At 51.5% G+C, this 57671-nt stretch carries 54 protein-coding genes, 2 pseudogenes and 1 other annotated feature (1 of these 57 running past the window's edge); of the genes and pseudogenes, 14 read left to right on the plus strand and 42 right to left on the minus strand.

Features of this window, described 5'->3' with window-relative positions:
• Window positions 1–327: 327 nt before the first annotated feature.
• On the minus strand, window positions 328–1695 hold the full coding sequence (locus tag TY10_RS09495) for a class I SAM-dependent rRNA methyltransferase (protein WP_420329392.1): 1368 nt from the start codon (window positions 1693–1695) through the stop codon (window positions 328–330).
• Window positions 1696–1844: 149 nt separating this feature from the next.
• Between TY10_RS09495 and TY10_RS09500 the strand changes: the two genes are divergently transcribed.
• Window positions 1845–2819: a Na/Pi cotransporter family protein gene (locus TY10_RS09500; RefSeq protein WP_042162784.1), complete on the plus strand. Its 975-nt coding sequence runs from the start codon at window positions 1845–1847 to the stop codon at window positions 2817–2819.
• Here TY10_RS09500 and TY10_RS09505 read toward each other — a convergent pair.
• From TY10_RS09505 to prmA, 5 genes are all read right to left on the minus strand, one after another.
• Window positions 2816–3247, minus strand: a complete 432-nt coding sequence (locus TY10_RS09505) for an NUDIX hydrolase (RefSeq protein ID WP_042162785.1) — start codon at window positions 3245–3247, stop codon at window positions 2816–2818. The genes TY10_RS09500 and TY10_RS09505 overlap by 4 nt on opposite strands.
• 126 nt (window positions 3248–3373) lie before the next feature.
• Window positions 3374–4738 carry a tRNA (N(6)-L-threonylcarbamoyladenosine(37)-C(2))-methylthiotransferase MtaB gene (gene mtaB / locus TY10_RS09510; protein ID WP_042162786.1) on the minus strand — a complete coding sequence of 455 codons (1365 nt, stop codon included), beginning with the start codon at window positions 4736–4738 and terminating at the stop codon, window positions 3374–3376.
• A 6-nt stretch (window positions 4739–4744) separates the two neighbouring features.
• On the minus strand, window positions 4745–5527 hold the full coding sequence (locus TY10_RS09515; protein ID WP_042162787.1) for an RsmE family RNA methyltransferase: 783 nt from the start codon (window positions 5525–5527) through the stop codon (window positions 4745–4747).
• Window positions 5528–5577: 50 nt separating this feature from the next.
• Window positions 5578–6252 (minus strand): site-2 protease family protein, encoded by a 675-nt coding sequence (locus tag TY10_RS09520; protein ID WP_042162789.1) that lies wholly within the window; start codon window positions 6250–6252, stop codon window positions 5578–5580.
• A 4-nt stretch (window positions 6253–6256) separates the two neighbouring features.
• On the minus strand, window positions 6257–7249 hold the full coding sequence (gene prmA, locus TY10_RS09525) for a 50S ribosomal protein L11 methyltransferase (protein ID WP_042162790.1): 993 nt from the start codon (window positions 7247–7249) through the stop codon (window positions 6257–6259).
• A 178-nt stretch (window positions 7250–7427) separates the two neighbouring features.
• Here prmA and TY10_RS09530 point away from each other — a divergent pair, with 178 nt between their 5' ends.
• The 6 genes from TY10_RS09530 to TY10_RS09550 all read left to right on the plus strand — a co-directional run bounded on the left by TY10_RS09530 (window position 7428) and on the right by TY10_RS09550 (window position 12169).
• A complete protein-coding gene (locus TY10_RS09530) occupies window positions 7428–8021 on the plus strand; it encodes a TetR/AcrR family transcriptional regulator (RefSeq protein ID WP_042162791.1) in 594 nt (197 codons plus the stop codon).
• A 189-nt stretch (window positions 8022–8210) separates the two neighbouring features.
• Window positions 8211–9347: an FMNH2-dependent alkanesulfonate monooxygenase gene (gene ssuD, locus TY10_RS09535; protein WP_042162792.1), complete on the plus strand. Its 1137-nt coding sequence runs from the start codon at window positions 8211–8213 to the stop codon at window positions 9345–9347.
• A gap of 18 nt (window positions 9348–9365) precedes the next feature.
• Complete coding sequence (locus TY10_RS09540; RefSeq protein WP_238327521.1) at window positions 9366–10025, plus strand: ABC transporter permease subunit; 660 nt, start codon at window positions 9366–9368, stop codon at window positions 10023–10025.
• Window positions 9932–10138 (plus strand): hypothetical protein, encoded by a 207-nt coding sequence (locus tag TY10_RS32215; RefSeq protein ID WP_337588341.1) that lies wholly within the window; start codon window positions 9932–9934, stop codon window positions 10136–10138. The genes TY10_RS09540 and TY10_RS32215 overlap by 94 nt, the downstream gene beginning before the upstream one ends.
• Window positions 10139–10174: 36 nt before the next feature.
• Window positions 10175–11284 (plus strand): taurine ABC transporter substrate-binding protein, encoded by a 1110-nt coding sequence (locus TY10_RS09545; RefSeq protein WP_042162793.1) that lies wholly within the window; start codon window positions 10175–10177, stop codon window positions 11282–11284.
• Between the two features lie 33 nt (window positions 11285–11317).
• Window positions 11318–12169, plus strand: coding sequence for an ABC transporter ATP-binding protein (locus TY10_RS09550; protein ID WP_081735181.1), 852 nt, complete (start codon window positions 11318–11320; stop codon window positions 12167–12169).
• A gap of 94 nt (window positions 12170–12263) precedes the next feature.
• Here TY10_RS09550 and TY10_RS09555 read toward each other — a convergent pair whose 3' ends face one another.
• The 13 genes from TY10_RS09555 to gpr form a co-directional block, all read right to left on the minus strand.
• Window positions 12264–12467, minus strand: coding sequence for a hypothetical protein (locus tag TY10_RS09555; RefSeq protein ID WP_042162794.1), 204 nt, complete (start codon window positions 12465–12467; stop codon window positions 12264–12266).
• A 9-nt stretch (window positions 12468–12476) separates the two neighbouring features.
• Window positions 12477–12650: a YfhD family protein gene (locus tag TY10_RS29720; protein WP_081735182.1), complete on the minus strand. Its 174-nt coding sequence runs from the start codon at window positions 12648–12650 to the stop codon at window positions 12477–12479.
• 130 nt (window positions 12651–12780) lie between these two features.
• Window positions 12781–13392: a DnaJ C-terminal domain-containing protein gene (locus TY10_RS31425; RefSeq protein WP_238327525.1), complete on the minus strand. Its 612-nt coding sequence runs from the start codon at window positions 13390–13392 to the stop codon at window positions 12781–12783.
• Entirely contained in the window at window positions 13280–13879 is a 600-nt protein-coding gene (locus tag TY10_RS31430) for a DnaJ domain-containing protein (RefSeq protein ID WP_238327522.1), read from the minus strand. The genes TY10_RS31425 and TY10_RS31430 overlap by 113 nt, the downstream gene beginning before the upstream one ends.
• Window positions 13880–14045: 166 nt before the next feature.
• Window positions 14046–15878: a molecular chaperone DnaK gene (gene dnaK / locus TY10_RS09565; protein ID WP_042162795.1), complete on the minus strand. Its 1833-nt coding sequence runs from the start codon at window positions 15876–15878 to the stop codon at window positions 14046–14048.
• 53 nt (window positions 15879–15931) lie between these two features.
• Window positions 15932–16474 carry a nucleotide exchange factor GrpE gene (grpE, locus tag TY10_RS09570; RefSeq protein ID WP_081735183.1) on the minus strand — a complete coding sequence of 181 codons (543 nt, stop codon included), beginning with the start codon at window positions 16472–16474 and terminating at the stop codon, window positions 15932–15934.
• A 13-nt stretch (window positions 16475–16487) separates the two neighbouring features.
• Entirely contained in the window at window positions 16488–17513 is a 1026-nt protein-coding gene (gene hrcA / locus TY10_RS09575) for a heat-inducible transcriptional repressor HrcA (RefSeq protein ID WP_042162797.1), read from the minus strand.
• Between the two features lie 173 nt (window positions 17514–17686).
• Entirely contained in the window at window positions 17687–18166 is a 480-nt protein-coding gene (locus TY10_RS09580) for an N-acetyltransferase (protein ID WP_042162798.1), read from the minus strand.
• A 94-nt stretch (window positions 18167–18260) separates the two neighbouring features.
• The gene (gene hemW / locus TY10_RS09585) at window positions 18261–19445 is read right to left on the minus strand and encodes a radical SAM family heme chaperone HemW (protein WP_042162800.1); all 1185 of its coding nucleotides are present in this window, start codon (window positions 19443–19445) and stop codon (window positions 18261–18263) included.
• Window positions 19446–19570: 125 nt separating this feature from the next.
• A complete protein-coding gene (lepA, locus tag TY10_RS09590; RefSeq protein WP_042162801.1) occupies window positions 19571–21388 on the minus strand; it encodes a translation elongation factor 4 in 1818 nt (605 codons plus the stop codon).
• 91 nt (window positions 21389–21479) lie between these two features.
• Window positions 21480–21914 carry a hypothetical protein gene (locus TY10_RS09595; RefSeq protein WP_042162802.1) on the minus strand — a complete coding sequence of 145 codons (435 nt, stop codon included), beginning with the start codon at window positions 21912–21914 and terminating at the stop codon, window positions 21480–21482.
• 14 nt (window positions 21915–21928) lie between these two features.
• Window positions 21929–23155 (minus strand): stage II sporulation protein P, encoded by a 1227-nt coding sequence (gene spoIIP, locus TY10_RS09600; protein WP_042162803.1) that lies wholly within the window; start codon window positions 23153–23155, stop codon window positions 21929–21931.
• Window positions 23156–23369: 214 nt separating this feature from the next.
• A complete protein-coding gene (gpr, locus tag TY10_RS09605) occupies window positions 23370–24374 on the minus strand; it encodes a GPR endopeptidase (RefSeq protein ID WP_042162804.1) in 1005 nt (334 codons plus the stop codon).
• A 206-nt stretch (window positions 24375–24580) separates the two neighbouring features.
• Between gpr and rpsT the strand changes: the two genes are divergently transcribed.
• Window positions 24581–24853: a 30S ribosomal protein S20 gene (gene rpsT, locus TY10_RS09610; RefSeq protein ID WP_042162805.1), complete on the plus strand. Its 273-nt coding sequence runs from the start codon at window positions 24581–24583 to the stop codon at window positions 24851–24853.
• An 892-nt stretch (window positions 24854–25745) separates the two neighbouring features.
• On the opposite strand, the gene holA is transcribed toward rpsT, so the two are convergent.
• From holA to TY10_RS28760, 7 genes and pseudogenes are all read right to left on the minus strand, one after another.
• Complete coding sequence (holA, locus tag TY10_RS09615) at window positions 25746–26897, minus strand: DNA polymerase III subunit delta (RefSeq protein WP_337588340.1); 1152 nt, start codon at window positions 26895–26897, stop codon at window positions 25746–25748.
• Window positions 26898–27012: 115 nt separating this feature from the next.
• Window positions 27013–27987, minus strand: a complete 975-nt coding sequence (locus TY10_RS28755) for an anti-sigma factor family protein (RefSeq protein WP_052350453.1) — start codon at window positions 27985–27987, stop codon at window positions 27013–27015.
• Window positions 27984–28532 (minus strand): RNA polymerase sigma factor, encoded by a 549-nt coding sequence (locus tag TY10_RS09625; protein ID WP_042162806.1) that lies wholly within the window; start codon window positions 28530–28532, stop codon window positions 27984–27986. Before TY10_RS09625 ends, TY10_RS28755 begins: the two co-directional genes overlap by 4 nt.
• A gap of 567 nt (window positions 28533–29099) precedes the next feature.
• On the minus strand, window positions 29100–31703 hold the full coding sequence (locus TY10_RS09630) for a DNA internalization-related competence protein ComEC/Rec2 (protein WP_052350454.1): 2604 nt from the start codon (window positions 31701–31703) through the stop codon (window positions 29100–29102).
• Between the two features lie 714 nt (window positions 31704–32417).
• Entirely contained in the window at window positions 32418–32951 is a 534-nt protein-coding gene (locus TY10_RS09635) for a deoxycytidylate deaminase (RefSeq protein WP_042162807.1), read from the minus strand.
• A 122-nt stretch (window positions 32952–33073) separates the two neighbouring features.
• Window positions 33074–34376, minus strand: a pseudogene (locus TY10_RS09640) (homocysteine synthase).
• 137 nt (window positions 34377–34513) lie between these two features.
• The gene (locus TY10_RS28760) at window positions 34514–35224 is read right to left on the minus strand and encodes a ComEA family DNA-binding protein (protein ID WP_052350455.1); all 711 of its coding nucleotides are present in this window, start codon (window positions 35222–35224) and stop codon (window positions 34514–34516) included.
• A 154-nt stretch (window positions 35225–35378) separates the two neighbouring features.
• On the opposite strand from TY10_RS28760, the gene comER reads away from it, so the two are divergent.
• A complete protein-coding gene (gene comER / locus TY10_RS09650) occupies window positions 35379–36218 on the plus strand; it encodes a late competence protein ComER (RefSeq protein WP_042162841.1) in 840 nt (279 codons plus the stop codon).
• A 46-nt stretch (window positions 36219–36264) separates the two neighbouring features.
• Here the strand turns inward: comER and leuS are convergent, their stop codons facing one another.
• From leuS to TY10_RS09665, 3 genes are all read right to left on the minus strand, one after another.
• A complete protein-coding gene (gene leuS, locus TY10_RS09655) occupies window positions 36265–38709 on the minus strand; it encodes a leucine--tRNA ligase (RefSeq protein ID WP_042162809.1) in 2445 nt (814 codons plus the stop codon).
• A 62-nt stretch (window positions 38710–38771) separates the two neighbouring features.
• Window positions 38772–38987, minus strand: a binding site (T-box leader).
• Window positions 38988–39067: 80 nt separating this feature from the next.
• On the minus strand, window positions 39068–40039 hold the full coding sequence (locus TY10_RS28765; protein WP_052350456.1) for a DUF4871 domain-containing protein: 972 nt from the start codon (window positions 40037–40039) through the stop codon (window positions 39068–39070).
• Window positions 40036–40593 (minus strand): RNA polymerase sigma factor, encoded by a 558-nt coding sequence (locus TY10_RS09665; protein WP_238327523.1) that lies wholly within the window; start codon window positions 40591–40593, stop codon window positions 40036–40038. The genes TY10_RS28765 and TY10_RS09665 overlap by 4 nt, the downstream gene beginning before the upstream one ends.
• 163 nt (window positions 40594–40756) lie before the next feature.
• On the opposite strand from TY10_RS09665, the pseudogene TY10_RS09670 reads away from it, so the two are divergent.
• Window positions 40757–41750 (plus strand): annotated as a pseudogene (locus TY10_RS09670) (lipoate--protein ligase).
• Between the two features lie 44 nt (window positions 41751–41794).
• Here TY10_RS09670 and TY10_RS09675 read toward each other — a convergent pair.
• Genes TY10_RS09675 through TY10_RS09685 form a run of 3 tightly spaced genes read right to left on the minus strand, consistent with a single transcriptional unit; the run spans window position 41795 to window position 42806 of the window.
• Window positions 41795–42256 (minus strand): VanZ family protein, encoded by a 462-nt coding sequence (locus TY10_RS09675; RefSeq protein ID WP_042162811.1) that lies wholly within the window; start codon window positions 42254–42256, stop codon window positions 41795–41797.
• Between the two features lie 40 nt (window positions 42257–42296).
• A complete protein-coding gene (locus TY10_RS09680; RefSeq protein ID WP_042162812.1) occupies window positions 42297–42596 on the minus strand; it encodes a hypothetical protein in 300 nt (99 codons plus the stop codon).
• 12 nt (window positions 42597–42608) lie between these two features.
• Window positions 42609–42806: a YwbE family protein gene (locus TY10_RS09685; protein ID WP_042162813.1), complete on the minus strand. Its 198-nt coding sequence runs from the start codon at window positions 42804–42806 to the stop codon at window positions 42609–42611.
• 130 nt (window positions 42807–42936) lie between these two features.
• On the opposite strand from TY10_RS09685, the gene TY10_RS09690 reads away from it, so the two are divergent.
• Window positions 42937–44694: a DEAD/DEAH box helicase gene (locus TY10_RS09690; RefSeq protein WP_042162816.1), complete on the plus strand. Its 1758-nt coding sequence runs from the start codon at window positions 42937–42939 to the stop codon at window positions 44692–44694.
• A gap of 150 nt (window positions 44695–44844) precedes the next feature.
• A complete protein-coding gene (locus TY10_RS31435) occupies window positions 44845–45003 on the plus strand; it encodes a hypothetical protein (protein WP_238327524.1) in 159 nt (52 codons plus the stop codon).
• Window positions 45004–45102: 99 nt separating this feature from the next.
• On the opposite strand, the gene TY10_RS09695 is transcribed toward TY10_RS31435, so the two are convergent.
• The 7 genes from TY10_RS09695 to TY10_RS09725 form a co-directional block, all read right to left on the minus strand.
• A complete protein-coding gene (locus TY10_RS09695) occupies window positions 45103–45843 on the minus strand; it encodes a pseudouridine synthase (RefSeq protein WP_042162817.1) in 741 nt (246 codons plus the stop codon).
• Window positions 45844–45846: 3 nt separating this feature from the next.
• Window positions 45847–47499: an RsmB/NOP family class I SAM-dependent RNA methyltransferase gene (locus tag TY10_RS09700; protein WP_042162820.1), complete on the minus strand. Its 1653-nt coding sequence runs from the start codon at window positions 47497–47499 to the stop codon at window positions 45847–45849.
• Window positions 47500–47628: 129 nt separating this feature from the next.
• Window positions 47629–48432, minus strand: a complete 804-nt coding sequence (gene yjbM / locus TY10_RS09705; protein ID WP_042162821.1) for a GTP diphosphokinase — start codon at window positions 48430–48432, stop codon at window positions 47629–47631.
• Between the two features lie 17 nt (window positions 48433–48449).
• On the minus strand, window positions 48450–49547 hold the full coding sequence (locus TY10_RS09710; RefSeq protein ID WP_202903170.1) for a quinone-dependent dihydroorotate dehydrogenase: 1098 nt from the start codon (window positions 49545–49547) through the stop codon (window positions 48450–48452).
• Window positions 49548–49864: 317 nt separating this feature from the next.
• Window positions 49865–51229 carry a L,D-transpeptidase gene (locus TY10_RS09715; protein ID WP_052350457.1) on the minus strand — a complete coding sequence of 455 codons (1365 nt, stop codon included), beginning with the start codon at window positions 51227–51229 and terminating at the stop codon, window positions 49865–49867.
• 130 nt (window positions 51230–51359) lie between these two features.
• Window positions 51360–51596 (minus strand): ferredoxin, encoded by a 237-nt coding sequence (locus TY10_RS09720; protein WP_042162825.1) that lies wholly within the window; start codon window positions 51594–51596, stop codon window positions 51360–51362.
• A gap of 132 nt (window positions 51597–51728) precedes the next feature.
• On the minus strand, window positions 51729–53006 hold the full coding sequence (locus TY10_RS09725; protein WP_042162826.1) for a DNA polymerase IV: 1278 nt from the start codon (window positions 53004–53006) through the stop codon (window positions 51729–51731).
• 215 nt (window positions 53007–53221) lie between these two features.
• Here TY10_RS09725 and cimA point away from each other — a divergent pair, with 215 nt between their 5' ends.
• Window positions 53222–54835: a citramalate synthase gene (cimA, locus tag TY10_RS09730; protein ID WP_042162827.1), complete on the plus strand. Its 1614-nt coding sequence runs from the start codon at window positions 53222–53224 to the stop codon at window positions 54833–54835.
• 51 nt (window positions 54836–54886) lie between these two features.
• Here the strand turns inward: cimA and TY10_RS09735 are convergent, their stop codons facing one another.
• Complete coding sequence (locus TY10_RS09735) at window positions 54887–55417, minus strand: TlpA family protein disulfide reductase (protein WP_042162829.1); 531 nt, start codon at window positions 55415–55417, stop codon at window positions 54887–54889.
• Window positions 55418–55540: 123 nt separating this feature from the next.
• Here TY10_RS09735 and TY10_RS09740 point away from each other — a divergent pair, with 123 nt between their 5' ends.
• Entirely contained in the window at window positions 55541–55984 is a 444-nt protein-coding gene (locus TY10_RS09740; RefSeq protein WP_042162830.1) for a M67 family metallopeptidase, read from the plus strand.
• Here TY10_RS09740 and TY10_RS09745 read toward each other — a convergent pair.
• Window positions 55958–56692 (minus strand): 3'-5' exonuclease, encoded by a 735-nt coding sequence (locus tag TY10_RS09745; protein ID WP_042162831.1) that lies wholly within the window; start codon window positions 56690–56692, stop codon window positions 55958–55960. The two genes, TY10_RS09740 and TY10_RS09745, sit on opposite strands and share 27 nt — an antisense overlap.
• A 17-nt stretch (window positions 56693–56709) precedes the next feature.
• Window positions 56710–57671: the 3' portion of a DUF294 nucleotidyltransferase-like domain-containing protein gene (locus TY10_RS09750; protein ID WP_042162832.1), read on the minus strand. The gene runs 106 nt beyond the window's last position; the window shows 962 of its 1068 coding nt (coding positions 107–1068); its start codon lies beyond the right edge, outside the window — the gene reads right to left on this strand; the stop codon is at window positions 56710–56712.

The following is a 57671-nucleotide window of genomic DNA, read 5'->3' on the forward strand; positions in this document are numbered from 1 at the left end:
CTAAATAGTGAATCAAAGCTCGCTGCATATCATTTTTGTTGGACGACATTATTTCACTGGCGTTATTCAACTGATTAGTGTGGAAGCCTCGCCTGCCCTTTCTCACTTGATGAGTTCGTCTTGTTTTTGTTTGATTTATTGGTTGGTCTTGCGGCATTTAGAGAAGCGGAGCGTCTTGAGTTCAGGATGACTTTGTGCAGATTCTGTCCATTTACCCTGAGGGTAAATGGAATCAAGCATGGCAGCATGAACCAAGACGCGCAGCGGATCATCCCATATATAAAAAAGCTGCCGAAAAAATCTCGACAGCCGAACTATAACAAAATTTTATTTGCTTCGAACCTCAAAAATCGCAAACTTTAAATAATGGCCTTCACTAACGCCCAGAAGCTGCGGATGGTCTTTGCCCGCCGCGCGCCATTCAACCAGTCTCAGCAGCTTGCCGGCATCGGATGCAGCCTCTTGGATCGTCTCAAGAAACAGATCGGGGCGCATATGGTATGAGCAGCTGGCTGTTACCAAATACCCGCCCTCGTTTACGAGCTTCAAACCGTGAAGGTTGATGTCCTTGTAGCCCCGGCAAGCGCCAGGCACGGCGCTTTTCGTCTTAGCAAACGCCGGCGGATCGAGAATGACAACGTCCCATGTACGGCCGTTCCCGCTGATCGGCTTCGATGTATCCGCTCCAGCCCGGCTCCGCTCCGCTTTTTCCTCCAGCCCTTTCACCTGCGTACGCAAGTACTCGAAAGCGTCAGCTACGACAAATTCGACACGGTCCGTAAATCCGTTGCGCTCCATATTTCTTTGCGCGGTATCGATTGCATGCTGAGATACGTCCAGACAAGTTACGCGCTTCGCTCCGTATTTGCAGGCATGCAGAGTAAAACTGCCGGTATGTGCAAAGCATTCCAGCACCGTAGCACCGTCCCAGTAAGGGAATGTCACTTCTTTGCCATTTGCGTTGACTGGTACAGAGCGGAACTGTCCGTCCTCTTCCTCTTGCCGCTGCAAATGAATGCCGCTTCGCGCACCCCAGCCCGTCATTAACGGCTTAATTGAAGCGCGGTTTTCGCGCTGATCATAGAAGTAGCCTGTTTTTTGCCCTTCAACGATATCAACCTCCAGCTTCAAGCCATTTTCCTCGATCTCGATGATCGGCGGGCACTCGCCATAAAGCACACCCGTACGCTGCTCCAGACCTTCCAGCTGCCTCACACCTACATCGCTGCGCTCGTAGATACCCTTCGGCTGAAACACATCAATAAGCGCTTCAATTAAGGCTTCGCGTCTCATATCCATGCCCAGCGTCAGCAATTGAACGACCAGCACATCGTTGAACCGGTCCACGGTTAATCCCGGCAAAAAGTCAGCTTCGCCGTATACCAGTCTGCAATCGCGATCCGGCACAAACCGGCTGCGATGATCTGCGCACTGCTGCAGCCGCTCGCGGAAGAAGGCCGCATCCATCTCCTCCAAAGGCTTGTACGATACGACACGGACAGTAATCTGCGATTGCGGATTATAATAGCCCGAAGCCAGAAACTTTCCTTTATGAGAGACGACGTCGACGATGCCGCCCGGAGCCGCATCGCCCTCTACTCGTTCAATTTCATTGGCATAAATCCATGGATGACCCAGCTCCAGCCGGTTTTTACGGCCGCGCTGCAGCCAAATCTTTGCTTTGTTTTCGCTCACTTCATTCATTCTTCCTCTCTCAGTTCCGCTGCGCCGTTAGTAGAGAGAGCGCAACGCCGCCTCCAGTAGCTGGCGCTTGTCATGCCTGTCCATATAAAGGCATATGTATAGATACTAAAAAGCAATGCTGTCTAAAGGAGCACAAGCCGATGTTAATTGCAATTGCGCTTCCGATGGCGCTTGGTTTCGCCATTTTTCTTAGCGGCATGAAACTGATGGAGCTTGCGCTTCATCAGCTTGCCGGACCGCATTTGAACCGGGTGCTGCACCGTTCGACCGCAACCCCGCTGCACGGACTCGCCGTCGGCACCGCAACGACCGCCTTCTTGCAGAGCAGCACCGCCGTTACCGTCATTGCCATCGGGCTCGTAAATGCCGGGCTGCTCACTTTTCCGCGAACGCTTGGCATTATACTGGGTACAAACATCGGCACCTGCCTGACAACCGAATTGATCGGCCTCAGCTTGAACAAGCTGGCGTTTCCGCTGCTGGCCGTTTCTCTAATCGTATGGCTGACCACTGTGCCGCTTACCGAATTCCGGGCAGCTTCCTTACGGAGCAAGACCCTGCACAAGCTGGCAATCCTCCGCTCCAGCTCCGTCGCACTCGGCGGCTTCAGTATGCTGCTGGCCGGGATAGCTGTCATGCAGACGGTTGGCCCGGACGTACAGCAAAGCAGCATATTCAACTGGTTTTTGGATAAATCGCAAACCAGCCTATGGTGGGGACTTGCCGCTGGCGCCCTGCTGACTGCTGTCGTCCATAGCAGCGCAGCCGTCATCGGCATTATCATGGGCTTCGCCAGCATCGGTGCAATGCCGCTTGAGCTTGGCGTCGCTGTCGTACTAGGCGCGAATGTCGGCACTTGCGTTACCGCTTTGCTCGCCTCAATCGGCGGCTCCAAAAGCGGCCAACTCGTCGCTTGGTCCCATGTTGCTTTGAATGCAGGCGGCGCCTTGCTGTTCATGCCATTTATCGGCGAGCTTGCCGCTGCGTCGGGATGGCTTGCTCATTCGCCCGCGAGTCAAATCGCCCATTCGCAAACGTTGTTCAACATCGCAAGCTCGCTTATCGCGCTGCCCTTATGCTATTTGCCAGTCTTTCGAAGGCTTCAGGCAGCCTAATCCGTTTTCAAGCCTAGAAGCTGCAGCGCGCCGGACAAAATCCGGTTATTGTTGTCATAACCGGATTGCTTCTGGCGTCGCCAAGCGTCCATCGGCTCGAACCAGTCAACGCCGCGAATTTCTTCTACCTGCGCTTGAAGTGAACCTCCGACCGCTTCCACCAAATAATAATGAACTTCTTTGTCGACCGTCCCTTTTGAGTCGTCATGGTACTGGTATTTGATTTGATCGATCGGTTTCACTATGACGCCAGTCAAACCGGTCTCCTCCGCAATTTCCCGAAGGGCGGTCTGTTCAACCGTCTCGCCTGGTTCCATTTTCCCTTTAGGAAGCGATACTTTCCCGTAACGATCCTGTATGAGCTGAATTTGCAGCTCTCCCGCTTCCGTGCGGCGGTAGACGACGCCGCCTGCAGAAATTTCCTTCACGACCGCTTCCCCCTCGCCTGCTCGACATTTTATGCTCTATGCAACAACGAGGCTCCCTCGTCCAGCCGAATATCGGCTGGGCCGGAAACCTCGCTATCCTTATTTACACCAAACTACCGCACTGAGCTATGCCCGCAACGCTTCCGGATGTCCGAAATTGTTCAAGCCGCTCTCATCCAGCACACGAATCAGCTGGCCGCGGTTTTCATTAACGCCTGCTTCCGTAATTTTGACACGGCAGAGCTTCCCGATTAGCGACTCGTCGCCATCGAAAACAACCTGCAAATAATTATCGGAATAGCCCATAACGAGCCCTGTTCCAGGCGCTCCTTTATAGTCGCGTTCAGGAATAATATCGAGCACCGTGCCGACATACTGCTGCGCATACTGAAGCTGCATTTTCTCAGACAGATCAATCAGCTTATGAACGCGCTCGTTCTTCACTTCTTCGTCGACCTGATCCTCCATTCTTGCAGCAGGCGTACCTGTCCGCTTCGAATAAGGGAAAACGTGCATTTCGGAGAAGCCTACGGCCTCCATAAATTTATAGCCCTCTTCGAACATTTCATCCGTCTCCCCAGGGAAGCCGACGATAACGTCCGTTGTAATGGCAACGCCCGGCATCGCCTCGCGAATCCGCTGCAGCTTCGAAGCGAATTCCTCAGTCGTATATTTACGGCGCATCCGCTTAAGCACCGAGGTTTCCCCCGCTTGCAGCGGAATGTGAAGATGACGGCACATTTTGGACGAACGTTTCAAGACGTCGATCATCGCATCGTCAATCTGGCTCGCTTCGATCGAGCTGATCCGGATTCTTTCGAGACCGTCCACCTTGTCAAGATCCCATAACAAATCAGTCAAACGGTAATTTTCCATGTCATCGCCATAACCGCCTGTATGAATGCCCGTCAGTACGATTTCTTTGTAGCCGGAAGCAACGAGCTGCTTCGCTTGCTCGATGACACTTTGCGGCTCACGGCTGCGTGACAAGCCCCGCGACCAAGGGATAATACAGAAGGTGCAGAAATTGTTGCAGCCTTCTTGAATTTTCAGAAAAGCACGGGTACGCTCTGAGAAATCAGGCACGTCCAGCTCTTCGAATTGGCGCGTTTTCATAATGTTGCGAACAGCATTCACAGGTGTCCTGTCGGCATGAATCTGATCGACAAACGAAATAATTTTCTCGCGATCCTGTGTTCCGATGACAAGATCCACGCCCGGAATCGCCATAATCTCAGCAGGCGACGTTTGTGCATAGCATCCCGTTACCGCAATGACAGCGTTCGGATTGCGCCGTACGGCGCGGCGAATAATCTGACGGCTCTTCTTGTCGCCAGTATTCGTTACTGTACATGTATTGACCAAATAAACGTCGGCGGTCGCTTCAAAATCAACCTGCTCATAGCCTTCGTTTTTAAATAGCTGCCAAATGGCCTCTGTGTCGTAAAAGTTAACTTTGCATCCTAAGGTGTAAAATGCTACCGATGGCATAATCGCTTACGCTCCTCCCATTTCTCCGGCTTCGTACAGCAAGCAGGTCAAGCCCACGATGCCTGCGGTTTCGGTCCGCAATATCCGTTTGCCCAAACCGACGACGACCGCTCCGGCCGCCTCCGCCCCGTTTGCTTCTGCTTCCGTAAAGCCGCCTTCGGGACCAACGACGATGAGCAGCTTGGGCTCGGCGGGCAGTTGCCCTCCAGAAGCCTGCTTCCATTCCAGCAGCGCATCCCTTATGCCTTTGCCCTCTGCTCCGTCGCCTTCCCGTTCATAACAAAACAACGTTAAATCATAATTCGATATCGAATCAATCAGCTCGCGCCAGCTGCGTACAGCTTCAATCGCCGGCACCCGGCAGCGGTGCGACTGCTCCGCTGCCTCCTTGGCGATTTTGCTCCAGCGTTCCAGACGCTTCGCTTCTTTTTTGCCGTCATACTGCACGATCATCCGCTCGGACTGAAACGGCGCAAACGAATAAGCGCCGATCTCGGTTCCTTTTTGAATGACGAGCTCCATTTTATCGCCCTTGGGCAAGCTTTGCGCGATCGTTACCGACCATACAGGCTCGCTGTCCATCGGCAGCTCCTCCACGATCCGGGCCGTAACCTCGGTCGCACTAGCCTCCACGACAGCCGCAAGCGCAACGCGTGACTGCCCGTCACTGACGATAAACTTCTGGTCTTCCTTCATCCGCATGACACGAACCACATGAAAGGCGTCTTCGCCCAACAAGCGTACGGTAGAGCCGTCGAACTGCTCCGCGGCTACAAAATATCGCTGCATACAATCATCCTTCATCATAGCATGTTTTAACGGTTAAAATCCATGAATCATTAATAGAAGATCGGCCGGATAATACTTGCAAAAAAATCGATCAATGGACTAATCATGCCTAGAACCGGGTCAAGCGTCACTTTTCTTAAAGGCGGAATAAATACGATAAGCAAGAAAAAGAATACGCCCCACTGGACATTTTGATCCATTTTATAACGAACCTTTAGCGGAACAAGATCTTGAATGATCCGGTAGCCGTCCAGTGGCGGCAGCGGAATCAAGTTGAACACAAACAGCAAGAAATTGAGGCTAATCAAATAGCCTAAAAAAGTAGTAAGGGCAAGACTTACACCTCTGGAACTGTTGGCCAGAACACCTGATGAATCAAGTGCATATAAAATCACCAATCCGATAATGCCGATTACAAGGTTGCTGAGCGGCCCGACAGCCGACACCACTACGCCCATCAAGCGCGGATGCTTGAACCGGTTCTGGTTGACCGGCACAGGCTTCGCCCAGCCGAATCCGGCAATCAGAATTAGAATCGCTCCCAGCCAATCGATATGTACCCGCGGATTCAACGTAACGCGGCCGGCATCATAAGCCGTATTGTCACCAAATTTGTAGGCGCTGTAGGCATGAGCGAATTCATGCACAGTGAACGCGATAATCAGAACAAGTGCAACAAACGGCAGGTCTTGTATTGGATAAGCGAGAATGCTATCCCAGTTCATTTACTCACCTCGGCTTTCGTACGACGAATGCAATCCAGTCCTCGTCACGGTGTTTATGCTCAATCTCAAATCCGGAGCCAATGAGACCTTGTTCTACATCTGTCTCTTTATTTTTAAAGATACCAGATGCGATATAAATACCGCCTGGCTTAAGCGCTGCGTATACATCGTCGGTGAAGAGCAAAATAATATCCGCCAAAATATTAGCGACGATGAGGTCGACCGGCAGCGATACGGACGTTTGCCGAGCTTCGCTTTCATTGGCCTCAAACACCACTTTCCCGCCCAAAACGCCCATCAGATCGCTTTCAATCACTTCGATCGTATCCGACAATCCGTTCAAACGGACATTTTCTGCCGCACTGGTGACCGCCACCGGGTCCAAATCAAGCGCAAGTACACGCTTCGCTCCCAGTTTGATCGCTCCAATAGCCAAGATACCGGAACCCGTACCAACGTCGATAATCTCTTCGCCGCCTTGAATGACCGATTCAAGCGTCTTCAAGCAGAGGGACGTTGTTGGATGTGTACCCGTGCCAAACGCCATGCCAGGGTCCAGCTCGATAATCTTTTCGTCAGGGCCCGCTTCGTATTGCTCCCATGTTGGCTTAATCGTCAGCGTATCGGATACGCGGATCGGTTTGAAATATTGCTTCCACGCATTCGCCCAGTCTTCTTCGTCAACAAGCTTGGAGCTGATCTCATAATCGCCGGGATCGATGCCAAACTCCCGCAGCTGATCAATCCGAGGTCTCAGCGCCTTCTCCAGCTCATCCCCGTTGACGCCTTCAACGAAGTAGCCTTTGATGACAGCATGGCCTTCCGGTATATCGTTAAGCGGAGTTTCATACCATTGTCCGAGCGAGGTGTCGCGCTGTTTGTTCAGCGTTCCCGATTCTTCAATGGATACGCCGCCAGCGTCCATTTCATGCAGGAAGTTCGAGATCATCTCGATCACCTGCTCTGTTGTCGAAATTGTAATTTCATGCCATTTCATTTCATTACCCTCCAGTGTGAAAAACTAACATCTATTGTACACTAATCGGCATGCTTGCACAAAAAGGGATTGCAGCGCCTATGCAATGGTTGTGCTACAATATTGTCTAATTGCTGGAAAAAGTGCGGGCCTCTTCTCATCCCGCCCCATTACGCAGCATTCAGGAGGGCTAACCGATATGTCACCCCGCAACGTCATTAAGGATCAAATACTTCGCGACGAGCGCAAGCGGCAGCTGCTGAACGCAGCTATGCATGTGATCGCCAGGCGGGGACTTCCCGCAACTAAAATCGCCGATATCGCAGCAACCGCCGGCATCAGTGTGGGCAACGTCTATAAATCCTTTAGCTCCAAGGATGAAATTTTCCGCGCTCTTGTAGAAAGCGGTCAGCAGGAATACCGCGAGTTTGTTGAAGAAGCGCTAGCTCTTCCCTCCTCTCCGTATGACAAACTGTATTGGTATACGAGCAGGTGGCTGACGTATAGCAATGGCTGGGCCATCACCGTTATATTGCAGTACGCCCGGACGTCCGAGGCGGTACCCGAAGAATTGACCAAAGCGGTAAGCGAAAGGTTCATCGACAATTTGCGCCCCATGGCCGCTATTATAACGGAGGGCCAGCACTTGGGCATTTTCAAAGCTGGAGACAGTATGGAGCTTGCCCTGATGTATGTATCGATGATGGAAGGACTTATTCTGCACGACATCCCTGGCATTCGGGAAATCGCCAGTCTGACACCTGAAAAGATGATGGCCATGCTGTTAAAATAATGATTGACTATTAATGGCAATTACTGCTATCATGCTTACATAGTGAATAATTATTCATCGTTAGCCTACCGGAAGGCCGGAGGCGCATAACGACTACTTTGATAAAAAGAGTTGTTATGCTTTTTTTATGCCTTTTAAACCAACTTAACCGATCAGAATAATAAAAAACTGACGAACAGGATGTGCATAATGAAGCTGTTTTGGTTCATTCCGACATACGGAGACGGACGCTACCTCGGCACCGGCATCGGGTCGAGAACGACATCCCCCGCTTATTATCGGCAAATCGCCGTTGCAGCGGATGATCTTGGTTATGATGGCGTTCTGCTGCCGACAGGCCGCTCATGTGACGACCCATGGGTTACCGCTTCGGCGCTGATACCCGTTACTAAAAGACTGAAATTCCTCATTGCCGTTCGGCCAGGCCTCATGTCCCCGACACTGGCTGCCCGAATGGCAGCCAGCTTCGACCGCAGCTCTGGGGGAAGGCTCCTCATAAACGTGGTAGCGGGAGGTGATCCTGTCGAACTGGAGGCGGATGGGCTTTTCCTTAATCATGACGAGCGATATGAGCTTACAGATGAATTCATGACAATTTGGCGCCGGCTGCTGCAGCAAGAGAAGGTTACGCTGAACGGCAAGCATCTCCGGGTCGCTGAGGCCGTAAATTTATTGCCAGCACTGCAGCAGCCTCACCCTCCCGTATATTTCGGAGGCTCCTCGCCGGCTGCTATCGGCGTTGCCGCGAAGCATGCTGACTGTTACTTAACCTGGGGTGAACCGCCGGAGCAAATCAAGCAAAAAATGGCTCTCGTTAAAGAAGAAGCGGCAGCAGCTGGACGTACGGTGACATTCGGCATCCGGCTGCATATCATCGTTCGGGAGACAGCGGAGGAAGCTTGGACAGCGGCCGACAGGCTGATCCGGCACTTGGATGATGAAACGATCGCCAAAGCACAGCAAGTCTATGCCCGGATGGATTCCCACGGCCAGCAGCGCATGACGGCCACCCACAACGGAAGCCGCAGCAGCCTGGAGATTGCACCCAACCTTTGGGCTGGTATCGGCCTTGTGCGCGGCGGTGCAGGCACAGCACTTGTCGGAGATCCCGATACGGTGGCTGAACGGCTGCACGAATACCGTGAGCTCGGCATCGACACTTTCATTTTATCCGGGTATCCGCATTTAGAAGAATCGTACAGAGTCGCTGAGCTGTTATTTCCTAAGCTTCGCTCCACGGCAGGAGAAGGTTCACCAGACGCTGTCGCAGAAGGTCAAAGCGGTGAAATGATCGCATACAGCTATAAGCCTGGGAACCATCGTTAGGCGGAGGAGGAGCTCCACATGAAAAAAATTTATAGCCCCGCGCTTTCTGCACTATCGGTATTGCTCGTTCTGCTTCTCTGGTGGCTGATTACAAGCAGGCATTGGGTCAATCCGCTATTCGTCCCTTCTCCGGGTAAAGTGTGGGCGGCCTTCATCCAGATCTTCCATGACGGGTATAAAGGCACTTCCCTACTCCATCACCTGCTATCCAGCCTCTACCGTCTCGGGTGTGCCTTCGCGTTGGCGCTAGCAACGGCAATTCCGCTTGGCCTTATAAGCGGATCATCGTCTGTCATCCGGGCGCTTCTCGACCCTTTCATCGAATTTTACAGGCCGCTGCCGCCGCTAGCCTACTACACCATCCTTGTGCTATGGCTGGGCATCGGTGACTCTTCCAAAATCTTTTTGCTTTACCTGGCGGCATTCGCACCTCTGTATATCGCCGTCGTCGCAGGCGTACGCCGCGTGCCGCTGGACCGCATTCATGCAGCGAGATCGCTTGGCGCTAACCGGCGCAAGCTATTCGTCTATATTTTTCTCCCATCCGCGCTTCCGGAAAATTTTTCACCGGCATTCGAACTGCGATCGGTGTCAGCTATACGACGCTTGTCGCCGCTGAGATGGTGGCGGCCATTTCCGGAATCGGTTGGATGGTGCTCGATGCGAGCAAGTTTTTAAGAAGCGATATTATATTTGCCGGGATCATTCTTATGGGCCTCATCGCCATTGCCATCGACTCTGTGATCCGCTGGATGGAACGGCGATGGGTTCCATGGGGCGGCAAAGAATAGACAGGCGACAATAATAAATAGGAGTGGAACTAAACTATGAGATCGAAACACCGGAATTTTACCGTTTTATCCATCATTCTAATTACATTTGCAAGCATGCTTGCCGGGTGCGGGGCTGATAAAAGCAACAATACGCCGGCAAAAGAAACAGCCCCTGCCGCTGCTTCGCCTTCTCCGGCTGCGGAGACTGTAAAACCGGCAGAAGCTGCTCCTGTACAGCCTAAAGAAGTGAAAATCGGCTTTCAAATCATTCCCAACGCTGAGCTTCTTGTGAAAGCGCAAGGGCTGGTCGAGAAGAAGTTTCCCGACGTGAAAGTAACCTGGCTGCAATTCGATTCCGGCCGGGACGTTAACACAGCCATCGCATCCGGCGGCATCGATCTCGGACTGGCAGGCTCTGTTCCCGTTGCTATTGGACTCGCAAGCCAACTGCCGTATCAAGTGTATTTTCTGCATGATGTCATCGGCGACAACGAAGCTCTGGCTGTCCGAAACAGCTCGAACATAGCAGGTGTCAAGGATTTGGCAGGCAAAAAAATCGCCGTTCCATTCGGCTCGACGACCCACTTCAGCTTGCTAGCCGCCTTAAAACAAGAAAGCGTAGATCCAAAATCGGTTACCATTCTCGATCTGCAGCCTCCTGATATTGTAGCGGCATGGCAGCGCAATGACATCGACGGCGCCTTCGTCTGGCAGCCTTCGCTGGCGAAGCTCGTCGCCGATGACGGCAAGATTATCATCTCTGCCAAAGCGCTCGCTGAGAAGGGCAGCATTACGGCAGATGTCGGCGTCGTACGCAGCGAATTTGCCAAGCAATACCCGCAATTTCTGAAAGACTATGTTGGTTTGCTAGACGAGGCAGTGCAGCTGTACCGTTCGAACCCGAACGAAGCGGCCAAATCACTTGCTCCGCTGCTTAGCCAGCCGGAAGCCGATACGCTCTCGCAAATGAATGAGCTCGTATGGCTCTTGTCTTCCGAGCAATCGGCAGAAAGCTATTTGGGCTCGGGAACGCGTGTCAGCGGGTTTGCGCAGGTGCTTCAAGCGACAGGCGAGTTTCTCGTCGAGCAGCAGACGATACCTTCCGCACCTGATGCGGCTGTCTATCAGCAGGGTATCTACAACGAAGCGCTGACAGGCAAGTAACCATAACGCCAATAACGAAAGGAGCTCTTGCGAATGATAGAAGCGGCAATTGATGATGAGATTTGGAAGTCCGGGGAGCCATGTGAAGAATCCTCCAGGGATGCCGTTGCCTTAAATAGCGTCTCCCTTCGTTACGGCAACGGTAAAGCGGCTGGCAGCCCCACGGATGTATTGGGCTCTGTGCAGCTTCATATTAGAGAGGGCGAGTTTGTTTGCATTCTTGGACCGTCGGGCTGCGGCAAAACTTCGTTGTTAAAGCTTGTCGCTGGCTATGAGAAGCCTACAGAAGGCGAAGTGAAGCTGTATGACCAGCCGCATCCCGGTCCGAACCCGAAGGTGGGCGTCGTCTTCCAGCATGCCAATCTATTTCCTTGGCTGTCCGTAAACCGGAATGTACAATTCGGGCTAAAAATGCTCGGTTTAAAACGGGCCGAACGGAGCCACATAGCCGCTGAAACCTTGAATCAGGTCGGCTTGAGCGCTGCCGCGTCCCTGCTGCCGCATCAGTTGTCGGGAGGGATGAAGCAGCGCGCCGCGATTGCCCGTGCGCTAGCGGCCAATCCGGCACTGCTGCTCATGGATGAGCCGTTTGCCGCACTAGACGCCATTACACGGGAATCGCTGCAATACTTGCTTCGCAAGCTATGGTTAGAGACCGGTAAAACGATTGTATTCATCACGCATGATGTCGAGGAAGCGCTGCTGTTAGGCTCCCGGTTAATCGTAATGAAAGGCGGTCCTGGCCGCATCGAAATCGATATGCCGAATCGTCTTAACCGGGCGTCCGAGCCGTTTGCATTTGCCCGCCAGCATTTGCGCTATGGAGAGACACGAGAGCAGCTGCTCAAGGCTCTTCGCCCTGCTGGTCAGAGCTGGCAGGATTGAGCGGCATGCATAGCAGTCAACCAAACAAAACAGGGCAGTTCGAAGGTCGTCATCGACCTTCGAACTGCCCTGTTCTGGTTTGTGCAGCCGGATATTAACCGATCATTTCCGTTGATCCGCCGATCTGCTCAATTAAATGAACGGCACGGTCAACGACATTTGCATCCACCGTAGCCGTCAGCCATCCGCTTTCATGCAGACCGTTAATTTCAAACGCGCGCAGCGCCTGCAGTTTATGCAGCGCCTCTTGCGCCGCTTCCGGCCCAGAGAAGTTCGCCCGGATTTCGATCTGGTTCATGCCAAAATCCTACTCTTGCTGCTGTTCGTGCGCACGCTGATCCGCTTGAGCGGCACGTTGCGCGGCTTTGCGGTCAGCTTCGTCAGCCAATTCTTCAGAAAACTCTACATCCTCGTTTTCACCGATCGGCAAGTTTGCGAAGTTTTGCTTCTCCAGCTCGTTTTGCTCGTTGTTCTGTGGCATGATTGGAAGCTCCTTTGGTTTATAGATTCATTGGATAGAAACCAACCCGTCTAGCTTTTACATCATTCATCCTAATTATTCGTTCTCATCCCGTCATACTCCGATTTAAAAAGAAAAAAAGCGTTCCGGGCTACTCGCCCCGGAACGCTTTCTTCATTTTATCGAAAATCGATTCATGATGCTCGGTATTGCTTTCGGAAACCGAACTTGTGCTTGCTGTACCGCCGCTGAATTGACGCAGCAAATCCTTCTGCTCGTCGGTCAGCTTCGTTGGCGTAACGACCGTCACCTTCACGTGCTGATCGCCTTGACCGTAGCCGCGAAGCTTCGGCACGCCTTTGCCCTTCAAGCGGAAATAAGTGCCCGTCTGAGTTCCCGCAGGAATTTTCAGCTTCACTTTTTCCGTCAGCGTCGGGATTTCAATCTCATCGCCTAGCGCCGCTTGCACGAACGTAAGCGGAACCTCGCAATAGATATCATCGTTCTCTCGTTCGAAGAACTCATGCGACTTGACGCGGATAACGATATAGAGATCACCGGCAGGACCGCCGCGAAGACCGCCTTCGCCCTCACCGGACAGACGGATTTGAGCGCCGTCGTCAACGCCCGCAGGGATGCGGACATTAATTTTACGCTGTTTTTTGCACTTTGCCTGCGCCATGGCAGGTTCCGCATTTTTCCTTAATAACACGACCCGTACCGGAGCAGTTCGTACAAGCACGGCGATTGACCATACGGCCAAACGGTGTATTTTGCACAACCTCTTGCTGACCGCTGCCTTTGCAGGTAGAGCAGGTTTCCGGTTTCGTACCCGGCTTAGCTCCCGATCCCGTACAAGTGTCACAGGTTTCCGTACGCGGAATCGTAATTTCCGTTTCTTTGCCGAATACGGCTTCCTTGAACTCTATGGTCATCGTGTATTGCAGATCATTGCCCCGCTGCGGAGCATTCGGATCACGACGACCGCCGCCTCCGCCGCCAAAGAACATATCGAAGATATCGCCGAAGCCGCCTCCGCCAAAGTCTCCTGAGAAGCCGCCGGCGCCTCCCATGCCCTGGTTAGGGTCAACATGGCCATAACGGTCATACGTCGACCGCTGTCCCTCGTCACTGAGCACGTCGTAAGCCTCTTTGACTTCCTTGAACTTCGACTCTGCGTCCGCTTCTTTATTCACGTCCGGATGATACTTGCGCGCAAGCGACCGGTACGCTTTTTTGAATTTCATCATCGGAAGCGCTTTTGCCTAAGCCAAGCACCTCATAATAATCGCGTTTGTCTGCCAACTGGTTCTCACCTCCACCCATGTTCCATTACAAAAGCTATAAATGCGCGAAGAAGGTCAAAGACAGGAAGCCCCTGACTTTGACCTCACCTCGGTAGCAAGCTTAAGCTAATTATTTGTTGTCGTCAACCACTTCGTAGTCTGCGTCTACAACATTGTCTTTCTTAGGAGCTGCTCCGCCTTCTTGCGGCTCTGCACCTTCTGCGCCTTGCTGTGCTTGCTCATACAGCTTCACAGACAATGCCTGAACGATTTGCGTCAGCTCTTCGGAAGCCGCATTGATTTCTTCAATGTTTTCCGTTGCAACTGCTGCTGCCAGCTTCTCTTTCGCTGCATTCGCTTTGTCGATTTCGGACGCGTCCACTTTGTCGCCAAGATCCTTGATCGTTTTGTCAACCGAGTAGATGAGCTGGTCAGCTGCGTTTTTCGCTTCAACCAATTCACGGCGTTTACGGTCATCTTCAGCGTTCAGCTCAGCGTCTTTCATCATTTTTTCGATTTCGTCTTCGCTCAGACCGCCGGATGAAGTAATCGTAATTTTTTGGCTTTTGCCTGTGCCTTTATCCAAAGCCGATACGTTAACGATACCGTTCGCATCGATATCGAAGGTTACTTCGATTTGCGGAACGCCGCGTGGTGCGAGCGGAATGTCGCTAAGTGTAAAGCGGCCAAGCGTTTTGTTGCCGGCAGCCATTTGACGCTCGCCTTGCAGAACGTGAATTTCTACGCCCGGCTGATTGTCTGCATACGTCGAGTAAACTTGCGATTTGCTCGTTGGAATCGTCGTATTGCGATCGATCATTTTTGTGAATACGCCGCCAGCCGTCTCGATACCGAGCGACAAAGGCGTAACGTCGAGCAATACAACGTCTTTAACGTCGCCTGTAAGCACGCCCGCTTGAACAGCCGCGCCCAGCGCTACAACCTCATCCGGGTTAACGCCTTTATGCGGATCTTTGCCGATCAGCTTTTTAACCGCTTCTTGAACGGCTGGAATACGCGTCGAACCGCCTACGAGTACCACTTTATTAATTTCGCTTGTGGACAAGCCCGAATCGCTAAGCGCCTGACGAACAGGACCCATCGTACGCTCTACAAGGCCAGCAGACAACTCTTCGAATTTCGCACGGGTCAGGTTCATCTCCAAATGCTGAGGAACGCCGTCAACCATCGTAATAAATGGAAGCGAGATCGTAGATGTCAACACGCCGGAAAGCTCTTTCTTCGCTTTCTCTGCTGCATCCTTCAAGCGCTGAACAGCCGCTTTGTCCTTCGACAGGTCGATGCCTTGCTCCTTCTTAAACTCAGCAACCAGGTAATCGATAACGACTTGGTCAAAGTCGTCGCCGCCAAGCTTGTTGTCGCCGCTCGTTGCTTTAACTTCGAAGAAGCCGTCGCCCAGTTCGAGAATCGATACGTCAAACGTGCCGCCGCCAAGGTCATAGACGAGGATGGTTTGGTCTTCTGTTTTCTCCATGCCGTAAGCAAGAGCTGCCGCTGTTGGCTCGTTGACGATACGCAGCACTTCCAGGCCTGCGATTTTACCCGCATCCTTCGTGGCTTGACGCTGGCTGTCATTGAAGTAAGCAGGAACCGTAATAACGGCTTGCGTTACCGATTGGCCCAGGTAAGCTTCCGCATCGGATTTCAGCTTTTGCAAAATAATTGCAGAAATTTCTTGCGGCGTGAAGTCTTTGCCGTCAATCGTTTCTTTATGGTTTGTACCCATATGACGTTTTACCGAGCTAACTGTCCGGTCAGGGTTGGTGATGGCTTGGCGTTTTGCCGTTTCGCCGACAATACGCTCTCCGTCTTTCTTAAAGCCGACAACGGATGGCGTCGTACGGTTACCTTCCGGATTCGGGATTACGACGGCTTCGCCGCCTTCCATTACTGCAACGCAAGAGTTTGTTGTACCAAGGTCAATACCGATTACTTTACTCATCGTCAGTTTCCTCCTAATTTATATGGCTTTTCAGCCCCATTATTGAATAACACTTAGCCGCTAACTTTAACCATCGCAGGACGAAGCACTTTGTCTTTCAGCACGTAGCCCTTCTGCACTTCTTCAACCACGATGCCTTCTTCATGCTCTTCGGATTCCACTGTCATAATGGCTTGATGGAATTCAGGATTGAACGGCTCGCCGACGACATTCATCGCCTGCAGACCTTCCTGCTGCAGCGTTTGCTCCAGCTGACGGAAAATCATGTCCACACCTTTCGCAAGCGATTCATAATCGCCATTGATCGATGCTGCTGCAACCGCCCGTTCAAAGTTATCGACAACCGGAAGCAATTGCCCGATCAGCTTCATCGATGCGTATTGTCCCAGCTCTTCTTTTTCCTTCATGGTGCGGCGGCGGAAATTATCAAAATCCGCTTGCACGCGTAAGTATCGCTGCTGGTTCTCCTCTGCCTGCTGTGCAAGCTCAGAGAGGCGCGGATCCTCTTGAAGCTCGGCTTGCGCCTCCGCTTCCTGTCCTGCTTGCTCCTGCTCCGTTACGGTTTCCTCAACCGCTTCGTTATGTTCGTTACTCACCCAATTCACCTCCTTATTTATACCAACGGCCTAGCATAAGCGCCATATCCTTCGAAATAATATTAAGCAGACTAATGACTTTACCGTACTCCATCCTTGTCGGTCCAAGAATGCCAATGGTGCCCAGCGACTGTCCGTCCACTGAATAGGTGGCGGTTATTAAGCTGCAGTTCGCGATAGCTTCTTGGTCATTTTCTGTTCCGATGCGGACTTGTATACCCGAAGGAAGCGCAGAAAACATTTTCATGATAGCAGGCGTTTCGTCCAGCAAATCCAAAATCGTCTTCACTTTATCGACATCCTTGAACTCCGGCTGCGTCAGCATATTCGTCGTCCCGCTAAGGAAAATGCGATGCTCATCGTCGCTTTGCAGCGCTTTGTCGAGAACGCCCAGCACTTCTTCGCAATGATCGATGTAACGATCCAGCTCCTGGCCCATTTCGGCGTGCAGCTTGGACTTCAGCCGAATAAGCGGTACACCAACCAGCTTCGTGTTCAAAATCCGTACAACCTTCTCCATTTCTTCCATGCTTACGCCCGGAGGAATTTGGATCGTACGGTTTTCCACATGCCCTGTGTTCGTGACGATAATCGCTACAGCTGAATTTGCATCAAGCGGCACCAGACTGAAATGCTTAAGTGAGGTGCTGAACATTTCCGGTCCAAGCAAAATCGACGTATAATTCGTCAGATTAGACAGGATCATGGCCGCATGCTGGATAACCTGCTCCATTTCATTCACTTTTTCAGAGAAAAAAGAACGTACTTTCGTCAGGTCTTGTTCATTGACTTCATTAAAATTGACGAGATGATCGACGTAATAGCGATATCCTTTGGTAGAGGGAATACGGCCTGCCGACGTGTGCGGCTGCTCCAGAAAGCCAAGCTCCTCCAAATCCGCCATTTCGTTGCGAATCGTAGCGGGACTGAAGCCAACATCGCCTCGTTTAGATATGCTTCGTGATCCGACAGGCTCCGCCGAGCGGATGTAATCGTCGATTATCGCATTCAGTATCATTCGTTGCCGATCAGTCAACATTCCAAATCCCTCCCCAATTATATGCCTATTTCAATACGGCCGTTCTCGCCTCATCGTTAGCACTCATTAAAGTCGAGTGCTAATCATTAATACAAAAATACCAAACCAGCTTAACGATTGTCAAGTCGGTTCGGTATTTTGGCCTGCCATCCCGTTTTCACACGGCTATTCATCTATTCGATCAGCACCCGCAGCACCGCAATTTCATCGCAGGCATGCTGCTTCGGACAATTCACACAATCCGTCCATACTTTCTCCGGAAAAATCTCTTTGTCAACGATACTGAAGCCATTCCGCAAAAAGAACGGAACCGCATAGGTCAACGCCATAATTTTCGGAATGCCTTGCTCTATGGCTTGCGCAATAAGAAAGTCGACCAGCTTGCTGCCAATGCCAAGTCCTTTATAGCCTTCTGTCATGCCAAGCGAGCGAATTTCCACAAGCTCAGAACCGAGCCGGGTGAGCGCGCCGCAGCCGACAACCTCTTGTCCGACCTCCGCTACAACGAAGGTTGAGATCTGACGCAGGAGCGCCTCCTTCGACCTGGGCAACATGATTCCCTGTTCCGCGTAGCCTTTAATTAATTCAAATAACGTATCCACATCGTCCGCTGTCGCGACTCTGCATACTGCCTGCAAACTTTCCGTTGCCATCACTCCGCCTTCGCCTCCACCCGGTGCATATTTAATCTATTGAATAAATATACAGCGGTACGCATGTTTTTTCAAGAGGCAATTTCACAAAAATTTAGCGGGAAGCTTCCTCTTCCAAGCCGATAAAAGAGCCAAACACGTCATTGCCGAATAAAACGCCTTTTTCCGTCAGTCTGTAGCCATAATCATCAGCCTCTTCAATGCGTTCCAGCAAGCCGTCTTTCAACAGCTTATCGATAATCGGCCCGAAAATCTGCTCCAGCGTCTTGCCCGGAAACTGCTTGGCAAAGCTCGAGGCGCGTACGCCTTCAAGCAGCCGCAAGCCAACCATCATAAAGTCCTCGATCGCCTCCAGCTCGGATACCGCATTCGTCTCCAGCCGCGGAAGCTTCGTCTGCGTATAATCAATATAAGGCTGAACGCCTTTTACATTAATATGACGCTCTCTGCCCGCATAGCCATGAGCTCCGGCTCCCAGTCCATAATACGGTTGATTACGCCAGTACGTGGAGTTGTGACGGCCCTCATAGCCAGGACGGGCGAAGTTGCTGATCTCGTAATGCTGATATCCTGCGCCCTTCAGACGATCCATTAAATGGGTATACATCGAGAACTCTTCATCCTCCGACGGCAGCGGCAGCTCGTCCCGCTGATAGAGCTTATGGAACAGCGTGTTTTCTTCTACCTTCAAGCTGTATAGCGAATAATGCGGAAGATCGAGCGCCAACGCTTTCTCGACACTGTCCTCCAGCGTCTCCACCGTTTGACCCGGCAAGCCGAACATCAAGTCGATCGATAAATTCGTAAAGCCCGCTGCACGAGCGTTCTCCAGACTTCGATATACATCGTCTACATTATGAATCCGTCCGATCTTCTCCAGCAAAGCGTTGTTGAACGACTGTACGCCAAAGCTGATCCGGTTCACCCCGCCTGCGAACATCGCAGCAAGCTTATCGGGATCTGTCGTGCCTGGATTGGCTTCCATCGTAAACTCCACTTGCTCGGACAGCGGGAAATGCCGCTTGACCGAAGCCAGGAAGCGTTCCATTTGCGGAGGGGTCAGCACCGTAGGGGTACCGCCTCCAACAAAGACCGTATCAATCATTTGCGGCGGCATCGCAGCGGTCGTCATGACCATCTCTCTTTCGAGCGCATCCAAGTAATCGTCGACCGGCTGGCCTTTAAGCACATAAGAAGTGAAATCACAATAGTGGCACTTATTCGTACAAAACGGGATATGAATGTAAAGCGCCCTCGGCGCTGTATGAATCGCAGTCATTGCAAGTCCTCCTCTCTTATCCAACAGCCGCGATGCGGCTTTATCCTCTATAACAATAAAACGACAGGCTTACGGGGAGGCCGCAATCTGCTCTCCTGTAAGCCTGTCGATTGTATGCCTTAGGTTTAATCCTCGTCGATCTTCAGAACCGCCATGAACGCTTCCTGCGGCACCTCAACGCTGCCGACCTGCTTCATGCGCTTCTTGCCTTCCTTCTGCTTGTCGAGCAGCTTCCGCTTCCGGCTGATGTCGCCGCCATAACATTTGGCCAATACGTTTTTACGCATCGCTTTAACTGTCTCTCTGGCAATGACCTTCGTACCGATTGAAGCCTGAACAGGCACTTCGAACATTTGACGCGGAATCAACTCTTTCATCTTCTGGCAAATAATCCGTCCGCGGTGATAAGCACGGTCGCGGTGAACGATAACGGACAAGGCGTCAACCTGTTCGCTGTTGAGCATAATGTCCATTTTGACCAGATTGGAACGACGGTAACCCGATAATTCATAATCGAAGGACGCATAGCCTTTCGTGCTGGATTTCAATTGATCGAAGAAATCGTACACGATTTCCGACAATGGAATCTCATACGTGAGCGTAACGCGGTTCGTATCCAAGTATTCCATATTAACGAATTCGCCGCGTTTGCCTTGGCAAAGCTCCATAATGGCGCCAACAAAATCATTAGGCACAATAATAGCTGCTTTAACATAGGGCTCTTCGACATATTCCAGCTTGCCCGCTTCCGGATAGTTGGACGGATTGTCGATATCAATAACCGTTCCGTTCGTCAGTGTCACGCGGTAAATAACGCTTGGTGCTGTCGTAATGAGCGGAATGTTGAATTCACGCTCAATACGTTCCTGAATAATCTCCATGTGGAGCAGTCCGAGGAAGCCGCAGCGGAAGCCGAAGCCAAGCGCCGTAGACGTCTCCGGCTCATAGCGGAGAGAGGCGTCATTAAGCTCCAGCTTTTCCAGCGCTTCGCGAAGGTCGTTGTAGTCCTGAGTCTCAATGGGATACAGACCGCAGAATACCATCGGATTGATCTTCCGGTAGCCCGGCAGCGCCTCAGGTGCAGGACGCTTCGCCTCCGTAATCGTATCACCGACGCGCGTATCCTTCACATTCTTGATGCCTGCGACAACAAATCCAACATCGCCAACCGCCAGCTCGTCTACAATCGACATGCGCGGCTTGAATGCACCTACTTCAATAACTTCGAATTCAGCACCCGTCGCCATGAAGCGGATTTTTTTGCCCGCCTTGATGCTGCCGTCAATAACCCGTACATAAACGATTACCCCTTTGTAAGGATCGTAGTGCGAGTCAAAAATGAGCGCCTTGAGCGGGTTGTCCGGATCACCTGTCGGTGCTGGAACCTTCTGAACAACCTGCTCCAAAATTTCCTTAATGCCAATGCCTGCTTTAGCCGAAGCAAGAACAGCATCGCTTGCATCCAGACCAATTACATCCTCAATCTCTTGCTTGACACGCTCCGGTTCAGCGCTTGGCAGGTCGATCTTATTGATTACAGGCAGTATTTCAAGGTTGCTCTCCAGAGCCAAATATACGTTAGCCAGCGTCTGCGCTTCAATCCCTTGCGCCGCATCAACGACAAGCAGTGCGCCTTCGCAGGCCGCCATGCTTCGCGATACTTCATAAGTGAAGTCGACATGTCCCGGCGTATCAATCAAATTGAGCAAATATTCTTCGCCGTCATCCGCCTTGTATGTAAGACGAACGGCTTGCAGCTTTATCGTAATGCCGCGTTCCCGCTCCAAATCCATTTGGTCCAGTACCTGCTCCTGCATCTCACGCGAGGTCAAAGCCCCGGTAAACTCGAGAATACGGTCCGCAAGCGTAGACTTGCCATGGTCAATATGAGCAATAATTGAAAAATTTCTTATTTTCTTTTGCCGGTCACGAACGTCAGTCATGCCTAACCCCCACACAGTCCAATATTCCATCTATTATATCAGTTTGGAGGATTGCCAGCAATGAGCATTACATAATACACTTCAGCAGCGGCTAGTTGGTCACAGAATCGAACAGAGAAACGACAAATTTAATGCCGCCTGTCGTAACGGATTGCAGAAAGCCGGAGGTACCGTCTGCCAGCTTGTTGACGGCAGGCTCATGCGCTCTGCCGTCAATGCCGGGAAGCCTTTCCCTGCGGCTGCCGCGCTCTGCGATTTCTCTAACTTCGGCCAGCTCCTTCTCCAGTTTGGCGATCTTCTTCTCGGCAGCAGCCGACATACCGGAAGAGGAAGGCGCGCTGCCGTCAATAACGCCTTCATCGCTTGAGCCAGCGGAATGTGCTGACGGCAATGTAACGGACGTTTGGCCGCCCTCGATTGGCCCATAAATCCGCTCGATGCCGGATTGCGACATTTCCATCGCATACAGAACGATAAACACAAGAGCTCCCCCCAGTATGGCCCACTTTATCGCGCTCCGTTTCATATCCAAGCCCCCTCTTAGCTTTTTGGTGCGGTTACCTTCTCCGCGTCCCAATAAATGTCGGCAATAATTTTGGCCAGCACATCTGCCGTCCGATAGCTTTCTTGCAGCGTGTTGTCAACGCCGCCGATCTCAATCAGAACGCTGTCCTCGGCAAGTGATTGATTGTACTCGCCGTTGCCGGTAGCGGCCGTCTTGCCATAGATTCCTCTTGAAATCCCTGGATATTGTTTCTCGAGCTCATCGTGAATTTGGGTAGCGAACGTTTCGTTTTGCTGCCAGTCCGGATTTTTATGACCGATGATGAAGTAGACCTGCGCATAGCTTTTGCCGCCGATGTCAACCGTCGTATATTTTCTCTTTTGCGAATCGCGGTGGATATCAAAGAAAAACTTCAGATCTTTGCTGCTTGCCATCGCTTCCTTAACCGTCTTCATCGAATACTTATAGGAAAGCTCCCAGCGGTAATCCTTAATAGCTGTCGGGTAGTCCGTGTCGGAATGCATCGCCCCAACACCCTGCTCTTCTAGCTTGGAAGCGAGTCGTTTGCCAACCAGCGTAATATTTTTCGTATCGGAGTTAGGATCCTTAGCCGTACCCTTCAGCTCCGGATACCAGGATTCGCGATTATGGGAATGATAGATGAAGGCGATTTTACGTCCGTTCGTCGAATGTCCGCCAATATTCGGTTCAGGATCAGGCGTTTCGGTCGGCTCAGGTGTCTGGACGGGAGGCGTCGTCGGATCATCAGGATTGGCAGGATCAGGCCCCGCAACTTCGCTTCCATCCCCTTCACCGGGGATCGGGACATTGTCTTCAGGGCCGATTGCCGTATCCGTACCAACACCTTTGCGGATTAGAAACGATTTACTCGCGCCCATGCCAGGAATCTCTCCCGCAAGCAGACTCTTGGGATCGCTTGGATTAATATCAGTCATCAGCCGAATAAGAAAGCTGCTAATTTGTTTATTATTCAACGGCTCCGATTTCGTCTCGCTTTGAAAAGCAGGCATCTCCATCTCCAGCATGTCCCCAAAAAGACCGCTTGAAACAGCTGCCGCAAATCCTTTCATCGAAGATATCGGCGCTGCGTCCGACCGTTGATGCGCCATACCGGCCATTCCGATCGCAACAAAAAACAGCATCGAGCTGAACGACAAGATGGCAAACGTTTTTCCCGTCACAAGCAATTGGCGCAGCCTTCTGCTCTCCCGCGCAACATCGAGCAACATAATTCGTCTCATAATGACCTCCCGCCGTTGTCCATAGGTTAGATGCTATTAATCTATGAACTTCAGGGAGCTGATAGAACCGAATATATGAATATACTGCAGATGAAATTTTAATAGATTCATATACAGATTGATCCAAGCAGATGCCGGCACAGCAAAAAACCGACGTTGGCCGTATGCTGTCGCAACGGGCGTCGGCGGGATTGTTCGTGGGATTGCTGACCGGCTAGTGTGTATAGGCGGCTACGTTATCTGTATCTACCGCGTCATGCAAGGCGGCATTCAAGCCGCTGGCGATAATATTGGCGATATCCTCGATGAATTGATCGATTTCTTTAGGCGTCACTAGCAGATCGTGGCCGATCGGATGAAGCACTTCTTTTACAAGCTGCAGACGCTCCCGCTCATCCATCTGGTTCATGAGACCAAACACTTGATTATTATCCGCTTTGTTAGCCGCCATATGGCCGCGCATCAGATCGATGGCACTGTTGACGATCGTCGACGCATATACGACGGTTGGAACGCCTATCGCAATGACCGGGACGCCCAAAATATCCTTCGTCAGCCCTTTCCGCTTATTGCCGATCCCAGAGCCAGGGTGAATTCCGATGTCGGCAATTTGAATCGTTGTATTGACGCGCTCCAACGACCGGGATGCCAATGCATCAATTGCAATCACGACATCCGGATTCGTCTTCTCGACGATACCATGTACAATTTCACTGGATTCAATACCTGTAATGCCAAGCACACCAGGAGCAACGGCGCTGACTGCGCGATATCCGGGCGCCACTTGATCGGGCATAAGCTCGAAGAACTGACGGGTAACCATCACATTCTCCACGACGAGCGGCCCAAGCGCATCCGGCGTAACGTTCCAGTTGCCTAAACCGACGATTAGTACTTTCGCTGTCTTACCTACACCTACACGCTGCAAAAATGCTTCGAAATGTTTGGCGAAATGCGTAGCCACCCGGTCCTGAAGCTCCGTATCCTGATTGCGAAGCTCAGGCACCTCCAGCGTTACATAATTGCCCAGTACTTTGCCTATAGCCTGCGAGCCCTGCTCATTTTGCACCTCAAGCTCAGTAATCGTAATGCCATTATCCTCAAAAGTTTTGGATACGATACCCGGTATCGAGCCGCCGCCTGACTGTTCCGCGATCTCCTTTGCCTCCAGCGCCAGATCGGTGCGTACATTATATTGCTGCAAGTCCAGATTACTCACGATAATGTCTGTCTCCCTTCAAAGAAGTGCGAAGTTTCTTCCGTTATTGTTTGCAAGAGGCGGCATTTCATACTTTCACCTTCGACATCCTTCCAGCTCTTGCTTTTAAGACGTACGCATGGTAATATATTTTAAGTTGTTTACTTAGAATAGAACCAACTTACGCACTATGCTTTTTCGGCAAACTATGTAGGAGGTGAAACTCGATGCCAAACATTAAATCCGCAATCAAACGCGTTAAAACGAGCGAAAAACGTCGCGCTTTGAACGCTTCCCAAAAATCCGCGCTTCGTACGGCTGTTAAATCTGCTGACCAAGCAATCGCTGGCACTGATGTAGACGCAGCTAAAGCTGCTCTCGTCGCTGCAACGAAAAAATTGGACAAAGCGGTTACTAAAGGCCTGATTCATAAAAATGCGGCTTCCCGCAAAAAATCTCGTCTTGCTAAAAAGCTGAACGCCCTTTCGGCACAAGCTTAATAAGCGACACCGCTTCACGAAAAGGCTTCACATCCCGGGTTACCGGAGTGTGAAGCCTTTTTTTATTTTGATTGAATCGAGCACAAGTTGTAAGGGATTAGCAGTAAATGCGGTTGTTTCTGCGCAGAAGAAAAGAGCATAGCTGGCTGCTAGGCTCTGATTGGCGTGAGACGGGATTGGCGTTGTTTATTGCTTAGATAGAATCTGCTGTGAAAACTTTATCTTAGGGGATAATCGCTCTCCCTTAGCTATATGTATGCATGATGTACCGCCATCTATTTTGGCATCCAACATGTAATCGACCACCGTCATGTAACGCCACATCATGCGCTGGGAGCCATTTTCGCTCATTTTGTTACGAAGCTGGACTATTGAGGTGGCAAGGTAACAAAACCACGGTTTGACCGCCGACGTGCGGCCGAACCCACGTGCCGCGACGGCACCGCTCCTCGGGAGGCACGTGATGCAAGGTACGGAAAAATCAAAATGTAAATCTGCATGTTGTTGGCGCTTATTTCGACGATTTACTCCATCAAAATGCAAATGTGCAGTTTGATTGGCTCAAAAACCCCTTATACCCTGAAATCAGGGCATTGCAAATGTACTTTTGCATTTTGAAGGCTGTTTTGTCCTTCTTAGGCTTATCAGCTTGCACTTTTGCATTTTGATAGCGGGAGGGCGAGTGTGTAGGTGATTTTCGCATCTGAGTTCGCACTGAGAGCTGGTCGAAGTCGATCAGCACAACTTGACCGTTCCCTTGCTTGATGCAACATTTAGAGCTGGTACTTATTCTGCTTATTTGCTGGACGCTCGAGAAGATACAAAGATCGTTGAGAACTTCCTAACATGCCGGTTTTTCGACACTCTAAACAAGCATAGCTGCAGCTGATTGCTACGCCCCTTGCCCTTGCTTCGTTCCAAGCGCCAGTAAGTAGAGTTCAAGACCTAACACTTTATCTACAGCACCGGTTTTCATCCGGTAATCCAGATCGGCAATGGATGCGAGCAGTACGCCAAGACGCGGTACGGCAAACTTACGGCTTTTCTCAGCCGCCAGCTTAACCGCATAAGGATGGAGACCCAGTTGTCCCGCCATCTGCTGCGGCGTATAGCGATGCTGCTCCAGCTCTTTAATTTGCAGCATGATTCGAAGCTGTCTTGCGATAAGGGCTGCGATTTTAATCGGCTCCTCACGCCGTAATAACAGAGAACGATAAAGACGCAGCGCTTTATCAACCTGCAGCTCCGCAATTGAATCTACAAGCGCAAAAACATCCTCATCAACCGTCGAGGCGGTTAACAATTCAACCTGCTCAACACCGATAACGCCGCCTTCTCCGGCATGAAGGCAAAGCTTGTCCATTTCAATCGCCAGCTGCTGCATATGTGCGCCTACCCGGGCAAGCAATAAATCAGCCGCGTCTGGAGTCATTTTACGATGCTGCTCTTCCGCCCGCTTCACGACCCAGCGTTTCAGCTCAGAGGCGTCAAGCTCCTGAAATGGCAGTAATGCATTGCGGTCCTTCAGCATCTTAACGAGCTTCCGACGCTCGTCCAGCTTTTCCGCATTGACGATAAATAGCATAACTGTCGTTTCAGAAGGGATATCGAGATATTGCTGCAGCCGTTCCGTCTTATGCTCCAGCTTCCCGCCCTCTTTGCCTCCAGCAGCAAATACGGACGCGTCCTTGACGATAACAAGCTTCCGCTCAACGAAAAATGGCAGCGTCTCCGCCTCCAGAGCCGCTTCTTCAATTATCGTCTCCGACGTATCGAATTTGACGATGCCAAACTCCCGCTCATCCGGTGTAAACATCGCTTCAGCCAGCGTATCGGCGAACTGCTGTATCCGGTACCGGTCGCTGCCATAGAGCACATAGGCCGGACGAAACTTGCCGTTTTTTATTTCCTTTAACGCTTCTTTTGCATCCATTTCGCCGCTTGCTCCCTTCGTTTGCAATTGAACGGCAACAAAGGGATGTGCCTGTTCGGCCTCATCCCTTTGTCCCTGAACATCTATATAAACACCGGCAGGCAGGTCCATGGTACCGTCCCTGCGGATGGTCATACGACGATCAAGGTTCGCCGCAGACTTCTTTGTTCTACACTATACGCGCATGAACCGAAAAGTGTGCGAATAACCTGCCGTTTTCTTCAAATCAATGATCGGCTTTCGTTTCCTTCAACTGTGCTACGTCCACGACATAGCGTTCCATGCCGCCTTGATCCAGCTGAATTTCGTAAGTCAATTGATTATTGTCTTCTGACCAGGTCATCTTCGATATTTGCCCGTTTTTGCGCGGCGTTTCAAATACAACTTCGTCCGCCTTCGAAATACGAACGACAAAGCCTGATGACTGTGCGACATAGACACCGTCTGCCGAAGCTGCTGTAAGCAGTGCAGGGCTGTCGGGTGCAAGTCCCTCTGGCTTTTGTCCCTGCTCGCTACCGGCTGCGTCTCCGGTTCCTCCGCCATCAGACGAGGAATTGCCTTCACTTCTGTCGATCACGCCACCTGTAAAAATCTTCTGAGTATCATCTTTCTGTGGATACACAGGAATCGGATTCTCTTTGCTAGCCGGCGCATTAGCAGCTTCATGATTGAAGGATTCCACATTCACTTCGCCAGCGTGCTCATCAAACGCATACTTTTTCACTTCTCGCGAAAGTGATTTGTTTGAATCAGCAGTAGCTGAATCCGCTACAGTATTGCTGAGGCCCATCTTATCGCTCGAACTGTTCTCAAATAGCCCGGCATTATAAGAAACGATGAACATACCTGCCACTACGCTTGCTGCGATTGCGCCGCTCCACATCCGCCATCCCGGTTTTCTTCGTCTTGGCGCCGCACTTCGGCTGCCCGGATTTACTTCGGACGTTTCCATGGAAGCCGCTTCCGAAATGCGATGGGATTCAAGCTGTTCCAGCTGCGGCATAATCGCATCGACCAAACTATAGCTAGGCATTACTCTAGGTAAATTTTCAAGCTCGGACGACAGCTTCTTAAGCCGTTCAAACATCGCAGCGCAGTCCGGACATTGCCTGGTATGCTTGAGTAAAAGCTGATGCTCTTGTTCGTCGAGATCACCGTCAAGCTGCCTATGCATTAATTCAATCACCTCTTGGCAATTCATCCCCGGACACCACCTTTCTGATAATCTTGAAGTAACGTTTGAAGCTGTTGCCTAGCTCTGAATAAGTAGGATTTGACCGTATTCAACGGCAGATCAAGAGAATCTGCGATCTCGTTATAAGAGAAGTCCTGCAAATAACGAAGGACTACGACAGCACGATGATGTTCAGGCAGCTTGTCAATGGCAGTTCGAATATCTTGAATCGCATATGCGGACATAACCTCGTTCTCCACATTTTGCTTTTCTCGAAAAACCATATCATGCTCCTCGATGGATACGGTTGGCTTGCTTCTTCTAAACTTGTCGATACAAATATTCGTTACTATTCGTTGTATCCATGTTTTGAACTGAGCCTTCTCTTCGTATGAGCCGATTTTCGTATAAATTCGAATCAGCGCTTCCTGCGCTGCATCCATCGCATCCTGCTCATTATTTAATATATAGTAGGCTGTCCGATAAACATGGGTTTCAATCTCTCGCAAAAGAGTAATTAAAGCGTCGCGATCACCCGACTGAGCGGCTCTAATGAGATCCGGCTCCACCACGAGGGCTCCTCCTCTCTTGCAACCTCTTTGACGAGCAGGCTGCAATGAATGTTGCACTAATGAATGAATTATTACTTTATTTTATTTAGTCCTATGTTATGGATTGCATATTCAAACGAGAAGTCTAGTTCAATAGGCTCGTTTTGTGCAGTACAAAATAGAAAACTCCACAGTAAAGGATATCAAAAAAAAACAACTCCGTATAGAGGGAGTTGCTAGTGGAAAAGGCGTGATTACGTTAGAAATTGACTTCTGGTGCTTATTATGGAGGGTGATGGGTACGCACGAACACTCATAGGGGAGGGTATGGAGCGAACATAATTCGCTATTTAAGGAAATAAAATTCGTTAGTGTCCGAATTGATACTGACGGATTTAAAGAGAACGAATTAAATTTCGCTGTTCGCGAATTCAAGTTCATGAGTAGCGAAATTTAATTCGTTGTAGCAGAATTGAGGATTGCATAGACTCTCGATAACGAGTTTACATTCGTTGTATAACGAACCAGCTTCGTTAAAACTCACGATATATGCTCTATGAATACTAAATGGCAAGAATCCGAGCTCTGCTAGTCACTATGTTTAACTGTGCGGACGAACAGCCCCTTTTTATTGGCTTTATAGCTAACTTCCCCATACACATCAGTTCTTAGAAAATCGCTCCCGGCGGATTCTAGCCTGCTAATAACATCTGGATGGGGATGACCGTAAGTATTTGTTGCTCCAACTGAGGCTACAGCCTGATGGGGATGCCAAAATCGAAGCCATTCATCTGAGGTTGAATATCGGCTTCCATGATGGGCTACCTTCAGCACATCAACGCTGCTGCAGCAATTACCCGATATTGGCGGCGCATCGCGCCATAGACGATTGATTGCACTTTCAGTCGGCGAATCAATATCGCCAGTCAATAGAAAACTGCTGCTGTACATGCTTAAATACAGGACAACGCTTCGCGGATTTTGATCTTTTTCGATAGGAATGCTGGCTTGCTCGTTTGGAGAGACGGCTTCCGGCCATAGTACCGTTAATGCCGTATCATCTCCAAGCTTCCATTGCTGTCCGGCCTCCGCACGGTATAGCGGAATTTTTTGTTTTACCGCAAGCTTCAGCAGGCTTTGTGCATCCTCAACCTCCTTCATGCTTCCGTTCCACAATATTCCCTTTACCGGAATCGTCTCGAGCACCGCCGTCAAACCTCGAATATGATCACTGTCTAAATGTGAAATGACGAGCAAATCGAGCTTGTGTACACCGCGTTTCATCAGTAAAGGAACGAGCACCTTTTTCCCAACCTCAAACGGGTCACTTCGGTCCCTCCACTCCTCACCCGGCTTGCGGAAGCTGAGCGTGCCTCCCCCGTCAATAAGCAGTCTTTTCCCTTCTGGCGTCCGGACATAGATTGCATCGCCTTGACCGACATCCAATATATGTACAGTGCCATTCCGGTTCAGCATGTCAGGGTAATAAGCATAAATAAGAAGGACTGCCGCTCCTAATCCGACCATCCATAAAGCCCGGCTTCTCCATTTCATATCTGGATTCGCGGTAAAAGTCTCTTGCTCCCCAGCCGGGAGAGAAAGATCAGCGGTTTCTTCTAATTGCTCAACTTCAGCCTGTGATTTCAACTTTCTTGACGGGAGAAGTCTGGCAGCTGCTATAAAAAGTACATACCAGGCAGCAATCCACCAAATCGGCGGAGTCGCCCAGATCGTACGTAAAAAGTCGACTTGCGCCATTTGATCCACAATCCAAAAGGTAAGATTATTGCCATAGATACTTGCTATCGCCAGCAGCTTGCCGCCCAGATACCAGAACGAACCGATAAACAAAGCGATCGCACCAATCGGCATCACGATAGAACTAATAAACGGAACAAGCAGTAAATTTGCAGGGAGCGAGAGTAAATGAAACTGGTTAAAATAATAAATAGAGACCGGAAACGAAGCGGCTTGGGCCACAACGGTTACGGCTGTCAAATCAAGCAGCCATCTTCCTCTTTTCCATTCGGGCATCGTTTTTCGCAGCCGCGGCACACCGATAATCAGTCCGGCTGTTACTATAAAGCTGAGCTGGAAACTTACATCTCCAATATAATAGGGCTCCCAAGCGAGCATTAGAACTGCTGCTGCCGCAAGCAGATGCAGACCGTCCTTCAGCTTGTCCATTCGTGCAGCAAGCAAGCCCAGTACAGCCATTAAGCCAGCGCGCATGACGGAAGGCGATGCTCCGGAGAGCATCACGTAGACCGGTACGGCGAACATAAGCGTCACAAGCATACGCTCCCGAGTCATTCGCATAAAGCGTAGAGCAGCTCCAAGCACGTACATAAAGACAGCAACATGGAGACCCGAGATAGCCAATATATGCGTTAAGCCGAGGCGTGAAAATTGCTGGAACTGCTCGGGATCGAGGTCCTCGCGAATACCGAGGACCAGACCTTGCATGTATCCGGACTGATCGGACGGATACATGCTTCCTAGCCGCGCGCCAAGCCATCCGCGCGCTTGGTCTACGCGGCCGAGCAGCACGGCCGCGGTCCACCCGGGGCCCGGCGACACTTCGACGGCGCCGATGCCCTTTGCTTTGAGCAGCCAGTGTATCTTCTGGCTGCTTAGATAGCGGCGGTAATCGAAGCCGCCGCTATTGGATGCGCTTGCCGGCAGCGTTAGCTCGCCGGCAATGCGCACGCGTTCGCCGCGTTGCCACTCGGCGGCGAACGCTTGGTGCGGCTGCTGCTCCAGCCGCACATGCACAAGCAAGCGCTCGCGCAGCAGCCGCGGCGCTGCTTCGCCTCCAACGCTGACGGTCTCCGCCGTCACGCGAAACATTGCACGGTCGCCGTCGATCTCGACCGGCGACCCAATAACGCCAAGCACTTCCACTTGGTAGGAAGTGCCTGGCGTTACCGCCTCTGCGGCGGAGAGCAGCTCTGGCAGCGCCGTCACGTTGCGGGCATCCGCCCACAACCGCTCCCCTGCGGCGACCGTGCAGCCGAGCAGGCATACGACAGCTAGACGCGGCGTCGCCTGCCTGCATAGCACAAGCGCCAGTGCTGTTACAACTAGCGCTGCAACTGCAAGCCCCAGCGCGGCAGTTGACAACGCCGCTGCTGCCGTGCTGCCAAACACCCAACATACCGCGAACCACACAATCGGTCTTCGGTTCAACATCCCATTCACTCCTCCCGCGCCGCATCAGTTTTCTCAGCTAGTAATCCAATCCTTACTCCCTGCCATCCTCTAACTCTCGTACGCTATCAATCCTATTAAATAGATGCTCCCTCACCACTACCCTAATTCAACCATCGTCACGGTCACTCTTTCTTATTTCTGACTCTGCTAGCTCGCATCTCGTGAAACAAAATGCAAAAGTACATTTTGAAAAGCATAAAATAGCCGTTTTACCGATTCAAAATGCAAAAATACAGTTTGTTGAGCAGAAAAACGGCTGAAAGCGGCTTTTCCTGGAATCAAAATGTACTTTTACATTTTGACGGTGTTTTCTGCAGTTTTCGGCTAATCAAAATGTACTTTTGCATTTTGATACTTCTCTGTACGCTTCACGCAGCCCAAAATTTAACAACTTATCATGAATTCCAGCTTTCTCTGCTTACACACAGCAAGCAACTGGAGATTCCAACGGACAAACAGACCAATTTTCGTATTTCGTAAGACCCAAAAATTCACAGAGGAAAACGAACCTGCTTCCGACAACTTCAAGCCTGCTGCCTGGCTGCCTGGCTGCCCCTCCCACCTCCAAACATCGCATTTCTTTTCCCACTCCCCAGCACGAAAAAAAGAACCCCCGAACGGCCTAAGCTTTCGCTTAGACGGTTCAGAGGTTCTTCCCCTGTTACTAAATAATAGGTTCCGGAATCGATCCGGCTACGATGTGACGCTCATTGCCGCTTGAGGCGGCGGCTCGTAATCCGAGACGGAGCGGAAAATGATGCCCTTCTGCTCCATTAGAAGCGATACTTTATCGCTGTCCTTCGGATACGACCGATGGTACACAATTTCTTGGACACCGCTGTTGGCCAGCATGTTCGCGCAGGTCCAGCAAGGCTGGTCCGTCACATACACTGATGAGCCTTCCCGATTTACCGGATCCGTGAACAACAGCAGATTCTGCTCCGCATGAATCGTACGAATGCAGCGCTGCTTCTTGATCATCTTCTCCTGACCATCCTCGATGGTCATTTCCAGCTCCTCTGCAATCATGCAGCCCGCTTCCGAGCAGTCAGGCACGCCCATTGGTGCACCATTATATGCGGTGCCCAGAAGCTTTTTGCCTTGTACCAGCAAAGCGCCGACATGACGGCGAGAGCAGCGAGAGCGGGTCGAGACCATATAAGCGATATCCATAAAATAGGTGTCCCAATCTTTGCGTTCCGCTTCCTGCGAACGGCCCGTTGCCATTTGAATCGACTTCCTTTCCATGTTGCGCTAGATCACCGGTTCGGGCAGCTTTGCAGCCCCTATACGGAAATCTATTCTAGATGACGTGACTTGCGCTTAGTTATTACTATTATAATAGCTAATTAGCCTTCTTGGCTAATGCGAAGCGCTTGCTCCAGATCGGCCAAAATATCGCCGATACCTTCCGTGCCGATCGACAGGCGGATCAGACCTGGCGTTACGCCAGCCGAAATCTGCTCGTCAGCGGAAAGCTGCTGGTGCGTCGTGCTCGCTGGGTGGATGATCAGCGACTTGGAGTCGCCCACATTCGCGAGATGCGAGAACAGCTTCACGGAATTGATTACTTTTTTGCCGGCTTCAACCCCGCCTTTAATGCCAAAGGTCAAAATCGCGCCTTGGCCGTTCGGCAAGTATTTGAGCGCCAGCTGGTGAGACGGGTGGCTTTCCAGACCCGGATAGCTAACCCACTCTACCGCTTCATTCGTTTCCAGATATTTCGCAACTGCCAGTGCATTGGAGCTGTGACGCTCCATACGCAAATGCAGCGTCTCCAAGCCTTGCAGCAGCAGGAAGGAGTTGAATGGCGACAGCGCAGCGCCCATGTCGCGAAGCAGCTGTACTCTCGCTTTGATGATGTAAGCGATAGGACCTACTGCATCCGTGTATACAACGCCGTGATAGCTTGGGTCCGGTTCAGTCAAGCCAGGGAACTTGCCGCTAGCTTTCCAGTCGAATTTGCCGCCGTCAACGATAACGCCGCCGATGGACGTACCGTGTCCGCCGATGAATTTCGTCGCCGAATGAACGACGATGTCCGCGCCTTGCTCGATTGGACGCTGCAAATACGGGCTGGAGAACGTGCTGTCAACAATCAGCGGAATGCCGTTCTCATGCGCGATAGCAGCAACTGCCTCCACATCAAGAATGTCGCCGCGCGGGTTGCCGATCGTTTCGGCATAAAGCGCTTTCGTCTTGTCCGTAATCGCTGCACGGAAGTTCTCAGGATCAGACGGATCTACAAAAGTGACTTTAATGCCCAGCTTGGCAAGCGTATTGGAAAACAGGTTGTATGTGCCGCCATAAAGGCTGGCTGCCGATACGATTTCGTCGCCTGCACCGGCGATATTTAAAATCGAGTACGTGATCGCTGCTTGGCCGGAACCTACCGCCAACGCGGCCGGAGCTCCTTCCAGCAATGCGACGCGTTTCTCGAATACATCCGTTGTCGGGTTCATAATACGGGTATAGATGTTGCCGAATTCCTGCAGCGAGAACAAATTTGCCGCATGATCGGTATCCCGAAAACCGTAAGAAGTCGTTTGGTAAATTGGCACCGCACGAGAAAAATGTAGTCGGGTCGATTTCCTGGCCTCCGTGAACGGAAAGCGTTTCGAGTGAGAGCTTGCGTGGTTCTTGTTCTGACATCACTGACAACTCCTCAAACATAATTTTTGCTGATCCTGACAGACATTTCGACTGTCTACGCCTGACGCTGTGCGCCTTGCCCGGAACGCGATTGGACTGGGATACATTTCCTCCAGCCTTCTCCTATTCTCTCACATTTATGGACGAGCTACAATGCTATCTTTCATTCCCGCAAGCAGCTTTGGACCTATTCCTTTTACCCGCAACAAATCATCTGCCGAGGAGAAAAATCCATGCTGCTCCCGTTCATTCACAATCGCCTGCGCCTTGGCAGGACCAATGCCTTTCAACCCTTTCAACTGCTCAGCTGTCGCACGATTGACATCCAGCTTCCCGCGATCCTCGTCTGCACTTCCTGGAGTATCAGAACCCGCGGTCTCTTGCCCTTTCACCGGCTTTTCCACGGCGTCCTCATTACCCCCGGCAGCTAGTACGTCTCCCGAACCCTTTATACCAGGCTGCCCGGAGGACACACCGCCAGTTCCGCCCTCATGAGGCGCTATCTCCGTTCCCGACGGTGCTTTCTCCGCATAGGGAACATCCTCACTGGCACCAGCCTGAGCTTTTCCACCATTCGAGATATCCTCTCCCGCTCCAGTACGTCCTTTCACCGCACTATGCTCCCCTCCAGCCTGTGCTCCTCCCTTCTGATCCTTCAATGAACCCGGCTCCAGCTCCAGCAGTGCTTGCTCAACCGACCGGTTCAGCGGTAACCAGCCTCTGGCCTCCTCCTCTTTGGGCAGTGCAAAAGCAACCGTAAACATAACCGCTGCCAACACGAACAATGCGGCCAAAATGTACAGCTTAGTCCGCTCTGTCCTCCTGGCCATTTTCATCTTCATTTTCATTTACGTCATCCACCTTCCATAAAAAAGTAAAAAAATGGTCGAAATCATGACATATCGGGCAAGTCTTGATGAATAGAGTAAAAGAGCGAACACGATGCTGACGAATGACACGCATCCGCTTCAGCTAAATCATTCAACTACGGGAGGGCTGGACATGAAGATCGGATTCATCGGAACGGGCACGATGGGAAGCCTGCTTATCGAAGCATTCGTCACGTCTGGAGCGCTCGAGCCGAGCCAAATCGCCGTCAGCAATCGCACCTACACGAAAGCGCTGGCTTTGGCCAGCCGTTTTATCGGAATAAGTGCCGTACCTACGAATGCGGCTTGCGCTGCGAACAGCGATATTATTTTTCTGTGCGTCAAACCGCTCGAATTCAAAAAAGTCGTCGACGAGCTGCTGCCGGTTATTCGTCCTGAGCAATTGGTCGTCTCCATTACGAGTCCTGTATTAATCGCTCATCTGGAAGAAATGCTGCCTTGCAAAGTGGCAAAAGTAATTCCTAGCGTAACGAATTCCGTACTGAGCGGAGCTACGCTTTGCGTATATGGCAGCAGGTTATCTGCCGAAGACGAAGCCAGGCTGGAGCTATTGCTTAATCGCATTAGCAAACCGCTTCAAATTGAAGAGCCTTATACCCGGATCGTCTCCGATCTGTCCAGCTGCGGGCCTGCCTTTGTAAGCTGCCTGATGGAGCAATTTGTAGATGCCGCTGTAGAAGAGACCGGCATATCGCGAGAGGAAGCAGGCAAGGTTGTCGCCTCTATGCTGCTCGGCACCGGACTGCTTCTGACGGAAGGCGGCCTGTCGCTGGCTGACGTCCAAGCCAAGGTAGCCGTGCCTGGCGGCATTACCGCTCAAGCGCTGCAGTTGCTTCGCAGGGAGACCGACGGCGTATTCAACCGGCTTGTCCGCACGACGCATGCGAAATATGACGAGGATGTCTCCAAAGTTTCTATCGCTTTCTACGGCGAAGAGGTGAACGGTCAGTAGCTTCTAAAAGCTGCTCGACCGTCCACCTCTTCAATTTTTTGCCGTATTAATTGGCGACGATGTTGACGAGCTTGCCTTTGACCGCAATGACTTTGCGGATCGTTTTGCCCTCTATCAGTTCGCGCACCTTGTCGTTTTCTTTGGCCAGACGCTCCATATCCGCTTCATTCGTGTCAGCGGCGATCGCCAGGCGTTCAACGATTTTTCCGTTCACTTGCACGACGATTTCGACCTCTTGATCAACCGTCCATGCTTCTTCGTATTGCGGCCATGCTTCATACGATACCGATCCGGTACCGCCCAGCTTTTCCCACAGCTCTTCAGCGATATGCGGTGCAAGCGGCGACAGCATTTGTATAAAGTCGATCATCGCTTTTTTCGGCAGCGCTTCGGACTTGTAGGCTTCGTTGACAAAAATCATCAATTGGCTAATTGCCGTATTGAATCTCAAGTTTTCGAAGTCGTCGGTTACTTTCTTAATTGTGCGGTGCCATGTCCGTTTGAATGCTTCGCTTGGCTCTCCGGCATCAATCTTCGCATTCAAGCTGCCGTCTTCTTCATTAATGAAGAGACGCCATACGCGGCTCAGGAAGCGGTAGCTGCCTTCCACCCCGTTCGTGCTCCAAGGCTTCGTCGCCTCAAGCGGCCCCATGAACATTTCATACATCCGCAGCGTATCTGCACCAAATTCATTAACGATATCGTCGGGATTAATGACGTTGCCGCGGGATTTGGACATCTTCTCATTGTTCGTGCCCAGGATCATCCCTTGGTTGACGAGCTTATGGAACGGCTCTTTCGTGTTGACTACGCCGATATCATAAAGCACTTTGTGCCAGAAACGCGCATAGAGCAAATGAAGCACCGCATGCTCTGCTCCGCCAATGTACAAGTCGACTGGCAGCCATTCCTTCTGTTTCTCAGGCGAGCAGATTTCCTTGTCGTTTTTCGGATCGATAAAGCGCAGGTAGTACCAGCAGCTTCCCGCCCATTGCGGCATCGTATTCGTTTCACGGCGCGCTTTCATGCCCGTCTCCGGATCGATCGTATTAACCCACTCCGTTACGTTGGCAAGCGGCGATTCTCCTGTACCGGACGGCTTAATTGCATCGACATCCGGCAGCACCAGCGGCAGCTGGTCTTCAGGCACCGTCTTCATCGTTCCGTCTTCGAGATGAAGAATCGGTATCGGCTCTCCCCAGTAGCGCTGGCGGCTGAACAGCCAATCACGCAGACGGTACGTCACTTTGCCTTGACCTTTGCCGGAAGCTTGCAGATGCTCGATCATCGCAGCAATCGCCGCCTCGTTGTCCAATCCGTTAAGGAAATCGGAATTAACGTGAGGACCGTCTCCCGCATAAGCCTCTTGCGTCACATCGCCGCCCTGTACAACCTCGATGATCGGCAGATCAAACTGCTTTGCGAATTCCCAGTCGCGAATGTCATGACCCGGAACTGCCATAATAGCGCCTGTGCCGTAACCAGCCAGTACATAATCGGCGATCCAGATTGGCGTTTTTACGCCGTTAGCCGGATTGATTGCATATGCACCGGTAAATACGCCGGTTTTATGCTTTGCCAGGTCGGTGCGCTCCAGATCGCTTTTGTGCGATGCCGTCTTTTGATAATCAACAACGGTTTGACGCTGCGCTTCCGTCGTAATTTGTGCCACAAGCTCATGCTCAGGAGCCAATACGCAGTAGGTTGCACCGAACAGCGTGTCCGGACGGGTTGTAAATACGACGAGTGAAGCTTCATGACCGTCAATCGCGAAGGTCACTTCTGCGCCAGTCGATTTACCGATCCAGTTGCGCTGCATATCCTTGATGCTCTCCGACCAGTCGAGCTCTTCCAGATCCTCAAGCAACCGGTCCGCATATTCTGTAATTTTGAGCATCCATTGGCGCATCGGCTTGCGGACAACCGGGTGGCCGCCGCGTTCGCTGAGGCCGTCGATAACTTCCTCGTTCGCCAGAACCGTGCCCAGCGCTTCGCACCAGTTAACCGGAACTTCGGCTACATAAGCAAGACCTTTCTTATATAACTGGATGAAAATCCACTGCGTCCATTTGTAGTAATCGGGATCAGTCGTGCTGAACTCACGGTCCCAGTCATAAGAGAAACCTAAGGTTTTAATCTGACGGCGGAAATTGTTGATGTTTTCTACCGTAAACTCGCGCGGGTGATTTCCCGTCTGCATCGCGTACTGCTCCGCAGGCAATCCAAATGCGTCCCAGCCCATCGGATGCAGCACGTTGTAGCCTTGCATCCTCTTATAGCGGGACACGATGTCGGTAGCTGTATAGCCTTCCGGATGGCCTACATGCAAGCCTGCTCCTGATGGATAAGGGAACATATCCAGCGCATAAAACTTCGGTTTGCCCGGGTCCTCCGTCGTTGCGAACGTTTTGTTCGCATCCCAGAACTGTTGCCACTTCGGCTCAACCGAAAGCGGATTATAGCTGTGAAACTGCTGTTTTTCCTGGCTCATTGTCACACATTCCTCTCATATCTTCTGTCAAATAAAAAAACTCCCGCCCCTAGCGTATTATCGCTAGGGACGAGAGATTGCTCCCGTGGTACCACCCTAGTTAACGGCCGGCATGCTTTGCCTTCCGCTCACTCAATGCCTTTAACGCAGGCCGAGACGGCGCGTTGTTCACGCGCGGCTCCAAGGCGAGTTCATATCGCTGCAGGTCCGGCTTGCACCATCCGCCGGCTCTCTTAGCCTTGCAACACGACATTACTGTTCCTCTTCAACGCCAATTATGGCTGAAAAAATAGCTTAACTTCCTTATATATTAAAGAAGCGGCGCTCTCATGTCAAGATATCGGACAAGCAATCGGCGTTATTCCTCCGGCTCCTTAGCCGTCACCATAATACTGCCCAGCAGTTTGCCGTCGACATACGCCATGATGCGCCATCTGCCCGCCTCTGGGAGCATGAGCGATGACGGGAAATACCGGTCCGCGTAATCGGATGCGACTCCCGTATTAGAGAGAGAGAACAGCTCAATCAACCCGGTGCCGCCTTCTTTTGCCGCTACCGCCTTGAATTCGCCTTGAAGCTCGCTTTCTTCACCCCATAGCCACCACATATATTTATTCGCTTGTCCGGCCACAAAAGGCTGATCCATCACCCCCAGCCGTCCCGGTATGCCGCGTACCGTATAAGTGCCCGAGACGAACGCCTGACTTTCCTCCCATACAGGCTCTGTCGCTTTAAGCACGGTATCACCGTAAAATACGCCGTCCAGCTCCACCGTAAACCGCCAATAGCCCGATAAAGGAACTCCCGCTCCGGAAATCGCGTACCGGGAAAGCGTGTCGTAGCCGCTGCTTGGCTCCGTTATTTTATCCCCTGCAACGATTGTCACCTCTATGCCAGATTCGGCATGTACAGCTTTTATCGAAATCGTCTTTCCTTCATACACCTTAAAAGGCTCTTTGAACGATAGGATAAGTCCTTGTGGAGAACCCGCTTCGAAATCGCCGCCAGGCAGCATCTCCAGCAGCTCCCTGCCCTCGCGGGAATACACCGTGCGTTCTTCAAGCTGTACCGGCTCCGACGTCGCAATTAGCAAATGTCCGATATGATTAGGCAATGCCAGCCACCCCCCGCCAACTAACAGCACTATTGCCGCTGCAATTCCGCCAACACGCCAGCGTAACCGGTTTGTCTTCTTTCTGTGGGCGGTTCTCTTCGTTGCTTCGCTCCGGATTTTTTCTTTCAAATTTTCGGTAAAAGGCTCCTGCTGGAACGGCGAGTCCTTCATTCGCCTGCTCCATTCAGGTATGCCGGGCTGATTGTCATCCCTCATATTCGATCAACTCCTTTAGCCGCTTTCAATAAGCGGGCAAGCTTCCCTTTGGCGCGATGACTTCTCGATTTGACCGTCCCCTCTGATAAGCGAAGCAGCAACGCCATATCCTTAATGGACATGCCGTAGTGGTAATCCAAAATGAGCACCTCGCGAAACTTTAGCGGAAGCTCCTTAACGGAATCCCACAGCTGGCGGACGTCCTCCCGGAACAGCAGCTCGTTCTCCGCAGACGGCGATGTGGAGCCGAAGTCCATGATGTCCATTAGCGTCACTTTTCGGACAAATGCTGTTTTCAAATAGGAATAGCTTTTATTTCTCGTCATCGCAAGCAGCCAGCCCCGCACAGAGCTTTCGCCGCGAAAAGCATACATCTGCTCATAAACCGCAAGAAACACTTCCTGCACAACATCATCCGCTGCATCTGCCCGCTTCGTCAGAAAGTAAGCAAAACGCCACAAATCGCCGCCGTACTGCTGCATGAGCTCCTCCAATACGGCGCCGCGGTCATAACCGGCCGCCAAATGCTGCAAATAATGCGTCTCCAGCCTCAACACCTCCCATTAATAAGTCTGGTTAAGAGCAATAAAAGTTCCCGTTCCACCGAAATTATTTTCACCGTGCCTTGTCTCCGGCTAATAAATGCAATAAGACCAAAGGAAGGTTATACTATTGAATTGAAGGCTACATGATTTAGACAAAAAAGGAGAGACCGATATGCGATTCATTAGCAACAAAGGCATTACCGATCCGACGCTTAACCTGGCACTGGAGGAATATGTGCTGCGGTCGCTGCCGGACGACGACGATTATTTGCTTTTCTACATAAACGAACCGTCTATCATTATCGGCAAGAATCAAAATACAGTTGAGGAAATCAATGCGGATTATGTGAAGGATAACGGCATTCATGTCGTTCGCCGGCTTTCCGGCGGCGGCGCCGTCTATCATGATCTGGGCAACTTGAACTTCAGCTTTATTATGAAGGATGATGGCCAGTCCTTTCATAATTTCAAAAAATTTTACTGAGCCTGTCGTCCGGGCGCTCCGCAAGCTGGGTGTTGAAGCCGAATTAACGGGCCGGAATGATCTGCAAGTCGGAGAGCGAAAAATTTCCGGCAATGCGCAGTTTTCCACAAAGGGTAAAATGTTCAGCCACGGCACGCTGCTGTTCGATTCTGAAATCGAAAATGTCGTCTCGGCGCTGAAAGTGAACGCAGAGAAATATGTATCCAAATCGACCAAATCCATTCGAAGCCGTGTAGCGAATATTTCTGAATTTTTAAGCGAGCCGATTACGATCGAGCAATTCCGTCAAAGCATTCTCGCTTCGATTTTCGAGGATGAGCAAGAGATTCCCTTCTATGAGCTATCAGAGCAAGATGAAGCTAACGTGCGGAAGCTGGCGGAAGAACGCTATCGCAGCTGGGAATGGAATTATGGCCGTTCTCCAGCCTTCAATATGCGGCAGACCAAACGGATCGAAGGGGCGGGCACGTTCGACGTTCGGCTTCAGGTCGAGGAAGGCGTCATTGCCGGCGCTTCCGTATATGGTGACTTTTTCGGCCGCGGCGACAGCAGCGAGTTTGCGGACAAGCTGGTCGGCGTACGTTACGACGCAGACGCTTTGAAAGCCGTATTATCCGAAGCAGACCTGCCCTACTATTTCGGACCGGTAACCCCAGAGCAATGGCTGGAGCTTCTTATTTAATTTAATGACTTTCTGTAAAAAAAACCGGACGCAAGCCGCAAGCGTTAAGCTTTACGGCTGTGTCCGGTTTTTTGCGGAAAGTACCGCTTTCCCCCGATCAGCTTATACATCCCATAACCAACTGCAACGCCCAAGCTGTTCAACAGCACGTCGTCGACGTCCAGACTGCCTCGTCTCGTGACCATTTGCAGCACCTCCAGCGTAGAGATAAACACGATGAAATTAATCATCGTCTTGCCAAAGCCCCAGCGGAATGCAATCGGCAGACATAACCCGAACGGGATAAATACGAGCAGGTTACCGCCTATATTGATCAGCCATGTATTGAAGTTATAGTGATCAAAGTAGATAAAGTAGTTTTTAATCGTGGACAGCGGCATGAGGTTATACATCATTTCCCCGCCTCTTCTCGCTTGCCTGCCGAATCCTACAAACATCCAATATACTAACAGAAACGTATACAAGAAAATTCCGATCGCAGCTGCAGCACGTGCTACCATTCTCATTCGTCCACCCACTTCCGCTTGCTGGCCCAAGCTGCATTTCCTAAAGATGAAAACGTTCCAGCTGATCATATAGTTTCTCGCGCTTCAAAATTTCGATCTGCTTCGGTCCAAGCAGATCAAAATGCGGGTATTCAGCTCTCGCGTGAATGTAACGGGGATTCAACCCGTTGTCTCTGCACCACGCCGCCAGCTTAGTGAGATCGGAGCAGCCGACTTTCGTGACTGTCTTCATAGTTGGAAACCTCGGGTCCAGCCAGTAATGGGTCAAGTAGGCAATCTCGCCCTGAGCTACTTTTCGCTTCCATTCATTCATCTCGGCTCTCTTAATTCCGAATGCCACGCCGCTCTCTCCTTATGACCCGTGAATGTGCTTAACCCGGCCAACTTGCCCGTCGGCCAGCCTCACTTTTATTCCATGCGGATGAGTGGGCGATTTCGTCAGCAAATCTTTAACGATTCCCCGTGTCAGCTTCCCTGTCCGCTGATCCTGCTTCAATACAATATCAACTTCAAGCCCAGGCTTCACATGGGCGCGTTCTGTTCCGTTCATGACAATCCTTCCTTTACTGCTAGCATTTTATGAAAAACAGCATAGCATATGCCGTCAAAAGATGCACATCTAGAAGACAACTGTTATACTAAACACCATACGAAACAGATGAAATGAGGAAATTAAACTAATGTCAACCGAATTCACTACCATGGGCATCATTCCCGAGCTTACGGACAAGCTTCATCACGAAGGAATTACAACGCCGACTCCCGTGCAGCAGAAGGCGATACCCGTGCTGCTTGCGGGACAAGACGTCATCGCCCAAGCCCAGACTGGAACAGGTAAAACGATCGCGTTTGCCTTACCGATATTGCAACGAATCGACGTGACGAAGGAGCAGGTACAGGCTCTAATCTTAACGCCGACACGCGAGCTTGCGATTCAAATTACGAGCGAGCTTACGAAGCTTGCTCCCGTAGTTGGAGCCAAGGTGCTTGCTGCATACGGCGGCCAAGACGTTGTTGCGCAAATCCGCAAGCTGAACAATGCGCCCCATATCGTCGTAGCGACGCCGGGCCGTCTGATTGATCATATGAAACGCGAGACGATCAATCTTGGCAAGCTGCGTATGCTGGTACTAGACGAAGCTGATCAAATGCTTCATATGGGCTTCTTGTCGGAAGTCGAAGGCATCATTAATCAAACGCCTCGCGCCCGCCAGACGATGCTGTTCTCCGCAACGATGCCGGACGCCATTAAACGTCTTGCGGAAAACTATATGAAGACGCCTGTCGACATTCGGATCAAAAGCGCAAACGTAACGCTGGACAGCATTAAACAGCTTGTCATCGAAACTTCAGACCGCGGACGCCAGGATGCGCTCATTCACCTGATTGAACAGCATCGCCCTTATTTGGCGGTCGTCTTCTGCCGGACGAAGGTACGTGCGAAAAAACTTAACGAAGCGCTTCAGGATCACGGATTCGCGTCCGACGAGCTGCATGGCGATCTGACGCAAGCGAAACGTGAGCAGGTCATGAAACGGTTCCGCGACGCCAAGCTCCAAATTCTTGTTGCAACCGATGTTGCGGCCCGCGGCCTTGACGTTGAAGGCGTAACCCACGTCTTTAACTACGATGTGCCTCAGGATTCGGAAATTTACATCCATCGGATCGGCCGTACTGGCCGTGCCGGACAACGGGGCGTTGCCGTAACGCTCGTATCGCAGTATGACCGGGGCGCGATCCAACACATTGAGCGTAACATAAATGCCGTTCTGGAACGGCGTGCAATCGACTCGGAAGGTAATATCATCGCAAGCAGCACGCCGAGAGCAGAAGCAAAAGCTTCCGCTAAGGGCGGCAAAGGTGCAGAACGCGGCGGACGCCGCGGGGGCGGAGAGCGTAATGCCAATAATGATCGCGGCCGCGGCCGCAGCAGTGCAGGCCGAAGCGGCGGAAGAACCGTCCGTGACAACCGGACTGGAACCGGCAGCAGCCGGAGCAAACGAGGCGACGCCGAAGTAGCCGGCGTTAGCGAGAATCCTTGGCAGCAAGATCGCGAAACCGCCAGAGGTTCGCGCAGCGCAGGCAATGCTGGCCGCGGTGGCCGTAACGCTGCTCCTGCACGCGAAGGACGAGGCTCGCGTGGCGAGAGCGGCGCTCCTGCTCGCGAAAGAGGTGTTTCACGCGGTGAAGCTCCTGCACGCGAAGGACGGGGCGCACGCAATACAGGCGGCGCTCCCGCACGTGATGGCAGAGGCGCACGCAGCGCCGGATCGCCAGAGGGACCAGCATCCTGGGGCGCTGCACGCAGCACCAGCAAGGAGCGCGGCGAACGCCCATCTGGCGGCAGCCGTAGCGGCGGCAAATCCGGCGGCCCTCGTTCCAGCAGCCGAGGTACTCGTCCGTCCGGGCCATCCGGCAACCGTCGCGGACGCAGCTAATAACATCAAATACCGGGCTCGGCACAATTGCCGAGCCCGTTCATTTGTCCTTAAGTCCCCTGTCCCAAAATGCTGTTCCTCCTTCTCGTGCAGATGCCCAATTGTAATGCAACCGTGATATCCGTCCATTCGAAACCGGGCCTTTTACATATGATAGAGTATACCGAGCGGCAAGGCGTCAACAGCATAACCGCCGGAATTTATGTACGGGGAGGAATTTGCATGTCTGGTGTACATGGAGGCTCGGCGGCAGGGTTCATCCTGGTCCTGTTCATTCTTCTGGTCATCATCTCCAAGGGGATCTGGTAATCATCCCCTCTAAACTCGACACATGAGAAAAACCGCTGAGAGCATGGCTCCCAGCGGTTTTTTCGCGTTCACTTGCATCATTATTCTGTTTAGGCTGCTTTAGCCGCGTCTTCTAAGAAGCTCCAGCTCCTCCTCAGTTAATTCACGGTAAGCCCCTTCCTCTAACTGATCATCCAATGCAAGCGGCCCCATCGACACCCGCTTCAAGTGGATCACTTTTTTGCCGACGGATTCGAACATCCGCTTTACCTGATGGAACTTTCCCTCCATGATGGTTAAGGAAATAGAAGACACGATGCCATTATCCGTCTGTTCCTTGCCGTTAATGACGAGCTCGGCTGGCATTGTCACATAACCGTCATCGAGCGTCACTCCAGCTGTGAATGCTTCTTGATCGGAGGTACCAACATCTCCTTCAACGCGTGCCTCATAAGTCTTAGGAACATGCTTCCGCGGCGAAAGCAGCTCATGTGCCAATTGACCATCATTCGTCAGCAGCAGCAGTCCGACGGTATCTTTATCTAATCGGCCAACAGGAAACGGCTCCATGATTTGATCGTTAATTTCAAGCAGATCGACAACGGTTCTCTCCCGCCGGTCCTCCGTTGCGGAAATAACACCTGGCGGTTTGTTAAGCATCAAATAAATAAACTCACGATAGACGACAACCTCTCCGTCAACCGTTACTTCCTGTAATTCCGGATCAATTGTCAAGCCGCTGTCCTTGGCCGTTTTTCCATCCACCTGTATAACGCCCTGCTTGACCAGCTTTTTAATTTCACTTCTCGAACCGTAGCCGGTATGAGCGAGAAGCTTGTCCAGCCTCATTTTTTTAGCCATTGCCTAGATCAACCTCCATCCAGCCGGAAGCTCGTTCTTGAGCATTCCGCCATCGGCATATTTCCCCCACCCTAGCGGGAATCCATTCACGCATACGAGCACATAACCTTTTAAAGGGGGTGTTTCAGCACCCTTCCCATTCTCCTCGTCTGCGAGTACATTCAACTCGGGTGGCTCTACAAATAGCGTCTCACCTTTCAAATAACGTACCGCATTGGGATCGTCCGCGCTCCAATTGAGTATACGCAGCGCTTCTTCACGGCGCAAGCCCATTGCCAGCGGCTGCGACGGCTCGAACACGCCACGACCGTTCAATTCGCCGATGAACCAGCCCGCGCGGATTACGCGAAGACCATCCAGCGGCGGCAGCCCCTGCGGCTGTAAATAGATGCGAGAGCCGTAAGCTTGCAGACGGGTTGCCCCCTCTTCAAATACGCTGGAGAGCTGCGCTCCTGCAAAAACCCGCCAAGCGGCCAACGGGTCCAAGGCCGTATCTGATTGGCGGGACGCACCGCCCCCTTTGCCGCCAGCCGTCTTGCGAAGCTTGCCGTCTTTGCCGGGGCCGCCGCGTTTTTCTGCGGCACGCAGTGCGGCACCGTTATCTCTGCCGCTGCGATGATCCGGCCTCTTCCCATGCACCGGCCGCGTCTCAAACGCTGCATCCCCGGCTTCCTCAAACTCACGACCGCTGCCGCCTTCGCCATCGTCTTTGCGCTGAAGCAACGCGGCGTAATGGCCTTCGCCTTCAATGTTTTGCGGCCACAGCCTAATAGTGCCGGCAATAGACGAAAGCCGTTCATCGGAGATGCCAGCCGTCTCGCTATCCGCAAGCCAGTCCGGCCGTCCGCTTGTCCAGCCGAATTGCGGCATAATCGTCACCACTTCAAATTCTGGGTGTTCCGACAAAAACAATGCAATCTGCGCCTCGTTCTCTTCCGGCGAGAACGTGCAGGTCGAATAGACAAGCTTCCCGCCGGGAGCGAGCATTTTCGCTGCATCCTTCAAAATCGAGCGCTGCATGACCGAGCAGCGCTCGACAGAATGCTTTTCCCATTCCGCAATCATAGACTCGTCCTTACGGAACATGCCTTCGCCAGAACATGGAGCATCAACGAGTATCCGATCAAACCAGCCGCCGAACACACGGGCTAGCGCAGCAGGCTCTTCATTAAGCACAACTGCGTTTCGAACACCGGCCAGCTCGATATTTTTTGCCAGCGCCTTCGTTCTCTCCCTCGCGTTGTCATTGCTGACAATGACGCCGCTCCCTTGCAGCTTGCCGGCAATTTGCGTCGATTTGCCGCCTGGTGCCGCACATAGATCGAGAACCCGATGTCCGGGCTGCACATCCAGCAGCTCAACCGGCGCCATCGCACTTGGCTCTTGGATATAATACAGGCCGGCATGATAATGCGGGTGTTTCCCCGGCCTTTCGCCTTCGCCGTAATAAAAGCCTTCCTCCGCCCACGGAATCGGCCGTACGGCTTCGCCGAGCGGGGACAGGCCTTTCCAATGAGGCGCATCCAGCTTCAGCCGATTGATACGGAGCCCATAAACGCGCGGAGCCTGATATGAATCGATGAATCTTTCGTATTCCTTGCCGCCGAGCAGCTTCTCCATCTTATTTGTAAATGCAAGCGGCAAAAAGCCAGCCATATAAGTTCCTCCTGATGATTGTCGTTCTATGCGGTCCAGGCTGCCGACGTCAAGCCATCCATAAAGAACCCCCTCGCCGTGCCGGCATGGCATGACAAGGGGGTAAATATAAGATTAGCCTTGAGCCGATCAGCTCTGGTTATTCTTCTTGGCGCGTATGATGGCCGCCTCAATATCCATTGCTAGCTGCTTCAAGCCGAACATATCATTCTGCTCCCACAGCTCGTTGAATTTCATTTGGAATTGCGCCGCTTCCCGGATCCGGTGGTAGAAATAGAGATCCTGAATGCTGCTCAGCACTTTGGAAACAACATTGGCCCCTTCCTCAAAGCCGCGCTGCGCATCCAATATTTCATGCCGGATGCTCGACATTTCGGTATCCAGCTGAAAAGCTGCCTCCGCCGCTTTTTTCAGCCTTTCCTTCACATCCTCCGGAAGACTTTCCTTATACTTGTAATTGAGCGAGTGCTCAATCGTCGCCCAGAAATTCATCGCCAGCGTCCGGATTTGAATTTCCGCGAGCACGATTTTTTGGCCAAGCGCCGTTTGCACCGGATATTCGACAATCATATGGTAGCTGCGGTAGCCGCTGTCCTTATAATTTGTAATGTAATCCTTCTCGTATACGAGGGACAAGTCTTTGCGCGAGCGGATAAGCTCCGCCACACGGCGGATGTCGTCCACGAACTGGCACATAATCCGGATGCCGGCAATATCTTCAATTCCCGTCTCCAATTGATCCGCGGGAACATTTAGATGCTTGGCCTTCTCCAGTACGCTCGATATTTTCTTCACCCGGCCGGTGACGAATTCGATTGGGGCATACGCCTCCCTCATTTTGAGCTCTACCCGCATCGTCTTAAACTTTACTTTCAGCTCTTCAACCGCTTGTTCATATGGCTGCAAAAAAAGATTCCAGTCTCTTCCGTCCATCCGGCCGCCTCCTGTTCCTATCGATGATCTGCGCCTACTGCTTCCGTTATGCTGCGGTAGCCGTCCTTTCGCAATTTTTCCTTCAGGCCATTCGTCAATTCACGCAATACATCCGGTCCTTTATATATAAAAGAAGTATAAATTTCGACGAGCGAAGCCCCTGCGCGAATTTTATCGTATGCGTCCTCCGCTGTAAAAATGCCGCCGGAACCGATGATCGGAAGCTTGCCTTCCGTCAGCTTGTATACGGTTCGTATCACTTCCGTCGAACGCTCCTTCATCGGCAATCCGCTCATACCGCCCATTTCACCGGCATTCGCATGAGTCAGGCCTTCGCGGGATAACGTTGTATTGGTTGCAATAATACCTGCCACGCCGCTTTCCTTAATTGTGGCTACCGTCAGTTCAAGCTGCTCGTCCGTCATATCCGGCGCGATTTTCACAAGCACTGGCTTCTGCTGCGATCCCGTCTTGGCTGCCTGAAGCTTCATTTCCTCCAGCACCGCAGACAGCAGCGTACGCAGCTCGTCGCCATGCTGCAGCGCCCGAAGATCAGGCGTATTTGGGGAGCTGATATTGACGACGAAAAAATCGCCATGCGGATATAACACTTTTATGCACGCGCGGTAATCTTCGTGCGCAAGTTCATTGGCCGTTGTTTTGTTTTTCCCGATATTGACCGCAACAGGTATGCGATGAATGCTGCGGCGCGCCATTTGACGAGCCATCGCCTCCGCTCCGTCATTGTTGAAGCCCATCCGATTAATTAGCGCCTCATCGGTCGGAAGACGGAATAGTCTCGGCAGTTCATTGCCAGGCTGGCCCTTTGGCGTTACGGTGCCAACTTCAGCGAAACCAAAGCCAATGCTGGAAAACGTATCGATCGCCTTCGCGTTTTTATCCAGTCCCGCTGCAAGGCCGACCGGATGCGGGAAACGCAAGCCAAAGAGGTCAACCTCCAGCTCAGGAGCCTCGCTCACGCCATACATCGCATGCATGAGACCGTTAACACCGGGAATTTTCCCAGCGGTATGACAGCCGTCAATGATCAAGTGATGGGCTTTCTCCGGGTCCATCCGGAAAAGTACAGGTTTAAGTATTGAAGAATAAAGCAATTGCATTCACATCCGTTCCAAATTGTATGTCCTAACGAACAGTTTATCTTTTTTGGATGAAAAAGAAAAGAGCTTGTCAGCTATGTTGACAAGCTTCCATCATTGCGGATATCCGCGAAAACGATTACAATGTAGGTGTAATGTTTCTACTTTAATAATAGAAAGGTTGAATGTCGATGAGCTCTGCAAAAAGAATGCCTCCGTCTATGAAAACCAAACCTAAGGAAGAGGTTAACAAGAAGGCGTTAGTCTGGATCGGTTCCATCATTGGCGTCGTCGTGATCGCCGTAGCCGTTCTTCTCATTGTCAGCAATTAATCAATTCAACCATCGATACACTTTAGCGGGATTGCTTTCATTCGCCTGCGGCTCCAGCTTGAAACGTTCTGCAGGTGCCGCAGCTTTAGACGGCAGAGTCCCGTTTTTTATCGTTACAGCCGTTCCCAGCGGCACGAGGTCAAACAACTCCTCCACATCGGCTTTCCCCATTCTGATGCAGCCAAGCGATTTGTCCAGTCCAATGCTGTCCGGCTCATCCGTGCCGTGAATTGCGTACAGCGTATTCGACAGCGTCATGCCTCGGTTGCCAAACGGGCCATCCTTCTTGCCATTCGGGTTCCGCACCTTCTCGCTGATGTAGAAAGATCCTTCCGGCGTCTCGTCGCCGCCTAACCCGACGGGGTAGCTGCGTACGATAATATCGCCGCTCACAACCGCCAGTCTATGCGTTGCTTTGTCCACCACAATCTGCAGCGGTTGTCTCCATTGCTTATGCACCGCTTCCGTTCCGGGCACGAACATTGCTGTCTGCTCTTGTCCCGTCCCTTCGCTCTGGCCTTTACCAGAATCTTTTTCTTCCCGATCCGCCTTCACCGCTGCTAATAACGTGTTGAACATGGCCCGCATCTCTGGCGTATCTCCAGAGAGGACATTGTACGGATATGACCGTGTCAGCTGCTCCAGCTTCTGCGGCCAGCCTCCATAAAGCCGGTTGTATTGATAGATGGCACTAGACAACGTCCAGCGCAGCTCCTGCTCCTGCGCCCAGCGGTCCAGCTCTGTCTTGGCGACCGAAGAATCGGCAGGCTGGCAGTTACATGCAGCCGAGTCATGCATTCGAACATTCATGGCGGAGCTTCCGCTTTCCCTATTAACGGACATGAGAATCCGCTTCGTTCCCGTCCATTTGCGCCAGCCGTCCTCTTCCTCTAGTCTGACTGCCAAGGCCAGTTTCGGCTGCTCCGGCCACGCCAGAATACCATTCCAGGCACTTCCGATAGGACGGCGATCTCCCTGCTTAACGAGTACAACTCCGATAGGGGGTTCAACCGGCTGCATCGCAATTGCATCATCTGATACCTTCTCCACCCGTTCCCCGTTGGACGGCATCAATAACACGAACAGCAAAAATATGGCAGCCAGTCCTGCAACCCGGCGCACCAGCCTTTTCCGATGCTGGCGTCTATTCCAATGCTGCAGCATCTCTTGCGGCTGCTCCGCCAGCGGATGCCGCTTCCGTTCATAAGCGTCGTAGATTTCCCCGGACTGCAAAAAGCAGTAGTTCGCTTTCGCATCCATCCCGCGCAGCATATATTGTTTCCCCAGCAAGTACCAAGCCATCTTGTTATCGGGATGCTGGCTGACATATTGCTTCATATATAGTGTGTCGTCCGTCGTATCCACGCGTATCCCTCCAAACCGAGTATATCTTTATATATCGGCAGGCAGGCGCAACTTTTGATCCTTATCGGCGAAAAAAAAAGCTTCCGCCGCCGGCAGTTGCCGGTCACACGAGAAGCTTTTCCGATAAACATTACATATTGAACGGTTCATCCGCGATTTTAATGGAATCTGTAGGGCATCCGTCGCAAGCATCTTGAAGATCATCGAACAGATCCTCAGGAATTGCTGTGTTGCCGGTATTGCCGTCGTTATTGTAAATAACTTCCGCAATGCCTTCGTCGTCATAATCATAAATATCAGGCGCAGTTGCGCCGCAAGCGCCGCACGCGATACAGGTATCTTTCTCTACCCATGTAAACTTAGCCATCGTATAGTTCCCTCCCGAGCAATGATAAACGGATACAGTACATATATATGCTTGTCTTCCGCTTGCTTATGAATAGTGTAAACCTTCACTCATCAATATATAACAACTATCGCTTGTTGGCAACAATGACCGTTAATTTACGGGATCTCCTTCGTCTCTCTGCAAAGAGGTTCCGCGGAGCCGTTTGTTGCGGATTAGAGCGGACGGATCGTCTCCGAGCATACCTGCTGTCAGCACCGCATCCTCGCCAAATTTGTCGCGGAGCAAGTCCATCGCCTTGGTAAGCGCCTCTTTGCGCGGCTGCTGCTCATAGTCAAATAGATCAAGCTGCACGGCTGTTTCGGCTTGCGGAGACAAGTTTTGCAGCGTAATACCCAGAAGCCTGACCGGCTCCCTGCTCCGCCAATGCTCATCGAATAACCGGCAAGCTTCACGATAAATATCATCAGCCGTATTGGTGGGAGAGCGCAGTGTGCTGGAGCGCGTAATCGTCGACATATCCGGTTTACGAATTGTAATCTGTACAGTAGCCGCCATCAGCTTTTGCCGGCGCAGCCTTCGCCCCGTCTGATCTGCCAGGTTGAGCATAATCCGGTGTACGTCAGCCCGCTCCGTCACGTCATGAGGCAATGTGGTCGTATGGCCGATCGATTTATTGCTGCCGCGGTCGGGATTGACCTCGGAATGATCAATGCCATGTGCCGCAGCCTTCATCCATGAACCCATAACGCCGAATTGCTTCGCCAGCATGTGCTCGTCTGCGGCCGCTAATTGCCCGATCGTATGAATATGAAGCCGCTTAAGCTTCTCGGCCGTCTTCTTGCCGATACCAAACAGTGTGTCGCTTGGCTTATCCCACAGCAATCCGGGCACATCGCGAATGCGAAGCACCGTCATGCCATTCGGTTTAAACATGTCGGACGCCATTTTGGCAAGCAGCTTATTGGGAGCAACGCCAATCGAACAAGGCAGACCCCATTCCTTCCCAATGCGCTTCTGTATCGTCTCTGCGATCTCCAAAGGTGTTCCGAAAACTTTTGAGCCCGTAATGTCCATATAGCATTCGTCGATGGAGATCGGTTCTACAAGCGGCGTGTATTCCCGTGCAATCGCCATAAAGCCCCGGGAATATTTCCGATATAAATAGAAGTCCGGTTGAATAATAATAAGAGTCGGACAAAACTTGGAAGCTTGCCTGACCGTCATCCCGGTCTTTACACCCTTCGCTCTTGCCGCATACGAACAGGTGACGATGATGCCTTTTCTAAGCTCGACACTGCCTGCTACGGCCGTCGCTTTTCCTTTATATAGCTCCGGATTCTCCGCCTCGTGGACAGAGCAATAGAACGCATTCATATCCAAATGGAGTATGACCCGTCCTTTAACCGGATAATTTTGTTCCACATTCATTGTATGCCACCACCGTTAACAGAGAACCAGGTTATTGTCATAATTAGCTATATCCAGCATACAGCCGATCACATGTTCGCGTCAATGCGGCATCCCTTTGCAACCAAGCCAGCAGGGAAAATAAATTGCATCATCCTCTCTACATTCCGTGCAACAAGTGTTATAATAATACATTATGATTTGTAAAGGCTATCAGTGAAGGAGGCGTCCCGGCAATGACAACATCCATATCTATATTTGACACGACGCTGCGTGACGGAACACAAGGCGAAGGGATCAGCCTGTCAGCGGATGATAAATTGAAAATTGCGCAAAAACTCGACGCATTGGGCGTTCATTATATTGAAGGCGGCAATCCAGGAAGCAACAACAAAGATATCGAGTTTTTCCAACGGGTAAAAGGATTGAATCTGCAAGCGAAGATCACAGCTTTCGGCAGTACCCGGCGTAAGTTCAGCTTGGCTGAACAGGATGCGAGCCTGCTGCGGATTGCTGAATCCGGAGTGCCGGCTGCAACGCTTGTCGGCAAGTCATGGGACTTTCATGTCCATACTGCGCTGCAAACGACACTGGAAGAAAACCTTGCTATGGTCTACGACTCCATCGCGTTCCTGAAGCAAAGAGGCATGGAAGCGATGTTCGATTCCGAGCATTTCTTCGACGGCTACAAGAACAATCCGGACTATGCGCTGGCTGTACTGCGCAAAGCGCAAGAAGCAGGCGCCGACTGGCTCGTTCTGTGCGACACGAACGGCGGAACGCTGCCGGGAGAAATCCATGAAATCGTCAGCCGGGTGCGCCAGGAGCTCTCCGCTCCAATCGGCATTCACACCCATAATGACTGTGAGCTGGCTGTCGCCAACACTTTGGCAGCCGTACAAGCAGGAGCCCGTCAAGTGCAAGGCACTATTAACGGCTACGGAGAGCGTTGCGGTAACGCCAACCTCTGTTCGATCATCCCGAACCTGCAGCTCAAAATGAACTACGATTGCCTATCTGATGACAAACTCCGTGCATTGACTGGAACAGCGAGATATGTGAGTGAAATCGCCAATGTGAGCATGCCAGTTGGTCAAGCCTACGTAGGCAATGCGGCTTTCGCGCATAAAGGCGGCATTCACGTATCTGCTATTATGAAGGATTCCAAAACTTACGAGCATATTCAACCGGAACTCGTTGGCAACAAACAGCGCATTCTCGTTTCCGAGCTTGCGGGACAAAGCAATATCATTTCCAAAGCTCAAGAGCTTGGCCTTGATATCAATGCCAACAACGAAAAGACCAAAGAAATTATGGATCACATCAAGGATCTGGAGCACAAGGGCTATCAGTTCGAAGGCGCTGACGCGTCTCTGGAGCTGCTGCTTCGAGAAGCATTTGGGGAGACGAAGGAAACGATCAAGGTCGATTCGTTCAAAATGCTCGTTGAAAGCTCCAAAGGCAACATGATGTCTGAGGCGATCGTCAAGCTCAATGTCGACGGCCATCCTGTATATACCGCCGCTGAAGGCAACGGACCGGTTAACGCGCTAGACAATGCGCTTCGCAAAGCGTTGATCCCTTATTACCCGAAGCTGGAGGAAATCCATCTCTCCGACTATAAGGTTCGCGTCTTTGACGAAAAGGATGCAACGGCTGCCAAAGTCCGCGTACTGATTGAATCGACGAATTCGGAAACGACTTGGAGCACCGTTGGTGTATCAAGCAACGTTATCGAAGCGAGCTGGGAAGCGCTAGTCGACAGTCTCCGCTACGCCCTGCTCAGCATGCCGAAGTCGTCTGCGGCACCTGCTGACAGCTTGGAGCGCATCGGACTTGTCAATCATTAAAACATATAAACAAACGCCCGGCAGGAGCCATTGCTCCGCCGGCGTTCTCGTTCACTTATATTTTGCGATGAGACGTTCCCATTCCGCAATAGGAATGACGCCATTGATTCTTTCCCGGATCACGCCCTCCGAGTCGATCAGGAACGTGGTAGGGAACGTGTTGACTTTGTACTGCTTCGTCACGTCTCCTTCCCTGTCCATTAGAATAGGAAACGTGAATTCATGCTCCTGCACGAATTCACGGGCAGATCGTTCTTTATCGAACTTGGTCGCATTCACGCCATATAGATGAATCTCATCGCCGTATTTCTCTTGAAGCGCCTGCAAGTCAGGTGCTTCAAGCTCACATGGACCACACCAGGAGGCCCAGAAGTTAACAAAGCTCAGCTTATCCTGCTTGCCCCCTACTCCATAATCTTTCTCATCGAGTCCAGGCAGTTGAAATTCGGCAGCTACAGAACCTGCTTTCGGCTTGAAATCTACAGCTGCAGCTGTAGATGTATCATCCTTGGAAAAGTATTGATAGACCGCTAGCCCTGCCAACATAAATGCAACAATAAATAACGCCGAGGCGCGTTTCATGCTGTCCCTTCTTTCCGTCCATTCATTGCCTACATGTTACCATGTCAGGCATGCAAGCTCAAGCAAGGCCCATGGCAATTCCGTGAAAACCAGTATGCCGTCTGAGAGGTGCATGTTATCACTATGGCTCAAACAAATCCTTTTATACCTATAACAAGGGAAGCTTATGACGAACTTCTTGCCATTTGCAATCGCTCCTTGCCGAACGAAGCTTGCGGATTGCTGTTAGCTGCGGATTCCGAAGAGGGGATTATTAACAGCACTCTCGAAATCGTTAATGCACATGTAATGCCGGAGCGTGCGTTTCTATTTGAGCCTTCCTCCTGGACGAGCGCATTCTTCGAAACACAAAAAAACCGGCAATACATTGCCGGCTTCTTCCACTCCCATCCCTCTTCGGAAGCGAGCCCCTCTCAGGAAGATGAGATTGGACTGCCGCTTGCCGGGGATGGTCTCTGTTATTGGATCGTTTCGCTCCAAGACGCTGCTCCGGCCGTACAGCCATACATCTGTATGAATGGACAGCTTATGCCGTATCCCTTAATGTTTGCTAAGATAAGCATATAGATCGCCGAGCGTCGTAATGTTCCGTTCCAAAATGCGGCGTAAATAATGCTGCCACAGCTGTGCCGTCATTATTGAGTCCTGGAGAGCATGATGCCGTTCGGTAATCGGAATCCCGGCTTCCTCAAGCAAATCATCCAGCGCATAAGATGCCCTTCTCGGATCGAGCCACTTGGCCACCAGCATCGTATCCAGCACCCGATGGTTCAAATTGATCTTGGACGTGCGCCAAAGCGCCGCATTCAAAAACTGTTTATCATGGCCTGAAGCATGGGCGATCAACAGCCGTTTGCCGATAAACTCCATAAAATCATGGAGCACCTGCATCAGATCGGGAGCGTCTTGAACCATTTCATTCGAGATGCCGGTCAGCTCGACGATGGATCGCGGAATTCGCCTTCTTGGATTGACGAGGCTGTAGAATGATTCCTGTTCATAGATTTCAACACCACGCATGACCACGGCCCCAAAGGAAATGATCTCATCGCCATTCGAAGGGTAGAAGCCCGTCGTCTCCAGATCGAATATGACCACCTCAAGCTCTCGAAGCGGCGTGTTCAGTATGGACTGCTTACGCTGCTCCCTGTTAACGGAACGAATAAACGCCATCTGCTGCGCATTCTGCGAACCCAGCATCGAAGCGATTGCGGGTGTAAAACCGCCCATTTTATATAAGTTCCACATTCTCCCGACACCTTTAGGTTCCTTCATAGTGCTCTGCCACCGCCTTACGTAAGCCTTCCCATGGTTTGCTTGTATACTTTACGCTGAAGCTTCTTCCCTAAACGAAGCGCACTCTTTAACTCTTCAGTCATTTCCTTCGTCAGTTTCCGGCTGGGCAGCTTGCCGTTATTGCCATAAAGCCCATTCTCATAATGCTCCGTCGTCATCAGACGCAGCCTCATTACGAGGCGGAAAGCCTGTTCATACGCCGCCGCTTCCGGCGAATGCAATTCCTCCAGCTCTACTAGCCTTCGAATGCGCATTAAGGTTGACGTATCGCGTATGCCCGCTTGAATGGCAAGAAGCCGGATCGCATTGACCATCGGTATATAAGCGCCGTATTTAATATCCAGACTGCCCGCATCCTCTCCATACTGCTCTTTGAGCAAATGACCGAAAATACCGAGAAGCACTTTATGTCTCATCGTATTGTCCAACATCCGTTTGACAATAATCGGATGATTCAGCATATCTGTGAAGAAATGCTCTTTCAGCTCGTCAAGCAGCCGGTCGCTGCCATGAATGGACCGTCCGTCTGCCATAATAAGCAAATGACGGACTGATTCCCATACCGGTTCTTGAACCCAGCCGTTCAACTGCTGTTTCCATTCACTAGTGGACATGCACCAATCCGGGTTACTGCTAAGTACATTGCCTTCACATGGCGGATAGCCATTCGTTTGAAGCATGTTCACAATCAATTCCGATAATTGCCGAAAATAATGCTGAGTGGCCGCCGGATCTGACACTGGATCTTGATAGACAATTCCGCTGTCTTGATCACTGGACAATGTCTGCTCTCTCCGTCCTCCGCTGCCGAACAATAAATATGCGTAAGGCACGGGGGGAGAACCCTTCCCCGACCGTGCCATTTCCGCTTCTGCAATAACGATGGTGCGCCGGATAACCGCGTCATGCACTTCGTTTAATTGCTCATTAAATTGTTCGACTGGACTTGCCCAGAGAA

The sequence above is a fragment of the Paenibacillus gorillae genome, from assembly GCF_000513275.1.
GTDB lineage: Bacteria > Bacillota > Bacilli > Paenibacillales > Paenibacillaceae > Pristimantibacillus > Pristimantibacillus gorillae.

Coding starts and splice junctions, on each gene's coding strand:
- leuS (WP_042162809.1), bottom strand. CDS start 38,709: ATGAGCCAGGAAAAACAGCAGTTTCACAGCTATAATCCGCTTTCGGTT.
- TY10_RS09685 (WP_042162813.1), bottom strand. CDS start 42,806: ATGAACGGAACAGAACGCGCCCATGTGAAGCCTGGGCTTGAAGTTGAT.
- TY10_RS09580 (WP_042162798.1), bottom strand. CDS start 18,166: ATGGCAACGGAAAGTTTGCAGGCAGTATGCAGAGTCGCGACAGCGGAC.
- TY10_RS09630 (WP_052350454.1), bottom strand. CDS start 31,703: ATGTTGAACCGAAGACCGATTGTGTGGTTCGCGGTATGTTGGGTGTTT.
- TY10_RS09545 (WP_042162793.1), top strand. CDS start 10,175: ATGAGATCGAAACACCGGAATTTTACCGTTTTATCCATCATTCTAATT.
- TY10_RS09745 (WP_042162831.1), bottom strand. CDS start 56,692: ATGAAGGAACCTAAAGGTGTCGGGAGAATGTGGAACTTATATAAAATG.
- TY10_RS09595 (WP_042162802.1), bottom strand. CDS start 21,914: ATGAAACGGAGCGCGATAAAGTGGGCCATACTGGGGGGAGCTCTTGTG.
- TY10_RS29720 (WP_081735182.1), bottom strand. CDS start 12,650: ATGCCACAGAACAACGAGCAAAACGAGCTGGAGAAGCAAAACTTCGCA.
- TY10_RS09530 (WP_042162791.1), top strand. CDS start 7,428: ATGTCACCCCGCAACGTCATTAAGGATCAAATACTTCGCGACGAGCGC.
- TY10_RS09555 (WP_042162794.1), bottom strand. CDS start 12,467: ATGAACCAGATCGAAATCCGGGCGAACTTCTCTGGGCCGGAAGCGGCG.
- prmA (WP_042162790.1), bottom strand. CDS start 7,249: ATGAAATGGCATGAAATTACAATTTCGACAACAGAGCAGGTGATCGAG.
- TY10_RS28755 (WP_052350453.1), bottom strand. CDS start 27,987: ATGAATTGCCAAGAGGTGATTGAATTAATGCATAGGCAGCTTGACGGT.
- hemW (WP_042162800.1), bottom strand. CDS start 19,445: ATGACTGCGATTCATACAGCGCCGAGGGCGCTTTACATTCATATCCCG.
- TY10_RS09515 (WP_042162787.1), bottom strand. CDS start 5,527: ATGCAGCGATATTTTGTAGCCGCGGAGCAGTTCGACGGCTCTACCGTA.
- TY10_RS09635 (WP_042162807.1), bottom strand. CDS start 32,951: ATGGCAACGGGCCGTTCGCAGGAAGCGGAACGCAAAGATTGGGACACC.
- TY10_RS31430 (WP_238327522.1), bottom strand. CDS start 13,879: ATGATGAAATTCAAAAAAGCGTACCGGTCGCTTGCGCGCAAGTATCAT.
- TY10_RS09690 (WP_042162816.1), top strand. CDS start 42,937: ATGTCAACCGAATTCACTACCATGGGCATCATTCCCGAGCTTACGGAC.
- ssuD (WP_042162792.1), top strand. CDS start 8,211: ATGAAGCTGTTTTGGTTCATTCCGACATACGGAGACGGACGCTACCTC.
- TY10_RS09725 (WP_042162826.1), bottom strand. CDS start 53,006: ATGAATGTGGAACAAAATTATCCGGTTAAAGGACGGGTCATACTCCAT.
- holA (WP_337588340.1), bottom strand. CDS start 26,897: ATGGACCTGCCTGCCGGTGTTTATATAGATGTTCAGGGACAAAGGGAT.
- cimA (WP_042162827.1), top strand. CDS start 53,222: ATGACAACATCCATATCTATATTTGACACGACGCTGCGTGACGGAACA.
- mtaB (WP_042162786.1), bottom strand. CDS start 4,738: ATGCCATCGGTAGCATTTTACACCTTAGGATGCAAAGTTAACTTTTAC.
- TY10_RS09735 (WP_042162829.1), bottom strand. CDS start 55,417: ATGAAACGCGCCTCGGCGTTATTTATTGTTGCATTTATGTTGGCAGGG.
- spoIIP (WP_042162803.1), bottom strand. CDS start 23,155: ATGAGACGAATTATGTTGCTCGATGTTGCGCGGGAGAGCAGAAGGCTG.
- TY10_RS09720 (WP_042162825.1), bottom strand. CDS start 51,596: ATGGCTAAGTTTACATGGGTAGAGAAAGATACCTGTATCGCGTGCGGC.
- TY10_RS09500 (WP_042162784.1), top strand. CDS start 1,845: ATGTTAATTGCAATTGCGCTTCCGATGGCGCTTGGTTTCGCCATTTTT.
- TY10_RS28760 (WP_052350455.1), bottom strand. CDS start 35,224: ATGAAAATGAAGATGAAAATGGCCAGGAGGACAGAGCGGACTAAGCTG.
- yjbM (WP_042162821.1), bottom strand. CDS start 48,432: ATGGACGGAAGAGACTGGAATCTTTTTTTGCAGCCATATGAACAAGCG.
- TY10_RS09520 (WP_042162789.1), bottom strand. CDS start 6,252: ATGAACTGGGATAGCATTCTCGCTTATCCAATACAAGACCTGCCGTTT.
- TY10_RS09550 (WP_081735181.1), top strand. CDS start 11,318: ATGATAGAAGCGGCAATTGATGATGAGATTTGGAAGTCCGGGGAGCCA.
- TY10_RS09700 (WP_042162820.1), bottom strand. CDS start 47,499: ATGGCTGGCTTTTTGCCGCTTGCATTTACAAATAAGATGGAGAAGCTG.
- comER (WP_042162841.1), top strand. CDS start 35,379: ATGAAGATCGGATTCATCGGAACGGGCACGATGGGAAGCCTGCTTATC.
- TY10_RS28765 (WP_052350456.1), bottom strand. CDS start 40,039: ATGAGGGATGACAATCAGCCCGGCATACCTGAATGGAGCAGGCGAATG.
- lepA (WP_042162801.1), bottom strand. CDS start 21,388: ATGACTGACGTTCGTGACCGGCAAAAGAAAATAAGAAATTTTTCAATT.
- rpsT (WP_042162805.1), top strand. CDS start 24,581: ATGCCAAACATTAAATCCGCAATCAAACGCGTTAAAACGAGCGAAAAA.
- TY10_RS31435 (WP_238327524.1), top strand. CDS start 44,845: ATGATAGAGTATACCGAGCGGCAAGGCGTCAACAGCATAACCGCCGGA.
- dnaK (WP_042162795.1), bottom strand. CDS start 15,878: ATGAGTAAAGTAATCGGTATTGACCTTGGTACAACAAACTCTTGCGTT.
- TY10_RS09540 (WP_238327521.1), top strand. CDS start 9,366: ATGAAAAAAATTTATAGCCCCGCGCTTTCTGCACTATCGGTATTGCTC.
- TY10_RS09740 (WP_042162830.1), top strand. CDS start 55,541: ATGGCTCAAACAAATCCTTTTATACCTATAACAAGGGAAGCTTATGAC.
- hrcA (WP_042162797.1), bottom strand. CDS start 17,513: ATGTTGACTGATCGGCAACGAATGATACTGAATGCGATAATCGACGAT.
- TY10_RS09675 (WP_042162811.1), bottom strand. CDS start 42,256: ATGAGAATGGTAGCACGTGCTGCAGCTGCGATCGGAATTTTCTTGTAT.
- TY10_RS09695 (WP_042162817.1), bottom strand. CDS start 45,843: ATGGCTAAAAAAATGAGGCTGGACAAGCTTCTCGCTCATACCGGCTAC.